Source organism: Mycetocola sp. Y791, assembly GCF_059445325.1.
In genome coordinates this window covers 565627-623297 of record NZ_JCAIUC010000001.1, presented here as the reverse complement: position 1 = coordinate 623297, position 57671 = coordinate 565627, and the positions used below count along the sequence as shown (strand labels likewise).

The window sequence follows — 57671 nt, the reverse complement described above, 5'->3', positions numbered from 1 at the left end:
GATCGGTCCGGACGACCCGGACCGGGCCGACGGGGATCACGCCGCGGTGAATGCCTGGCACCGTGAACACGTCCTCGAACGTGCTTCCCTGGCCGAGCACCGGGATCTGAAACGCGGCGATTTCCTCGCCGACAGGCACCTCGAGCCGGACACCCGGCAGCAGCCGTCGCGACGGGTTGTGGACTTCGACCTGCACCGCCGCCCGCTCGCCCGCGGTGATCCGGCTGACGGGCAGCGTCAGCGCGGCCTCATGGCTCATCCGGCCGATGAGGAAGAGAGCCGCGACCGCGAGCACAACAGCACCTGCCCACGCGCCGGCGACGAGTTCCTGCCAGCCCAGGCCGTAGCCGGTGAGAAACGCGAGCACGACGCTCGTGATGACCGCCCAGCCCAGCGGGGTGACAACGTCCGTCACGCCGATCCAACGGGCGAACACAGTGCGGGCAGCCCGACCGAACCGAACCGCACCGACCACGCCTTCGGCCAGCACTCCTTCTCTCGAGCCGACGAGTCGCATCCTCGCGTTGTGAACGTCCGGTTGTGCCGGTGCGACGGCCGACACCGATCGCGATGGTTGGATCTTCTTCTGTGCGGCCGTCACCACCCTGACGCCGCCCGGACCGGCCACGCCGCGGTCCTAGGCCGCAGCCGCGTCGCGCGGTGGTGGGGTATCGATGAGGACCTGGGCTATCACGTTCGACGGATTCACCCCGTCGAACTCCGCTTCGGCGTCGAGAATGAGCCTGTGCGCGAGCACCGTGTCCGCCAGCGACTTGACGTCGTCGGGGATGACAAATGACCGGCCGGATGCCGCAGCGAGCGTTTTCGATGCACGCACCAGGGACAGCGCCCCGCGCACGCTCGCCCCGAGCCGCACCTCTGCGGCCTGCCGCGTGCCCTCAACGATCCTCGCGACGTAGTCGTGGAGTGACGCGTCGACGTGCACTGTTGTGGCGAGTCGGGTCATCTCGGCGATGGTCGACGCCGGAACAACCGGAGTCAACTCCACCGCTTCCGATTGGTCTGAGCCCTCGAGAATCCGGATCGTGGACTGGTGGTCCGGGTAGCCGATCGACGTCTTCATCATGAACCTGTCGAGTTGCGCTTCCGGCAGGCGGTAGGTGCCGGCCTGCTCGACCGGGTTCTGCGTCGCGATGACCATGAACGGGGTGCCGACGGGGTGGGTGATCCCGTCAACTGTGACGTGCCCCTCCTCCATGACCTCGAGCAGCGCTGACTGGGTCTTGGGGCTTGCGCGGTTGATCTCGTCGGCCAGCACGATGTTCGCAAAGATGGGGCCGCGGTGAAAGTCAAAGCTCCCGCTGCGCTGGTCGTAGATGCTGACACCGGTGATGTCACCCGGCAGGAGGTCCGGCGTGAACTGCACACGGCTGGCGACACCGGCGATGCTCTCGGCCATGGCGCGGGCCATGGAGGTCTTTCCCGTGCCTGGCACGTCCTCGAGCAGGAGGTGCCCGCGGCTGAGAAGCACGACGAAGGACAGCCGGATCACGTGATTCTTGCCGAGGAGCACCTGCTCGACGTTCTCGACGAGCTGGTCGCACACGCCCGCAAACCAGGTGGCCTGCTCGGATGTCATTGTCATCTGGGTTGTGCCTTTCGTGATGCCGCGGTTCACGCGGTATTCCGTCGACTCCATCATGGCCTGAAGAAGGATTTCTTGTAGTCGACCTCGTCAACCTTTACAACGACGTCTATCCACACCTGGCTATCGGCGGGATGGGCGCTCAGGACACAAGTGTTCCCGGTCCGGGTCCCCGTGATTGTCGCGTCGTTCACTGCCCCGCACGAATACGAAACAGGAAGTGAACCGTTATCAGGATCGGCTGCCCAGCTCCACGTAGCGAGGGTCGCATCGTATGACAGCGCTGACGGAGTCAGGCTGATCGATGGCTCCGGCGCCGTGTCCAGCGATACCGGCCCGCAGGCCTGGTTGCCCCAGGTGTTGCACGCACGGATCTCGAACGACACGGGCTGGCCGAAGCCGAGTCCGAGGAGCTGGCGCGGGTAGCCGCTTCCGCTGAACGCCTCCCAGTTGCCGCTGCCGGGAATGCTGATCTCGTAGGTGAAACCGGCTGGCGCGACAGACGTGACGGCATAATCGCGTTCGGTCTCAGAGGGGTCGGTGAACCGCATGGTCCCGGTCACAGAAACGGCGCCGGGCAGCGGCCGGACAATGTCGGTTTTCACCTCGGTCGCCGCACACCCGGCCCTGTTGTATCCCCAGACCACGAACGAGTAACCCGAACCTTCGTTGGTCAGGTTGTCGAAAGTGTGGCTGAACGTACCTGGCGAGACGGCAACGACGTCCTCGATGGCGCCACCTGTTGTGGGTGCGGACACTTGCCCCGGCGGCGGCGATGACACCGTGCAGGCGTCGGACGGTGCTGAGCCGGAACTCAACCGCCCGACGAAGTATCCACCGATCGGGTCCCCGTTTCCGTCGAACTCGCTCCAGCTGACCGTCGCGCTGGCACTCGCGGCGTCACTCGATACGGCGATTGCGCCGCCGCGAGGAGCACCGAAAGGCTTTGCCGAGTCCGAAGCGGCATTCCAGGTGGTGAGCGCCGGAATCGCGTCGTTGCGGGCGGACACCGAGAACTCGACGCTCGATCCATTGCTGAGGCCGCCGATACGCGTGGAGCACGTCGATGAGCACGAGGACGCGCTGATCTCACCACGGGATACTCCCCCGACGGTCACCTGATAGTTCCGCACATCGCTGCCCTGCCCCGGCCGCGGAACCGCGTTCCAGCTCAGCAGCAGGGCCCCGTCGAGCGGCGTGGCCGACAGGCCGGTCGGAGCGGCGGGGATGACGTCGGACCAGACCGGTTCGCCAAATCGGACCGGGTCTGACTCGCCCCTCGCGTTGCGTGCGCTGACCTCAACGCGAACCGCGTTCGCCCTGCCGTTGCCCGCTGTAGGGACCTCGCAGGACGTGGATGCGCAGGTCGTGACACCGAGCGAGGTCTGGGTTCCCGCCCTGAACAACTCGACGTCGAAGCCGGAGAGGGGTGAGTTGTTGGCCGCGCCCGGTGTCCAGTTCAGCGAGATTTTCCGATCGCCGAATCCGGTCACACGCAGGTTGGACACAGGGTCAGGGCGGTCCTGGACCGAGATTCGTACCGCGCCCCACGTGTACCGCGCCGGGTCGCCAGTGGCATCAGCAACCTGGTACTGGAGTGAGGTATCGATGGCCGCGGCATCCTGTGCGACGGTGACCGTCAACCGGGAGTTGTCTGCGCTCGGCACGACGCTGACCCCGGCGGGGAGGTTTCCTCCATCCAGGCCGCGAACCGCGACCACGCGGAGCGGTGAGCCGGGGAACGGGTTGGTTGCGCTGTCGTTGGCGAGCACGTCGACCGGTGTCGACGTGCCCCGCTGGGCGATCACCGTGTCGGCGGCCGGCACAGCGAGCGGCCGCGTCGACGGCACGACCGCAAGCTGGATGCGACCGGCCACCCCGTCATTCACCGCGTCGCGGACACCGATGAGAATGCTCGGCGATGCGCCGCGCTCGATGTCGGCTGCAGCGGTCACCGTGAGCTCCTGCCCCCGGATCGACACAGTGAACCCGGACGGACGAGGGTCAAGCACCCGGTATTCCAGTTCGTCCACATCATCCGCGTACGGATACGTCGTGAGCTTGACCAGGTCAATGGTCTTCACCTGGCTCGGCTCGAAATCGATCGAACCCCCGGTGAAGACGGGCGGCTGGTTATCGCGGGACGCCACCTCGATCGGAAGAACGAGCGTTGCGACCTTGCCGTTCGGATCGCTCGCGCTCTCGCCGTCCGTGACCTCGAACGAGATCGACGCCGGCCCGAAATACAGCTCGGTGCTCGTGTATCGAAGTGTTGACGCGTCGACGACGAGGTCAGAACCATCGGAGTTCGTCGCCCGCACCCTGGCGGCATCCGTCAGCCGCACCGTCTTCCCTGCGGCCGCGATGACATAGTCGTTGAGCGCAATAACGACGGGCTCTCCGCTGACCACACTGATCGGTTTGATTCCAGGCCGCAGCTGCGGCAGGGCGGCATCGAGCCCTGGCACCCAGATGAACGCCAGGGCACCAACCGAGGGATCATCGGGGTTACTCACCCGGAACGGCACTATTTGCGACTCGGTGCTGAGCGTCACCCGCACCCGCTTGGACGGCGTCACCGAGGCGAGCTCGCTGAACCCCGTCGGAACTGAAACGTCGAGCTCCGAGGCCGGTCCGTCCGCCCAGAAGACGTTCTTCAGGACGTTGACATCGATGACCACCCGATTGCGGATGTCGTCGATGGTAAGGACGACGTCGGATGCGATGGGGCGCGCGAGTGGGGCATCGTCACGGGCGACCACGGTGAGGAAGTTACTCGAAGTGTTGCCGCCCTCATTCTCGATCTCATAGATGAAGCCGTACCGTCCCTCCCCCTTCGGAACGGTCACGCGAACCACGTCGCCGTCGATGGCCGCGGTCGCGCCCTCTCCCGTCGGCTCGACACCGATCACGGTCAACGCGCCGCCGTCGGGATCTGAGTCGTTCGCCAGCACGCGAACGGCAACAGTCGATCCCGGTCGGGTGAGCACCTCATCAGGCGTGGCGACCGGCACACGGGAGCCATCGAGCTTGGCGCTGATCCCGATTCGCACGAGTCCCGTCGCCTGTTTTCCGAGAGCGTCGACGACCGTGTACTCGAAGCTGTCGGTCCCCGCCGAGTATGCCCCCGCCTCGTAGTCGAACCAGTCATTTCCGGCGCCGACGACGGCTCCCTTGCCCGGGTTCGAGCTCTGCCCGATGAGCTGAACGGAGTCCCCGTCCGGGTCTATCCCGGTGAGCGGGACGGTAATGCGGACGCGTTCGCCCGAGAACACCCGGGCGACGACCGTCTTGGGCACGGGTGCCGCGTTCGAGACGAGGTCGGCTTCGCGCACGGTAAACGTGACCTGCGCGTCCGACCATTGCCCGTCGGGTGCCGTCGTCCGATAGACCGCCGTGTAGTTTCCCGGCGTCTGCGGCGCGAGGTACCTCAACATGTTTCCCGCGGTGAAGAGCAGCCCACCGCGCTCGGGCAACGGGCTCGCGAGCTCGGCCGCAAGCGTCAGCGGGTCGCCCTCAGGGTGAGTGTCATTCGCGAGAACAGGAACATCAATGGCATCGCCGACGCGCACGGAAACGGTATCGGGAAAGGCCACTGGCGGTTGCCGCTTGACCGGGTTGGGGATCTCCACCACGGTGACCGTGCCATCGGCAACGGCAACACCGTTCGACACGCTGTAGTTGAACGAGAGCGGAGCCTCGAGCGGCGCGGTCAGGGTGATGCGCAGCATCCGCTGTTCGAGGATCTCCACCCGAACGCCGGAGAGCGGCGCGATATTCGACACCCCGGTCAGGACCAGGACGCCACCGGCGGGGTCGAAGTCACCGGCGAGCACATCGACGGTCTCGCTGCTCTGCTCGCGGACGAACACCGTGTGTGGAACAGTGACCGGCTTCGCCCCGGCGTCGGGCGGGGCAATCACCTGGATCCGGACGACCCCTGTTGCTGTCACGGTCCCGTCCGTGACCGAGAAGTCGATGTGGTGGGTGCGCGTCTCGGTGCTGGTGAACCGAAAAGTCCCGCTGTCGTAGTCGGGGGTGATCGTCGCGCCGTCCTTCGCCGGCACGTTGGCGAGCCGGAGCGGACCGGAGCCGCCGCGGGCGTGCACGAGCGGCGCGACCTCGACCTCGCGACCCGCGAGTGCGATGACGGGGAACGATTCAGCGATGATGGGGACGCTTCCCGCCGGTGCCACGGTGACCGCGAGGGTGCCGGTGCCGTCGAGTGAGCCGTCTGACACGACAAGGCCAATCTCCTTGAGCGTGCCGCCGAGGCCTGCGTCGGTGAAGATCACTGTGCCGTCTGGCGTGTGCTGGACGAGGTCGGGAGCAGCAACACTCGCCTGGGTCAGGTAGAACGGGTCACCGTCAGGGTCGACCCAGTCGCCGAGGACGGCGAGCGACAGCCGGGCCCCGCTCGCAACCGACGCCTTGGTCGTCCTCAACTGGGCCGGCGCTGCATTCTCCGTCGGTTGGCGAACCGCAACTGTGACAGTGGCCGTCGCGGTTCCGCCCCTGCCGTCTGAGATGGTGTAGTCGAACTGGTGGGTGCCTGTCGCGCCCACCGTGAGCGTGACCTGCAACTGCTGGGAGTTGTTGACGATATCGACCCGCCCGGCGCTCTCCGGGAGCGATGTGACGGAGTCGATCATCAGCACGTCACCGTTGGGGTCGAAGTCGTTCAGGAGAACGAGCAGCGGCGATGTCCTCCCTGGCCGCGCGCCGAAGTCGTCGGCGACGGCCGTCGGCGGCTGTTGCGTCTCGTCGTATTCGGGGGGCGTGTCTTCGTTGTTGTCCTCGACCGTGAGCTCGTCATCGTCGAGGGCGACGAGATCGTCCCAGTTGTCGATCACCCGGTTGCCCGCCTGAACCGCCCAGGAATTTCCGCCGACGACGTCGTTGAGGAGCACGTGCGCACCATTGGGCTGGAAGACGAGGTTCGCGGCCGCGGAGAGCCCGTCGATCTGCGCGGTGTCTGCGCTGCCGTCACACTCGGTGAATACCGACCCGTCCGACCACGCGCCGTACGCGCAGTCCCCGGCGATGATCGGCCGGGTCGCTGCCCCCGCCGCCCCGTCTCTCAGCACGGCTACATCGTCGGAACCACGCGGAACCGCGACGATGCCACCGTCGAGTCCGACCAGGACGCGGTCACCCGACGTGGACGGATGCTGCAGCCTGGCACCTGTCGCATCCGGAAGCTGCACGATTCGACCATCGAAGCTGATGCTCGACTCTGCCTCGTCGAGCAGAACAAAATCCGGGCCGACGGAGCTCAGCTGCACGCCACCGGTCGGCTCGGGAACCTCGGTGACGTCGGTGGCCGCGTCGGAGTCCGCCGGCACCCGATAGACGCTGCTGGTTTCCGGCGCGAAGACGAACAGGTCCCCGTCCGCATTGACCGACGTGACGGCATCCGCCCCGAGAGAGAGTGCCGGTGCTGACTCAGCATCGAAGGTCGCGAGGTCGACGAGCGGGACGAACCAGATGTCGCCGCCGGACTCGACCACCAACCGCTCGGTGCCGAGCGCAACCTCGGTATCGCCCGGCGGCAGAGGGACGCTCTCGGTGACCTCGGAGGTCGTCGGATCGATGATGTCGAACGAGCTGCGCACCCTGTCGACGAGGAGCACTGTCTCTCCGGACTGCAGCACCTCGATCTGCGTCGAGGTTGCGCGGACCGCTGTGTTCAGCTCAAAAACCTGGGTGTTGGCGCGGCCGATGGCCTGTCGCTCCTGGTTGACCACCCAGACCGCGCCGTCGCCCAGATCGAGTTGTTGTGCCCGGTATCCGTCAGAGATCACCGCAGCCGTCGCAATGAGGGCACAGATTACGGTGCCACTCGTCAACGTCGCGATGAGCGACCGGCGCTTGCGAATCCAGGCCCTGATCATCAGCCGGATCCAGTCGGCACGTCGACGCACTTCTCGCTGCTCGACGGACCGAGAGCACCGTCCCGCATCACCCGCACCGTGATGCACGCACGTTCGCCCGGCTCGGCGTCCACGGTGAATTCGGTGGATTTCTGGATGGATGCCGCGCCGTCCGGCATGCGGATCTGGAAGGAGTCCCTGTCTCCGATTCCCGGGTCTGGCCAGCTGAACACCACGATTGACCCGCGAAGGTCTGCGGCCACATTAGCGACCGTCGGGATGGCGTCGGATGCCGCGGTCCTGATCAGGACGAAGACCGTGGTCACGGCGAGGAGCACAACGAGGACACTGCAGATAACGATGGCGGTCACAAAAGCGGGGCCGTGCGTGAGCGGCGCCTGGCCCCCCGAGCTTCGGTCAGCGACGGGCGTTGACCGGGAGTCCCTGGCCGCGCCGCGGGTGGCGCCGGGGCTCTGGAAGGCGTCTTCGGCCGTGCGACGGCGCCGTCTGCCGGGATCCACCGTGCGGATCGAGTGGACGCGGGTGCTGTCGGCGTTGTCCACCACGGCGGCCTGCGCCCAGGCGTGAACGGCGACATCTGGCTGGGTTTGGGCGAAGCCGAGTTCGGCTTCAACGCCCTGCAGCTCGCGAATGAACTCCATGGCGGACTGCGGACGCTGCTCAGGACGCCGCGACATGCTGCGGGCCAGGACGCGCTCGAGCTTGTCCGGAACGTCTGTGCGGCCGAGAGGCTCTGGCTTGCCCTTGCTCGCACGGGAGATCAACGACGCCGAGGAGTTGTCCTGTCGCGGGGTCTCGAACGGCGCCCGGCCGGCGAGCAACGAGTACGTCGTCGCTGCGAGTGAAAACACCTCGCTCGCGATCGTCCCGTTCGTCTCACTGTGCAGCACTTCCGGCGCTGACCAGGGGATACTCATTCCGACTGTGTCGTCGATCACCGACTCGCCGAGGGTTCCGGCGATCCCGAAGTCGCTGAGCACGGGGTTGCCGTAGGCGGTCATGAGAATGTTGGCCGGCTTGATGTCGCGGTGCAGCACACCCGCCTGGTGCGCCGTCTCGACGGCGCTGGCGATCTTGATGCCGATGCGAAGGGCTTCCGAGACCGACAGGGGGTCATCACGGTATGTCTCGCCGATCGTCGCCGAGCACAGTTCCATCACCAGGTATGGCCGACCGTCTGAGGCGACCCCCGACTGATAGACGGTGAGGATCGCCGGATGAGGGCTCAGCTGCGCCATCAGGTCTGCCTCCGCCTGAAACATCCGGCGCACTTCCACGTTGACGTACTCGGAGAGCATCACCTTGACGGCGACCTGTCGGCGCGGGCTGTCCTGTTCGTACAGGAAGACATCGGCGAAGCCACCTGAACCGAGAATCCGCACAAAGGAGAAACCCGGGAGAGCGGGAGGCAGTGATGGCAAGCGGCGCAAATGGTCCTCCCAATCTGGAAATTGCGCGTCGAGAGGACGGCTCACGGGCACAAGGAAAACAACTACCGCAATCCCCTCGGCCTCTCTCCCATTCTAGGGAGAAACCAAAACTTCTATACCCCCGGCCAGGGGGGCAGTATTTCGATGACGTTGCCGTCGCCGATGTCGATAAACGTGCCTGGGATAACGACGACGCTCTCCCCGGCGCGCAAGCGCTGCCAGTGGCTCTGCGGTGCGATCACCGACGTACCATTGGTCGATTTGAGGTCGGTGGCGACGATGGAGTCGCCGATCTGCTTGATCTCGAGGTGCGTCGCAGACACCGACTTCGACGCAGAGACAACGGGAACGAGGCGTGACGGGTCCGGGAGCGGGATGCGGGGCTGCCGTGGGTTTCTGCCGAAGTAGTGCACCGCGTCCAGCGGGTACGCCTGGCCACCGTTGATGCGGAAACCGTACAGGAGGGTTTTGGGGTCATCCGGCACGAGCGGGGCTTCGCGCAGCACCGTCTCGTCCTCGATCGGCGGTGCGATGTCGCGGCGAAGCACCGTCTGGCCGTCGTGGCGCATCTGGGGATCGTCCTGCGCCTTCACTCGCTGAACCGGCGGGCGGATGATGGTGTCGGTCTCGGCCGGCGAATATTGCCTGGCGGCAGCGGGACGGTGCGTCAGGGACGGCGTGTCGGCCGGGGGCGCTGACGGGGATGGTGGAACGGGCGGGAGCCCCGCCGCCGCTGCGAGAGAAACATCCGCTGGCGTAACCGATGATGCGCCTGGCGCGGCTGCCGACGCCGGAGCAACTGGCGCAGGGACTGCTGAAGCATCAGGGGCCTGGGCGCCCGCCGGTGTCGCGGTCGTCTCGGTCTGAGCTGAACTCGGGGCGGGAACCGCGTCATCCGTCGGCGCTGCGACAGCTGACCAGTCGATCCGGTTGGCGACGATGACTCCGGCCCCGAGCGGGAACGACACTCCGCCGGCGGGGGAACCGGAACCCGGGGAGAGCGCGCCAGTGGCGAACGCCGAGACACCGGTGACCGAGTCACGCAACCAGGCCTGACCGGCCGGAGGGGCGATGCGCTGCCACTCTTCATTCACCCGCAGGTCGAGCACACCATCGCCGTGGACGAGCAGGGTGAGCGCTGACCCGCTGTCGCCCTCGTCGGCGCGCTCGACGACGACGAAGGACGCAGGCGCTCCGTCGCGCGTGTTCGGCACTGTGGCTGTCACTTGATCGAACGTCGCAGAACCGCCGTGGACCAGGGCCCAGAGGGCCTCGACCACAGCCGGCTCCGACGGAGTGCGAATGGCCACGAGTATCGAGTCCCCGGCGATGTAGATCCACGGCTGGCCCTGGTTCGTCATGGCATAGCGGTAGTCCGGTCGTATGCGTGTGCGCTGCAGTGTCGTCACTTCGTCCCTCAAACCGTCTCAAAACAGTACAGGCCGGGTACCCCTCAGCCCTCGGAGCGCGCCTGTCGCACCATTCTGCCCCTTCACCCGCCCAATATGGTATTCCCTTGACGCGGGGCGCCCACCTCTGCAAGTCTCCGCGGCCGCTCAGGGGCGTGCCACCGCCCTGATCTAAACTGGAGGAATGTCAACTTCCTCCCCGCTTCGCATTGCCTCGGTCAACACAAACGGAGTACGAGCGGCGTTCCGCAAGGGAATGGGCGACTGGCTCGACGCCTCGAACATCGACATCCTCGCTCTTCAGGAGGTCCGGGCAGCGACGAGTGACCTCGAAAACCTGCTCGGCTCGGAGTGGGACATCCTGCACGACCCGGCGACGGCCAAAGGACGTGCCGGTGTCGCCATTGTGAGCCGCGCCAAGGCACACATTCACCGGGTCGAGTTCGGTGCCGAAGACTTCGACAGCGCGGGCCGCTGGCTCGAAGCCGACTACGAGGTCGGCGACCAGATCATCACAGTGGTGTCCACCTACGTTCACTCCGGCGAGGACAACACACCGAAGCAGGTGGAGAAGTACAAGTTCCTGGATGCCATGACCGCGCGCCTTCCCGAGATTGCTGCACACTCGAAATATGCGGTCGTGCTCGGCGACCTTAACGTCGGGCACCGTGAACTCGACATCAAGAACTGGAAGGGCAACCGGAAGAACGCCGGTTTCCTCCCGAAGGAGCGTGCGTACTTCGACAGGTTCTTCGGCCAGCGCGGCGAAGAGGTCGAGTGCGTCGACGGAACAACCGGTCCGGGACTCGGCTGGGTCGACGTCGGCCGCACCTGGGCCGGTGAGGTGGAAGGACCATACACCTGGTGGTCGCAGCGCGGGCGCGCGTTCGACACCGACACCGGTTGGCGACTCGACTACCACGTCGCCACTCCCGAGCTCGCCGCAACGGTGAAGGACTACCGGGTCGACCGGGCGGCCAGCCACGCCGAGCGATGGAGCGATCACGCCCCCGTCGTTGTTGACTACGCGATCTGACAGCCTCTCGCAGCGCAGGCGGCGCGATATCGTGAGCCGATCGATTCGAGCGCCCCGCGGCATCCGTTCTACCGAAGAAAACTTTCGCCCACACCGGGCACAGCTACCAAAGGACCCTCATGACCAAGCCCGTACTGTTCTCCGGAATGCAGCCGTCGAACGACTCACTTCACCTCGGCAATTTCGTGGGGGCGCTGCAGCAGTGGGTTGCGCTGCAAGCCGAGTATGACGCCTACTACTGCGTCGTCGACCTGCACGCGCTGACCAGCTCGCCGAACCCCGACGAGCTGCGGGCCCGCACCAGGTCGACGGCCGCGCAGTACATCGCGGCGGGAATCGACCCGTCGAAGAGCACGCTGTATGTGCAGTCGCACGTGCCGGCGCACGCGCAGCTGTCGTGGGTGCTCAACAACATCACCGGCTTCGGCGAGGCCGGGCGGATGACGCAGTTCAAGGACAAGTCGGCGCGCTTCGGTGCCGACTCGACCACGGTGGGCCTGTTCACCTACCCGGTGCTCATGGCGGCCGACATCCTGCTGTACCAGACCAACGTGGTGCCCGTCGGAGAAGACCAGCGGCAGCACCTCGAGCTGACCCGCGACCTGGCCGGGCGATTCAACAGCCGGTTTGGCGATACCTTCACGATGCCTGAGCCGATCATCCTCAAGGAAACGGCGAAGATCTACGACCTGCAGCACCCGGAGTCGAAGATGTCGAAGTCGGCCGAGAGCGAGGCTGGATTGATCAAGCTTCTCGACGACCCCAAGGTGAACCAGAAGAAGATCATGCGCGCGGTAACCGACGACGAAGCGTCGATCCGGTTCGACCGCGAGGCCAAGCCTGGTGTGTCCAACCTGCTCACAATCTTCGCGGCGATGTCGGGCTGGACCATCGACGCGATAGTGGACGAGTACGCCGGACGGGGGTACGGCGACCTCAAGAAGGGCGTCGTCGACGCCGTGAACGCCGTCTTCGAGCCGGTGCGCACCCGCACACTGGAACTGCTCGACGACCCGGCCGAGCTCGACCGGCTACTCGCCCAGAACGCCGCGAAGGCCAACGAGGTCGCCGAGAAGACACTCGCGGCCGCATACGAGCGCGTCGGGTTGCTGCCGCGCTCGTAGCCTCCGATCAACGCAGGCCGTCGTCGACACAAAGCTCGCCGGTAGGCTGACTCCATGGACGTTGTGCGCATCGAAACCGACCGGCTGATCCTCGACGAGCCGGCGAAGGCAGACGTCCCGTTCATCTTTGCGTACTGTCAGGATGATCTCATCCAGGACTTCACGACGGTGCCGCAGCCGTACCGGTTGCGCGACGCGGAGAACTTCCTGACCAGGGTGGTCCAGCCGGGCTGGACGAGCGGCAAGGAGCTGACCTGGGCCCTCCGCCGCCGGAACGAGCCGACGATCCTTGGCGTGGTGTCCCTGCGCGACTGGAACGACTCCCAGGCCATGATCGGGTTCTGGCTCGGCGCGCCGTGGCGCGGCCAGGGCTACATGCCCGAGGCCGTCGCCGCGGTCTGCGACTGGGCGTTCGAGAGTGAGTGGTTCGCTGACAGCGCCCGGCCGAAGACCACCATCGTCTGGGAAGCGCTCATCGGCAACCCTGCGTCGGCGCTCGTCGCCCGCAAGGTCGGGTTCCGGTACACCGGCGTCAGTCGTGCCGAGGTCGCCCGGTTCGGTGAGTTTGCGCCGAGCCACCGCGCTGAGCTCACCGTCTCCGACAGGCCGGGCCCCGCGGCGGGCTGGCCAGCAGAGGTCCTCTCACGGTGAGCGCTCCTTCCGTCGTTCTGTTCGACCTCGATGACACGCTGCTCGACCATCGCGGTGCTGTCTCCCGTGGCATCCTGCGCCACGTCGATCTCGTTCCCGGGCATCTCGAGGTCAACGACCGCGACGCCGCCGTGACTCTCTGGCACTCGCTCGAGGAGCAGCACTATCACCGCTACCTCTCCGGGGAGCTGACCTTCGTCGGCCAGCGCCGCGCGCGTGCCCGGGACTTTGCAGCCGCGCACGGCGTCTCACTCGGCGACGCCGAGGCCGATACCTGGTTCGACACCTACTTCGACAGCTACCGGATGAGCTGGCGACTGTTCGACGACGCGCTCCCCTGCCTCGATCGGTTGGCGGATGCCGGAACCCGCGTCGGCGTCATCACCAATGGTGAACCGGACCACCAGCAGGTCAAGCTCGACCGCACCGGCCTCGCCGACCGGTTCGAACACGTCATCGCGTCGGGCGCCGTGGGATTCGCGAAACCTGACCCGCGGATCTTCCACGAGGCATGCCGCCTGTTCGGTGTCGCGCCATCGGACGCCGCGTACGTTGGGGACCGCCTGGAAACGGATGCCATCGGCGCCGCTCATGCCGGACTCACCGGCGTGTGGCTCAACCGGTTCGGCGAGAACGTTGTCGCCGGGGCGCTCGGGCACGGGACGCCGGTGGGAACCAGTGCGATCGCTGCGGCCCGGGAAGCGGCAGCTGCCGCCGGGGTGCGCATCATCGGGTCGCTCGACGAGCTGTAGCCGCTCCGCGGAGTTGCCGCACACCGACGGACACGACGCATACATATCCCAGAAACATCGCCGAAACGCGGTCCTTTTACCATCACGGCTATGGAAGCTCGACAGTGGCAAGGGGCACGTGTTCTGCACCGATTCGCCGAGGGGGCAACCGAGTGGCGAATGCTCAACGCCCTCGGTGAGCGACTTGGCGTTCCCCTCGAGCCATGCTCGATCGCTGTCGATCAGGCGACACGCCTCGAGGTGGACGGCGCCGACGAGCAGTGCACGACGCTCGTGCAACTTGTGACGAACAGTGGCGTGTTCAAGTCTGCACACCGCAACAAGGTCAACGCGGACATGTTCAAGCTGGCGTGGCTGAAGCGCGCGGTTGTTCCCGGCTCGCACGCGGTACTGTGCGTGACCGAGACGGTGGCCCAGGCGTTCGCGAAGGCGGGATGGGCGACGCTTGCCGCGGCGGATCTGGGTATCGAGGTGCTCGTCTACGGAGACGATGAAAAACTCCGGACGTTGTTCGCCGACGAGTTTACGAACCCGAAACGAAAAGTGACGCTCTCGGTAACAGCGGCCACCTAGCTTAAATTCTGATGGACCTCCGCGCGGCACATCGGTATCGATTCGCCTCGCACGCTCTCCACGGTTGAACCTATTCCCTGAGTTCGTGGAGGCACCATGTCGTCGATATTCGTCCGGGCCCAAAACCCCTTAGCCGTGTCCAGCGGACCGGAGGTGAGCGGGCATTCGTGCATCGCTGATCGGTCCGGGCGTCTCGCGGGTCTGAACGTCCACAGGACCCTCGCATGAGCCCCGACGCGCTCGCCGCGCTTCGCCCAGCGCTCGGCAACATGGCCACCTCCGTCACACTGATTACGACCCGTCACGGCGGACGCGATTATGGGTTTACCGCCAACAGCTTCACGTCGGTGTCGTCAGAACCGCCACTCGTCGCTGTATTTCTGGCGGACACCGCGGATTGTTATCCCGCGTTTGAGGCGACCGATCTGGTTGTCGTCAACGTGCTGGCGCACGACCAGGCAGACCTCGCTCTGCACTTCGCCCGCAAACACGAAGACAAATTCACCGGTGTCGAGCTGGAACCGTCACATCCGCACGTGCCCGTCATCTCAGGCTCCATGGCGTCGATAGTCGGCCGCGTTGAGAGTCGGCTCACCGCCGGAGACCACCTGATGCTGCTTATTGCGGTTGACGACGTTGTTCACCACGCACGCACGCCGCTCGTTTACCAAAACCGCACCTTCAGAAAGTTGATGTGATGATCGACCATTCGTCCGTGCCTGCCATTCGTCTTGAGAAAGCGCGCCGCATCTACGGCAGCGGCGAATCCTCAATGATCGCCCTCGACAACGTTGATCTCGACATCATGCCCGGCCGATTTGTGAGCATCATTGGCCCAAGCGGATGCGGCAAGTCCACCCTCCTTCGACTCATCGCCGGACTCGAGGTACCCGATGGTGGCGAGGTCAGCGTTTACGGTGTCACGCCCGAGCTTGCCTGCTCGGCCAAGATGGTTGGTCTGGTTCCCCAGGCACCCGCTCTTCTCCCGTGGCTCAATGTTCTTCACAACGTCATGCTGCCGCACAAGATCAATCGGTCGGGCGAGAAGAAGCGGCCAGCGGCGGCACGTGGTCTCGAAATGGGAAGCGGGATCGGGGCGGAGCCGTATATGCGTGAGCTGCTCCGCGCCGCAGGACTAGGGGAGGCGATGCACAAACTCCCGGCAGAGCTTTCCGGTGGTATGCAACAGCGGACAGCCATTGTGCGTGCGTTTGGGCTGAGGCCAGACGTGATGTTAATGGATGAGCCATTTTCAGCGTTGGATGAGTTCACGCGGGAGGCGCTTCAGGAGCAGCTGCTCGATCTCTGGGACGAAATGCAGTCGACCGTCGTGTTCGTGACGCACTCCGTCACCGAGGCTGTGCGGCTTTCGGACATGGTCATCGTGATGGCACCGCGACCGGGTCGCATCGTCGACGTCATCGACATCGATCTCCCTCGTCCGAGGAGTTCTGCTCTCATCAAAACGCCGGCTTTCCACCGGTACGAAGACCTGATCCGGGAGAGTCTTCAAAATGCCTGGCAGGAACCCGCAACGAGTGCTGAGAGGGTGTCCGCATGACGACAGCAGAGGCACAGGTGGCACCGGCGGTCCTCGCAACCCGCGGAGCCGCGCCAACCTTCTCGCGGTTGAATCCTCGCCACCCGAAATCGCACCTGAAGTTCCTGCGGCCCAGCCGGTCTCTCCCCGTGCTGATAATGCTCGCAGCCTTGGCGGGTTTGTGGCTCGTGGGAGCAGCAACCATGCCCTATTTGCTTCCGCCACTCGATTCCGTCTTCGCGACGCTCACCGGCAACCCGCAGTTCTACGTCCTGAATGCATGGGTCACCCTCCAGGAGGCAATTCTCGGACTTGCGATCGCTTTCGCGGGATCCTTCGTGCTTGCGATCCTCATGAGCGAGGTCGCGGTTATCCGCCGAGCGATCATGCCCCTTGCCGTGGTGATGAACGTCACCCCACTCGTCGCTATCGCCCCGGTACTGGTCGTCGCGTTCGGATTCGGACCGGAACCGAAACTCATCGTCACGGCGATCTGCTGCTTCTTCCCCATTCTGATCAACGTTTCCATTGGCCTGCGCTCGATTCCTGGCCCTGTCCTGCAGTTCTACACAACGATCAAGGCCTCGCGCGCCGAGATGCTGTGGCACGTTCGAATCCCGAGTGCGACGCCATACCTGTTCGCTGCGCTCAAGATCGTGTTTCCGCTGTCCATCGTGGGAGCGGTCGTTGCCGAAATGGCTGCTCCCGGGTCGGCGGAGGGTCTCGGAACTGTGATCTCAACAGCGAGCTCAAACAACCGGCTTCCTGTCGTGTACGCGTCCATATTCGTTCTCGCCGTTTTGGGTTCCGCACTCCTGGCGATCGTGACGGCCGTTGAACGCAAAGCCCTGCACTGGCACGACTCGCGAATCGGCGACGTCGATTAGCGATTCGACGCCGCGCCAGTCCTGCTCTTCCTCTCATACCTCCCTTTCCGAGATACCCCCTGCCCGGATCCGCCACACCACCAGGAGAACCAGATGAAAAAACGTTTCCATCACATCGTCACCGCGAGTGTGGGCGTCGCTGCCCTTCTCACCGGTTTGAGCGCGTGCAGCACCGCTGACGCGGGCGGCGCGTCCGGCAAGGAAAAAGTGGGATCCGCGATCTCCGCCGAGCGGTGCGCGCAAAACGAGGCGGCTGGCACGGTCGGATACCTCACCGGATACCAGTACCAGGCATCCGTATCCATCCTCGAAATCCTCGCGGCAGAAGAACTTGGCTACTTCGACGCCCTCTGTCTTGACGTCAAAATCCAACCAGGCACCGGGGACACAGGCCAGAATTCTCAGCTGATCGCGGCAAACACGGTTCAGTTCACGGCGGTGAGCCAGCAGGACGTCCTGCTCGCAGCTGACAACGGAATCGAGATGATCGGAATCTCTTCCTATTCGAACGTCGGCCTTGAAGTCCTTATGACCAACCCCGACATCGACGATCTGACCGACCTGGACGGCTCAACCCTGGGCCACAAGGGCGTCCTGCCCGCTGCGGTACAAGCGATGCTCGACGACGCGGGAGCAGATGTCGCCAGCATGCAGCAGGTCACTGTCGGCTACGACCCCACGATCCTCCCGCGAAAACAAGTTGACTCACTCACGGGCTTCCTCTCCAACGAACCGAATCTGCTTGAGGTTGCCGGCAATGAAGTTACCGTTTGGCGGCCGTTTGACTTCGGAGTTCCGTCGTCGCTCGGTGCGCTCGCGGTAAACCCCGATTTTGCCAAGAAGCACCCCACCGTGGTCGAGGACTTCCTCCGGGGTGCGTTGAAAGCGCTGGACTACTGCGGCAAGAACGGGGAAGAGTGCGTCTCATTCGCATCAGACCTCAGTGGCGAAGGTTACGACGCTGAACACAACCTCAAGGTCTGGGAAACCGAGCTCGAGATTGTCGAGGAAAGCGAAGTTGACGGAGTAAACCGCGGGGCAATCGATTTGGCCAACGTTGAATCTCTCCGGACCATGCTCGCGGGTTACAACATGTTCTCGGAGGATCTGTCTGCCGAAGACGCAGCCGCGCTCTTCGACACACGTTTCATCGACTCGCTCTACGAGGATGCGTCACTCATTTGGCCCGCTCCATAATTCGAGAATTTTCTTCCCAGACGGTCGCGTCTCCCGGATTCGTTCCTGGCTGATCAAGCCCGCTCACTCACCTTCGACATCACAGACAGGAAAACAATGACAAACACCGAGTACGGAGTGTTCCTCCCCGTCGCCGCTGGCGGCTGGCTCGTTTCCGACACCGCCCCATACCCACCCGCCGACTACGACTACAACAAACGCGCCGCGGTGATGGCCGAAGACATGGGACTCGACTTCATCATGGCTCAGGCGAAGTGGCGCGGGTTCGGCGGCAGCACCGACCACTGGGGTGAGTCGATCGAATCCATGACAATGATGGCGGCGCTCGCTGAAGCCACCACACGGGTCAAGGTTTGGGCTACCGTCCACGCCAACCTGGTGCATCCGGCCTTCGCCGCAAAGGTGTTCACAACGCTGCAACAGATCTCACACGGCCGTGCCGGAATGAACATCGTCAATGGAGCCTATGCCGCCGAGTTCCAGCAGATGGGGGTGTGGGACGAGGACATGACTCACGAACAGAGATACAGCATGACCGAGGAGTGGACTCAGGCCGTAACCCGGCTCTGGACCGAAGACAGCGTCGACCTTGATGGCGAGTTCTTCACACTGACGGCGTGTGAATCGCGTCCACATCCAGCCACACGTCCGACAATCATTTCCGCCGGGCGGTCAGAACGCGGCCGAGAGTTCCAGGCCACTTATGCCGACGGTGCCTTCCTCGACGTCCCCACTATCGAGCAGATGCGAGAACTGGCCGTTGACGTGCATAAGCGCGCTCAGTCAAAAGCTCGTTCGTGCAACGCGTACGCCATGCTCACGGTCGTGCTTGCCGAGACCGATGAGGCCGCACAGGAGCGAGTGCAGCTCTACGCCGACGGGCTCGACCGCGTGGCCGTTGCGAACATGCGTCAGGCGTGGGGATGGGATCAGGAACGGGCGATGGCGTGGGCGGAAGGCGCGAAGGGCACCGAGGCATTTCAAACGCCTTACGTAGCTGGCTCCGCGGAAACCGTCGCGAAGCACATTCGTGAGGTCGTTGACGGCGCACAGCTCGACGGACTCATGCTCATCTTCCCCGACTACATGGAGGATATGCCCGCGTTCGGCACGTACGTACTCCCTCTGCTGCGCACTCCGAACGAGCTGGCCGCATGAGCACTCTCGAGCAACGCCGACTGTCTGTGCTCTCCGGCAGCGAGGAACGGCCGGCGCTCATCGTTGTGGATGTACAGCGCTCCTTCGGAGACCCGGATCATCTCCGTGACTTCGATCTCGGCGAGGAGGACCTCGCCGAGATCGACGCAGCCGTCACGCGGACGATTGATCTCGTCGCGTCCGCCCGCCGTCTCGGGGTTCCCGTGATCTGGGTCGAGCTGGCGAGCGACCCGGATCGCCCGTGGCGTTCAAGTTCGTGGTTACGTTTCGGTAAGCGCAACCATCCCTCGGAGTCCGAGCCATGCGTGATCGGGACTGCGGGGGCTGAGTGGTTTCGTGTGATTCCTGCCGACGGCGAAACACGTGTCACGAAGCGAGGGTATAGCGGCTTTCTTGGCACGGACCTCGAGCGGACGTTGCGTGAGAGCGGGGTTACCTGGCTTACTGTGGTCGGCCTCACCACAGATTGTTGCGTTTCAGCCACCGCCGAGGACGCATTCCAACTCGACTGGCCTGTCCTCGTCGCGGCCGACGCCTCCGCCGCCTACGACCGTCAGATGCACAAAAACGCCCTGGAGCAATTGTCTACGCACGTCGCTGCCGTGACGTCAGCGGAAGAGATTGAGCACATCTGGCGCGAGAATCGAGAAACACGATGAGCGGCATGCACATTGCCTTCGACCTTTCTTTCACCCACACCGAAGGTCGCTGGGCCCGTGCTGGATCATGGGTCGGACGGGAATTCCCGGACGTTCGGATGTTTCAGGAACTGGCCATCACGGCCGAACGTGCAGGCGTCGACATGCTGTTCTTCGGCGACGGCAGCGGTATCCCCGACACCTGGCGCGGGTCCATCGATGCAGCGGTGGAATGGGGAATTCAGTGGCCCCGCCAGGACATGAGTCCGTTCATCGCGGCGATGGCTGCGGTTACCGACAACATCGGTTTCGGGCTCACCTACTCCTCCACGTTCATGCATCCGTTCTATGTCGCCCGCCTCCTCAACTCTCTGGACCACGTCACAGGTGGTCGGCTGGCGTTCAACGTCGTCGCTTCGACGCGGCTCGCTGACGCCGCGAACTACGGCATGGATGAGTTACGGGGACACGCTGAACGGTACGAGCGCATGGAAGAGTTCATCGATGTCTGCCAGGCTCTCTGGCGATCGGTGGAGCCCGACGCGATTGTGATGGATCGCGAGACCGGCCGATTTGCGGATCCGTCCAAGGTGCACGCTATCGATCACCGCGGCACGCACTTCACTGTCAAGGGACCACTCAGTTCGGTACCAAGCCCCCAGGTCTCACCGGTCCTCGTTCAAGCGGGGAGCTCGCCGCAGGGAATTGCAACGTCGGCAAAATTCGCCGACGTAATCTTCGGATTCGGCGGTTCTCTTCAGGGACAACAACGTCATCGTGAGGCGCTGGATGCTGCGCTACGCACGGAAGGACGAGACCCTGCCGAGGTGGGAATCCTCTGGGCAACACAGGTGATCGTCGGCAGGACACCGCAAGAGGCTATGACCAGGCGGGACGAAATGCTGAGTTTTTGGAGCGACGAGGCGGTGGGCGCCTACGTCTCGCACAACTCGGGCTTCGACTTCTCCTCCCTGCCACCCACGATTGTCTTAGGCGAACTTCAGGAGCTCATCGTCGCAAGTGGAGCATCGCCAGCGGGGTTTGTGGGAATGCTCGTTGCCGAGTTCGGAGCTGAACATTCGGTCAGCAAGACGGAGTTCTTTGAGCACGCGTGGCGCAGCGCATCCGGGCTGGACCATACGTTGTGCGGCACACCATCTGAAATCGCTGACGCTGTCGAGGAGAACTTCGCAGCTACCGGAAGTCGCGGTGGATACATGTTCACGACCCCGCTCGCGATGCCTTCGGGTTTCGCCGACATCGCAGAACTCGTTGTGCCCGAACTCCGCCGACGTGGCGCGCTCGCCCCCCGTTATGCGGGCTCGACCCTTCGCGCGAACCTGCGCGCATGAATCTAAGCCGGGTTTCCGGTCAGCGCGAGCAAACCGTGCTCATCTGCGCACTCATCGGTGCGGCTCAAATGACGTGGGGCGCCATCGTGCCGGTTCTCCCCGTCTACGTGGAGCGTTTCGGTCTTGGAGTCGCCGTACTCGGCCCCATCATCGCGGCTTTTGCTGTCGGCCGCGTGATCGCGAACATTCCGGCTGGCATCGCGCTGCGGTGGTGGCACCCCCGTCGATATTTGCGGAGTGTTCTCATCGCCCTCGCGATCCTGACCGCTCTGACGGGCTTTATCGGGGATGCCGCGCTGTTGATTGCTGCACGGATAGTGGCCGGCGCGTTGGGCGGGGCTGCAGTCACCATCGGATTCGCCGTTCTCGTGACTGGCGCCCCGCCCGAGCGGCGGGGACGCACCATGGCGACAGCGACCGTCGTACAGATGGGTTCAGCGGCTGTCGGGGCACTTCTCGGCGGTATCGCACTCACCGTTTCTGGCATTCACGGTGCGTTCATCGCGGCTGCGATTCCGGTCGTACTCGTTGTCCTGTGGGATGCGCTTCGCCCTGCGACACTCTTCTGGGATCAACAGCACGGTTCCCTCCGTTCGTCGTCGGGTCGCGTCGGTCCCGCCATCGACGTCGGACTCCTCGTGGCCCTCGCAGGAATCTCCTTCGCGGCGTTCTTCGCCCGATTCGCTGGCGAACAGGGACTGATACCCGTCCTCGCCTATGACACGGGCGGAATGACCCCGATCAGCCTCGGTGTTGCCCTCGCCGCTGGAACGGTCGTGAGCCTCATCGTGCTCGGGCCGATCGGGCGCGCTGTTGATGCCGGTCGAAGATATAGCGTCGTCCTCGCGTCGGCGATTGGCGCGTCCATCGTCCTCCTCGTGCTTCCCGTTGTGAACGAGCCTGTCGGTTTTGGCATCGCAATTGTTCTCTACAGCGTCGTCACAAGCGTGTCGAACATTGTGCCTGGCGTGGTGACGGGCGAGACGTACAGCCCTGCTCAAGCGGGGGCGGTGATCGGAATCACTCGCACCGCTGGCGACGTGGGAGCAGCCATCGGGCCGCTTGCCGTCTTCGGCCTGACCGATGCGTTCGGCACGGGTGCCGGTCTCTGGCTGATGGCTGGCGTGCTCGTCGCTGCTTCGATCGCGTTGTGTTTCGTTCTTGCGCGTCGTACCGTACCGACCGGTCACCGATGAGATCGCCTTCCCGGGCGGGTCCCGTGAGAGCAACTCGCCGAGTCAGCCGACAGGACCGGGGCACGCCGGTGGTTCCAACGAAAACGGGCCCGCCCTCCGGAGAGGACGGGCCCGTTCGACCGTGAACTACTGGACGTCTTCGTCCACCCAGTCAAACGACTTCGTCACTGCCTTCTTCCACAGACGGAGCGTCCGGTCGCGCTCCTCGGCGTCCATCTTCGGCTCCCAGCGCTTGTCTTCCTGCCAGTTTCCACGCAGGTCGTCGAGGCTGTCCCAGAAGCCGACGGCGAGGCCGGCGGCGTATGCCGCACCGAGCGCGGTGGTCTCAGCGACCACCGGTCGGACGACGGGAACGTTCAGGATGTCGGCCTGGAACTGCATCAGTGCGTCGTTCTGGACCATGCCACCGTCGACCTTAAGCTCGCTCAGGTCCACACCGGAGTCAGCGTTGACCGCGTCCAGGACCTCACGGGTCTGGAAAGCCGTTGCTTCGAGCGCTGCCCGAGCGATGTGACCCTTGTTGACGAACCGGGTGAGGCCAACGATCACGCCGCGCGCCTCGGGGCGCCAGTACGGCGCGAACAGTCCGGAGAACGCGGGCACGATGTACACGCCACCGTTGTCGTCGACCGTCGTCGCGAGCGTTTCGACCTCGGGCGCCGAGTTGATAAGACCGAGGTTGTCGCGCAGCCACTGGATGAGCGACCCGGTCACGGCGATCGATCCCTCGAGCGCGTAGTGCGGTTTCGCGTCGCCGAGTTTGTAGCCCAGCGTCGTGAGCAGCCCGTTCTTCGAGTGCACGATTTCCTCGCCGGTGTTGAAGATGAGGAAGTTACCGGTGCCGTAGGTGTTCTTGGACTCGCCAGTGTCGAACGCGGCCTGGCCGAACGTCGCTGCCTGCTGGTCGCCCAGGATGCCGGAGATCGGCGTCTCGCGGAGGAGGCTGTGGCTGTGGGCGTGCCCATAGATCTCGCTCGAGGACTTGATCTCGGGGAGCATCGACCGCGGCACGTCGAACGCCGCGAGGATCTCGTCGTCCCACTGCAGCGTCTCGAGGTCCATGAACAGGGTCCTCGACGCGTTGGTCACGTCGGTGACGTGAACGCCGCCATCGGTTCCGCCGGTCAGGTTCCAGAGCACCCAGCTGTCGGTCGTCCCGAACAGCAGGTCGCCGGCATCCGCCTTCTCACGTGCACCCTCAACGTTCTCGAGGATCCAGACGATCTTCGTTCCCGAGAAGTAGGTGGCGAGCGGGAGGCCAACGGTCGGCTTGAACCGCTCGACTCCCCCGTCAGCCGCGAGCCGGTCGACGATCGGCTGGGTGCGCGTGTCCTGCCAGACAATCGCGTTGTAAACGGGCTTTCCCGTGGTCTTGTCCCAGACGACGGCGGTCTCACGCTGGTTGGTGATGCCGACGGATGCGATGTCGTGCCTGGTGAGGTTGGCCTTCGAGAGCGCCTGACCGATCACCTCACGCGTGTTGTTCCAGATTTCTGTTGGGTCGTGCTCCACCCAACCGGCCTTCGGGAAGATCTGCTCGTGCTCGAGCTGACCCGTCGAGATGATCGATCCTGACTTGTCGAAGATGATCGCCCTGGTGCTCGTGGTTCCCTGGTCGATTGCGATGATGTAATCCGCCATGTCGTACTCCCTTGTATGTGTCGTGTCTTCGTAGTGAACAGATGTGTGCAGCACGGCGGTGCGAGCTCCGCCGTGCTGGGGGCCCGGCTAGATCACCGGAAGCAAAACGAGCGATGACCAGCCGGCGATCGCCCCACCGAGAAGCGGACCGACGACCGGCACCCAGGCGTAGCTCCAGTCGCTTGTGCCCTTGCCCTTGATCGGCAGGACGGCGTGTGCAATCCGGGGGGCGAGGTCACGGGCTGGGTTGATGGCGTATCCGGTTGGCCCACCGAGCGAAATACCGATGGCAACAACCACGATAGCAACGGGCAGCGCGCCGAGAGCAGCGAGCCCCGGCGTCTCACCCTGTCGACTGAACGAGATCACGGCGAACACGAGCACAAACGTGCCGACGACCTCGGTGATGGTGTTCCACACGTAGCCGCGGATGGCGGGGCCTGTCGAGAAAACAGCGAGCTTTGCAGCCGGGTCATCCGACTCGTCGAAGTGCTGCTTATAGGTGAGAAACACGAGAACCGCTCCGAGGAAGGCACCGAGCATCTGCCCACCGAAGTAGGTCAGAACCGACACGAAGTCGACAGGAATCCCCGGCACGAATTCCTCCGTCCCCGCGGCAGCCAGACCGACAGTCACCGCCGGATTCAGGTGGGCACCCGAGAGGTAAGCGGCGAGCACACCGATGAAGACGGCGAAGCCCCAACCGAAGTTGATCAGCAGCCAGCCGCCGTTGAACCCCTTCGTCTTCGACAGCACAACGTTGGCGACGACTCCGCCACCGAGAAGGATGAGGAGCGCCGTTCCGACGACCTCCGAGAGAAAGACCTGTCCTAATGTGATGTCCACGTTGACCTCCTTGTTTAGCTCCGAGCCGAATGCCCCCGGATAGGGGTGTTTTTCGATTCACAGTGAAACGTACAGACGAAGTACGGGGCGAGACAAGGGCACGAGGTGAGAATACGGACGGTTATTCCACGGGTTCCGCCGTCGCTGTTACCGGCTCGAAATCGACTCGTCGGTCGCGAGGGCGACGCCGTGCTCCGTGCGGAGAACACTGGCCGCGGTCGTGATCTGCCGCAGCGTCTCCTCTTCGGTCCAGGACAGCACGGGAGCAAGGATGCCGGCCAGTTCCGTCAGGAGGCCCATCGACGCACCCCCGGTGAAGGCGATGCTCGTCCGGCGCTGGACAACGTCGGTCAGGTGAACCACCGACTCGGTGCGCGCGATCCGCTGGATCTCCTGGACGCTGTAGTCGGGAGCGAACCGGAGAGGGGTGTCTCCCGACTCGGCGAACTCTTCGATAATCGCACTCGCGTGCATTCCGTAACGCTCGAGCAGCTGCGTCGCCCGCACCCTGCCGACCTCGCGGGAGTTGTCGGCGATCCAGACGCGCATCGCGGCATCCGTCCTGGGGAATCCGACTCCGCCACCGATCGGGGTACCGAGCGTGGACACGGAGCGGCTGGCTCCGAGCAACGCGAGCGCATCGTTCGCCAGGTGCTCCGCGAGTGCGCGGAACGTCGTCCACTTGCCGCCGACCAGACTGAGCATCGTCGATGTGCCGAGCTGAGACGACACAATCCGGTAGTCACGGGAGACGAAGCCGGGGGCGAGGTCGCCGTGACCCGGGAGCGGTCGGATGCCGGAGAACCGGTACACGATCTCGCTGCGATTCACGGGAACATTCGGGAAGACGTGCTCGATGAGTTCGAAGAAGTAGTCGACCTCTTCTTCGGTGCACACGGCCTTCTCGCGCGGGTCGGCCTCGAGATCGGTCGTTCCGACCATGACCTTGCCCTTGAGCGGGTAGATGAGGACGATGCGGCCGTCCTTGTGCTCGAAGAAGATCTCGCGACCGCCGGTGGCCGCGAGGAGTTCCGGGTTGTCGAGGACGATGTGCGAGCCCTTGGTTCCGCCCATGAGCGCGGTCTCCTGACCGAGAGCGGCGTTGGTGAGGTCGGTCCACGGACCAGACGCGTTGATCACGACGTCGGCCGCCATGACGAACTCTTCGCCGGAGACCGTGTCGCGGAGGCGAACCGAGCCGCCGTCCAGTCCCACTGCCTCGACGTAGTTCGCTGCCCGCGCGTGGGGGCCCGCGGCGAGTCCGTCGTGCAGCACGTCGAGTGCGAGGCGCTCAGGGTCGTGGACTGACGCGTCGAAGTAGGTCGCCGTGTACTTGATGCCATCGTTGAGCTGCGGCAACGCCTTGAGCGCTTTCTTCTTACCGACGAAGCGGTGGCGCGGCACGCTGCCGCCGTCGCGGGAGAATGCGTCGTAGAGAGTGAGGCCGACCTTGATCAGGAGCGCACCGCGTTCCTGCGGCTTGCCCTGCTTGTGGGTGAGGAAGCGCATGGGTGCGCTGATGATCCCCGAGAAGGTCGAGAAGATCGGCACCGTGGTCTCGAGCGGCTTGACGTAGTGCGGCGCAATCTTGATGAGCCCGTTGCGTTCGGTGACCGATTCCTTGACCAGGCGGAACTCGCCGTTCTCCAGGTAGCGGATGCCGCCGTGGATCATGTGGCTTGACGCTGCGGATGCTCCGGAGCAGTAGTCGTTGCGCTCGACGAGCGTGACGTCGATGCCCTGCAGTGCGAGGTCGCGGAAGGTCGCCAAACCGTTGATCCCGCCGCCGATGATGAGCACCTTCGAGTTGGGGTGGGCGCGAAGCGCTTCCACGGCTTTCCTGCGCTCCGGCCGGCGGGCGTCGTGGTCGTTCATCGTGTGACTCCTTCTTGTGGTGCCGGTCGGCACACTGCTGCCGGGAAACTCGTTGTGGTGTTGGGTGGCGGACTGCTGCCGGTGTGGGACCGCATTCGCGTCGAGGACAAGCACTCTGCGTGGTCCCATCAGATTCTTCGGCTATATTCACTTCTGTGCAAACTCAGTGCACAGATGTGCAAGGAGAGTTCATGAATCAGTCACCTGCCGTTTCACTGTCCCCCAAGACCAGGGACGCTCTGACGGCCGCCCAGCTGTATTACCTGCAGGACCTGACGATGGAGGCCATCGCTCACGAACTGCATACCTCTCGCTCGTCGGTATCGCGGCTCCTGGGGCACGCCCGCGAAACCGGCCTCGTGGAGATCCAGGTGAAGTCCCCCCTCGACATGCCCCGACAGCTCGAGGGCGATATCCAGGCGGCGTTCGGTGTCGTTGCACACGTCGTCCCTGTCCCCGACCAGACGAGCGACGTTGACCGCCTCGAGCGGGTAGCGATCTCCGCTGCACGGATTCTCGGCGGGTTCTTCGACTCGAACATGTCGATGGGAGTGGCCTGGGGATCGACCATGAGTGCCCTGTCCAGGCATCTGCTCGCCAAGCCGACGCACAACACGTCGATCGTCCAGCTCAATGGCGCCGCGAACCCGCGCACAACGGGTCTTCTCTACGCGAGCGAGATCCTTCAGCGGTTCGGTGCCGCGTACGGCGCAACAGTGCAGCAGTTCCCGGTCCCGGCAGTCTTCGATGACCCTGCGACGAAGGCAGCACTCTGGCGGGAGCGGAGTATCAGCCGCGTCGTCGAGCTGCAGAACAGCCTCGACGTCGTCGTTTTCGGCCTGGGCTCGCCGTTCTCGGGCGTTCCAAGCCACGTCTACATCGGCGGTTACCTCGACGACGACGACTTCGCCCAGCTCCGCGCGGCCGGTGTCGTTGGCGATGTCGCCACAGTGTTCTACCGCGAAGACGGCTCGACCGACGGCATCCCGCTCAATGACCGCTCGAGCGGTCCAAGCATCGACGTGCTCGCCGCCACCGCGAGGCGTGTGTGCGTCGTCGCTGGCCAGACCAAACTGCAGAGCCTCAGGGGCGCTCTCGCTGCCGGCCTCGTCACAGACCTCATCGTCGACTCGGGCACGGCCAGAATGCTCGTCAGCGGCTGACGCCATCCGCGGTGCGTGACGGAAACCGATGGGAATAGCCCAGGCTCGCCGCTGTTGACCTACGATGGAAATCAGAAACGTGCTCCGGGGTCGGTGAAAGTCCGAACCGGCGGTGACAGTCCGCGAGCCGGTCGCAGCAATGCGACTGGTTGAGCTGGTGAAACTCCAGCACCGACGGTAATGGGTTGCGAAAGCAACGCTCAGTCCGGATGGGAGGCAGCACGCGCGACACTGGGCAGCCATCTGCCGGGTGGCGCGACTCGAACGGCGCTACGCGCCGGTCGCGGCAACCCCCGGAGCTCTTGCGAGACGAGAGAAGATCCGAATGGTGAGCGACACAGCCGAAGCCGTAACCGCTTCGGGCGACGCTGTCCTCGACAGAGCCATGCGCCGGGCCTTCGACCTCGCCCGGCGTGGGCCGGAACGCGGGGTGAACCCGCAGGTGGGCTGCGTCATCACCGACGCGAGCGGTGCCGTCATCGCCGAAGGCTGGCACCGCGGCGCCGGCACTGCCCACGCGGAAGTCGATGCACTCTCGCACCTCGACGGGCCAGTTCCTGCCGGTGCAACGGCGGTGGTCACCCTCGAACCGTGCAATCACACCGGGCGAACCGGCCCGTGCACCCAGGCGCTCATTGACCGCGGAATCTCGCGCGTCGCGTACTCGGTGGCCGACCCGGGTCGCCACTCCGGCGGTGGCGCAGGCCGCCTCCGGGCTGCGGGAGTCGACGTGATCCCGAACGTGCTCACGGCCGAAGGAGAAGCGCTGATCGCCGACTGGCTGCGCGCCACCCGCCTCGGCCGCCCGTACGTCATCGCGAAGTGGGCACAGTCGCTCGACGGTCGCGGTGCCGCCGCCGATGGCTCGAGCCAGTGGATCACCGGCCCCGTTGCCCGAGCGGACGTCCACCGCCGACGTGGCGCCGCCGATGCGATCGGCGTCGGGACGGGTACCGTCCTCGCCGACGATCCGGCGCTCACCGCCCGCACCGAGGACGGCGCCCTTCTCCCCGACCAGCCCATCCCCGTCATCTTCGGGACGCGCGCGGTTCCCGGCAACGCCCGACTCCTCGCCCACCCGCACTCCCCCGTTCTGCTGAGTGGCGGGGACCTCGCCGCCGACCTCGAGAGCCTGGCGCAGCGCGGCATCCGCTCACTGTTTGTCGAAGGAGGCCCGACGCTGATCAGTGCGCTGACGGCCGCTGGCCTCGTCGACGAATATCTCCTCTATATCGCCCCGGCACTCCTGGGCGGCCCTCGTACGGCGCTCGGCGACATCGGTGTCGGCTCGATCGACGAGATGCGCCGCCTGGAGATCGAGTCGGTCGAGACACTTGGCGACGATCTGCTGATCGTCGCACTCCCGAAAGGAAACCTCTGACATGTTCACCGGAATAGTTGAAGAGATCGGCGAGGTCACCGCGGTCGACCGCTCGACGGATGCCGCTCGCATCACCGTGCGGGGACCGGTCGCCGTGACCGGTGCGCGCCACGGAGACTCGATCAGCGTGTCGGGCGTATGCCTGACTGTTGTGGACTTGACCGACGAGACCTTCACCGTCGACGTGATGGCTGAGACACTCCGGATGTCCACTCTCGACGACGTCGCCCCCGGCCGCGCGGTCAACCTCGAACGGGCAGCGGAGGTCGGCGGCCGGCTCGGTGGCCACATCGTGCAGGGCCACATCGACGGGACCGCAACGATCCTCGACGTGACCGACGGCAGCGCGTGGCGGGTCGTGCGGTTCAGTCTGGCCCCGGAGCTTGCGCCCCTCGTCGCGCGCAAGGGTTCGATTGCCGTCGACGGCATCTCGCTCACCGTGAGCGACGTGTCGCCCCCCACCGAGAGCGACCAGTGGTTCGAGGTCTCCCTCATTCCCGAGACGCTCGCCGCGACCACCCTCGGTGCCCGCGGCGTCGGAGACACCGTCAATATCGAAACAGACATCGTCGCACGGCACGTCGAGCGGATGCTCGCCCTGCGGTCGGCTACAGAACGGATGCCGGCGGTTCAACTCGCCGGTGAAAGGAGCGACGCATGAGCCTCGCGACAATCCCCCAGGCGCTGAGAGCGCTGCGTGAGGGCAAACCGGTACTCGTGGCCGACGATGAAGGACGCGAGAACGAGGGAGACATCATTCTCTCTGCCGAGCTTGCAACCAGGGACTGGGTCGCCTGGACCGTGCGGCACTCCAGCGGCTACATTTGCGCTCCGATGTCGAACGAACTCGCCGACCGGCTCGAGCTTCCGATCATGGTTCCCGCGAGTCAGGACGTACGCCGGACGGCATACACGATCACCGTCGACGCCGCTGAGCATGTCACGACGGGCATCAGCGCGGCCGACCGTGCCACGACGCTTCGGGTGCTCGGTAACCCGGGCGTCCTGGCGACCGACCTCATACGGCCGGGCCACATCGTGCCGCTCCGCGCGGTCGATGGCGGAGTGCGGGAACGCGCCGGTCACACCGAGGCCGCCGTCGAACTCATGCGACTCGCCGGGCTCAGCCCCGTCGGCGCTATCTGTGAGGTCATCGACGAGAACGGCGACATGATGCGCCTGCCCGGGCTGATCGAGCTCGGACTGGAGCACGACCTCCCTGTGATCACGATCGCGGCGCTCATCGACTTCGTCACCGAGCAGGAGTCCGGCCCGGAACCGTCGGAAGAGCTGACGCCCGTTGCCCCGTCTTCTCCCGTCCTCTTCGAGGTCGAGACGAACGTTCCAACGACGCACGGCACATTCCGCATCCGGGCCTACCGGGACAGGAACACGGGAGCCGATCATGTCGCCATCATCGCCGGGGATCCGAAACCGGGCGCGCTCGTGCGCGTGCACTCGGAATGCCTCACCGGCGAAGCCTTCGGTTCGCTCAAGTGCGAGTGCGGCCCACAGCTCGACGCCGCACTCGACACGATCCGGAGACACGACGGGGCCGTCATCTATCTGCGCGGCCACGAGGGACGCGGCATCGGCCTGATCAACAAGCTGCGTGCGTACCAGCTGCAGGAGGAGGGACTCGACACCCTCGACGCCAACCTCGCGCTCGGGCTCCCGGGAGACGCCCGCAGCTACCAGGCGGCATCCGCCATTCTTCAGGACCTCGGGCTGACCGAGATCCGCCTGCTCACCAACAACCCGGAGAAGGCCCGCCAGCTTGAAGAGTTCGGCATCACCGTCACCGAACGGGTGCCGCTCGTCGTCGGCGTCGGCGCACTCAACGAGTCGTACCTCCAAACCAAGCGCGACCGCATGGGTCACGAATACGCACCAGCACAGATCATGGCCGAAGGCCAGGAAGCAGGAACCCGCTCATGAGTGGACACGGATCCCCCGCTATCGCCGCGAACGGCGAGAGCCTCAGCATCGTCGTCGTGGCTGGCCAGTGGCACACCGAGATCACCGACGGGCTGATCGCGGGAGCGACGAAGGCTCTCGACGAATCCGGAGCGAGCCACACCCTGGTCAGGGTTCCCGGCAGCTTCGAGCTGCCCGTCGCGGCGAAGGTCGCCCTGGAGGCGGGGGCTGACGCGGTTGTGGCGCTCGGCGTGATCATCCGCGGCGGCACTCCCCACTTCGAGTATGTGTCGGATGCCGCAACCTCCGGCCTCACGCACGTCACCCTGCAGACGGGCAAGCCCGTCGGATTCGGCGTGCTCACCCTCGACGACGAGCAGCAGGGGCTCGACCGCGCCGGCCTGCCCGGCTCGAAGGAGGACAAGGGCCGTGAGGCCGCCGAGGCCGCCGTCGCGACCGCCGTGCTGCTCCGTCAGCTGCGGGGGTAGCGCGCCGCGACGCACCCGCCCCGCACCCTGCGCCATGCGTCCCGCGCCCCGGCGCCGACGTTTCGGGAGGAGAATCCGCTGGTCGTGTCGGCTATCGGCCGCAGACCCCACGATTCTCCTCCCAGGGTGCACCCGCCTCCGCTTCAGTTGCACCCTCTGGCCTCCCGTTCTGTGAACTGCTAACTTGGCCGGTGTGTCGGGCCGACACCGGCGCGAGTTGGCAAGGAGGCCATCATGACGACGCCATCTGACGCGACCACGATCACCCGCTCAGATCCGTACATTCTCGACGGGACTCAGGTCAAGGAGCCGCCGACAACGCTCGCCGGCCGGTTCCGTTTCCTTGGGCCAGGGATGATTACCTCAGCCGCGGTCGTCGGCTCCGGAGAACTGCTGACGGCAACCGCCCTCGGCGCTCAGGCCGGCTTCACGCTGTTCTGGCTGGTCTTCGTGTCGACGTTCGTCAAAGTCTGGGTGCAGATCGAGCTTGCGCGATGGACGATATCGACCGGTCGCGTCGCCGTTGCCGGTTATGACGACGTACCACCGCGCCTCGGTAAGCGCGGGTGGATGGCCTGGCTCGTCCTGCTCATGTTCCTCCAGTTCCTCACGAGCCAGGCCGGAGTAATCAGCGCTGCAGCATTCGCCTTCAGCACGCTGTTTCCCTTCGGGGACGATCCGTATTCGCTGGTCTCGATCGGATCGTGGGTCGCGATCCTCGCGGTCCTCGCGATCCTCATCCATATCGCCAACAAGTACACAGTCGTCGAGCGGGTGTCGACGGTTCTCGTCTTCATCGTGACGGCTTTCGCTGTCGCGATGGTGTTCCTGATCCAGAGGACCGAGTTCGCCTGGACCGGCGCCGACCTCGGTGAGGGATTCCAGTTCCAGATCGCCGTCGGCGCCATGGGCATTGCCCTGTCGATGTTCGGACTCACCGGGGTCGGGGCCGGAGAGATGACGGCATACACGTACTGGTGTGTCGAAAAAGGCTACGCAGCGTGGACCGGCCCCAAGGACGCGTCCGAAGCCTGGCAGCGTCGAGCCCGCGGGTGGATCGGTGTCATGAAAGTTGACGCCTGGGTGTCCTGGGTGATTTACACCATCAGCACCGCCGCGTTCTACATGCTCGGGGCAGCCGTCCTGCATCCGCAGGGCATTGTGCCGGAGGGCACAGAGGTCATGACGACTCTCTCCGGAACCTTCGAGGCCGGCGTCGGGGCATGGGGCGCAACGGTCTTCCTGCTCGGCGCCGGGGTAGCGCTGTTCAAGACCATCATCGCGAACGTTCCGAGCCTCGGCCGGCAAATCGGGAACACCCTCTCGCTCTTCGGTGCATTCGACTGGTTCAACCAGAAGCAGCGGGACCGCTGGATGCGCTGGATCATGATCGTGTTGCCGATCATCTGGGGGCTCTTCGGAACGATCGTCTCATCGCCGCTGCCGCTCGTGATTATCGCCGGATTACTCAACGCCGTCTTCCTCATCGGCGTTGCCATCGCGACCGTTTACCTGTCACGCACCCAAACGGACCAGCGGGTTAAGGACGGCCGGGCGACAACGGTCATGCTGCTCATCTCGGCGCTATCCATCATCGCCGTCGGCGTGATCGGACTGGTCAACGCGTTCTGACATCGGACTCAACCCGTGTCACCGTCGGCAATCTCCCGAGTAGTCTCCTGTCCACGCCGATCACCGTGTCGGCCTCGCAGTTGGGAAAGTCCTATGCGCGTCCTCGAACTCCATGCACCAGGCGACCTGCGGCTGACGAGCCGCCCCGCCCCGGTTGTCGGCCGAGATCAGGTTCTGATCCGAGTGGCATGGGCAGGCATTTGCGGTTCAGACATCTCGTACTGGAAATCGGGCCGATCCGGAAGCGCTGTGCAGGAGCATCCGTTCGTTCCTGGCCACGAACTGTCGGGCACAGTGACCGCTGTTGGCGCGGCCGTGACCTCGATTGACGAGGGAGCGCGGGTAGTCGTTCACCCAGCGTCCACGAGCGGAGTTCTGCCGTCGCGCTTGACCGGACGAATGAACCTGCACCCGAATCTCACCTACCTCGGCTCTGCGGCGGTGTTCCCGCACCGAGACGGCGCTTTCGCCGAGGAAATTGTCGTTCACCACGATCAGGTACGACTTGTCCCCGAGGGCTTGTGCCTGCGCAGGGCCGCGCTGGCGGAGCCCTGCTCCGTGGCGCTGCACGCGGTGGTCCGAGCGGGTGGTGTCGAGGGACAAACCGTGATGGTGAGCGGGTGCGGCCCGGTGGGTGCGCTGTCGATCATCGCGTTGCGAGCCGCGGGAGCGCGGAAAATCCTCGCGACAGACCTGGCCCATGCGGCGCGCGATCGGGCACGCCGGGTCGGCGCTGATCAGGTCTTCGACGTTGGCCAGGCTGCGTCAGACGAATTCGCTGTCGCGCTCGAAGCGTCGGGGGCGCCTGCCTCACTCGCACAGCTGCTTCGGACGGTCGCCGTCGGCGGGACCATCGTGCAGGTAGGCAATCTTCCGCTCGACCCGATTGCACTGCCACTCGCTCTCCTGGTGAGCCATGAACTCGACCTTCGCGGGGCCTTCCGATTCACCGATGAGATGGATCGCGCGCTTGCTGTGTTGCGAGATACGCCGATTGCAGACGACCTGATCACACACACGTTCCCACTCGAGCGCGCCAGGGAAGCATTCGCGGTCGCCGCCGACGGCGCTGCGAGTTGCAAGGTACTGATCGAATTTGACGGCTCCTGACGATTTGCACCGATCACGGCTATGGGGTTTTTGCCCTCGAGAAGACTGGGCGTAAGGTGTGAAAGCCGCGCCACAAGCGCGACCCACTGTATGTTCCGCCGTTGGGGTTGGCAGACGCGACCGGCCCGCGCCTCCAATGGCTCCTTCACCGACGAGAGAGCACCATGTCAGCCTCAGCCACCATCCCCTCACAGGCTCCAGCCAACCCGAAGTCGCGGGTCGTCCTCGCGTCCCTCATCGGGACGACCATCGAGTTCTACGACTTCTACGTCTACGCGACGGCCGCCGTCCTGGTCTTCCCGTACCTCTTCTTCCCGGCCGGCAACGAGACGACCGCCCTGCTGTCGTCGTTCGCCATCTTCGGTGCCGCCATGGTCGCCCGTCCGCTCGGAGCCGTCTTCTTCGGACACCTCGGCGACAGGGTCGGGCGCAAAACCACTCTGGTCGCTGCCCTCCTCACGATGGGTATCGCCACCTTCCTCATCGGTCTGCTCCCGACGTACCTCGTCATCGGCTGGTTCGCCCCGCTGCTGCTCGTCGTGCTGCGCCTCGCCCAGGGCTTTGCGCTGGGTGGCGAGTGGAGCGGTGCCGCTCTCGTCGCCACCGAGAACGCACCGGTCGGCAAGCGCGCCTGGTACGGCACCTTCCCGCAGCTCGGCGCCCCGATCGGCTTCATCATCGCGAACGGCCTGTTCCTGATCATCGCTTTCGTCCTCCCCTCCGAAGACCCGTCGCGGCCGTCTGACGCGTTCCTCGACTGGGGCTGGCGCATCCCGTTCCTGTTCTCCGCGGTCATGGTCATCGTCGGACTCTGGGTACGACTCAAGCTCGTCGAGAGTGACGCCTTCACCAAGACCGTGAAGTCGGGCAAGGTCTCCAAGCTGCCGCTCAAGCTGGTCTTCAAGACCAACTGGCGCGAGCTCATCCTCGGCACCTTCTTCATGCTCGCCACCTACGTGCTGTTCTACCTGATGACGACGTTCTCGCTGAGCTACGGCCGCGCACCGATCGACCCGGCGGAGGGCCAGCAGCCAGGCCTCGGCTACAGCTACAACACGTTTGTGCTCATGCTCATCGCCGGCGTGGTCTTCTTCGGTATCTTCACGCTGCTGTCAGGCCCGTGGGCAGACAAGTTCGGCCGCCGCAAGACACTGATCATCGTCACGTCGGGCATCATCGTGTTCGGACTGCTCTGGGTGCCGCTGCTCAGCGGCGGGTTCGTCGGCGTGATGGCGTTCCTCATCATCGGGTTCAGCCTCATGGGCATGACCTTCGGTCCGATGGGTGCACTCCTGCCCGAGCTGTTCCCGACCAACGTGCGCTACACCGGATCCGGCATCTCCTACAACGTGTCGTCGATCCTCGGCGCCGCTGTCGCCCCGTTCATCGCCGTGTGGCTGTGGGCTGAAGCCGACGGAAGCCCGGTCCTCGTCGGCGTCTACCTCGCCGTCATGGGCCTCATCACACTGGTGGCGCTCATCATCGGCAAGGAAACCAAGGACGTCGACATCGACCGATAAGTTCACGTCCCAACAACGGATGCCGTCCCTCGCCTCGCGGGGGGCGGCATCCGTCGTTTAAGGCTCACGACCCCGTTTCGCCGCACCGCCGCCGGTCCCATACTGAGGGCACAACACCAGCGGAGCTGGTACCGGCCCCGCGCGAACGAAAGGAAGACAATGACCGACGTCACCACCGATGCCGACAAGGCATTGAAAGCCAAACATCGCACGATGTGGGCTCTGGGGAACTACCCCGAACTCGCCGCCGACCTGATCTCGGACCTCGGCGCAACAATCGTGGAAGCGCTCCGGATCGGGCCCGGCCAGCGCGTGCTCGACATCGCGGCCGGGTCAGGCAACGCCGCCATCCCCGCAGCGCAGGCGGGAGCCGATGTCGTCGCAAGCGACCTCACTCCTGAGCTCCTCGAGGCGGGGTCACGCCGGGCGGAAGAGCTTGGGGTCCAGCTGGACTGGCGGCAGGCCGATGCCGAGGCTTTGCCGTTCGCCGACGGCGCCTTCGACACCGTCATGTCGACGGTGGGCATCATGTTCGCCCCTCGGCACGAGGTCAGCGCCGACGAGCTGCTCCGCGTGTGCCGGACCGGCGGCAGAATCGGGCTCATCAGCTGGGCCCCCGAGGGCTTCATCGGGCAGATGTTCGCGACGATGAAGCCGTACGCTCCCCCGCCTCCACCAGGCGCCTCTCCCCCGCCGCTCTGGGGTTCGGAGGAGCACGTCAAGTCGCTGATCGGTGATCGGGTGAACGAGTTCACCTCGACTCACAAGATCCTGCAGGTGACGCGATTCAACTCAGCCGAAGAACTGCGCGACTACTTCAAAGCGCGCTATGGCCCGACGATCGTCACGTACAAGAACATCGGCGATGACGCCGACCGGATTGCGGCCCTCGACCGCGATCTGGTCGACCTGGTCAATCGGTTCGACGCCGGCGGCTGCACGCTCGAGTGGGAGTACCTGCTCGTCACCGCGACGAGAGCCCCATAGAGCGAACGGATGCCGTCCCTCGCGTCGCGCGGGACGGCATCCGTTGCTCACAGCGTCGAGAACATCACTTCCGGTCGAGCCCATCAGTTCCGCCGGATGCTTTCGACCGGAAGTGATGCTCTCGTGCCGGGCGCGGCTCAGAACGAGCTGATGCCATCCCCGATGAGTTCGGCGCCGAGGAGAAGGAGCGCAACCGCGAGCACGGTCGGGCCGTTCCGGACGAGCCAGGTGCGCAGATCCGCGAGCGGCTTCTGCCACGCATCTGTGGCCATCTGGTACCCGACGATGGTGATCAGCACCGTCGAAACTGCAATAACGACGAAGATGAGCACACTGACGATCGTGTCGCGGAGATTGAGTTCGGCCCCGCCGATGGTGAGTCCTGCCGCGATCCCGAGCGCGAGGTTCTTGGGCGCGAGCGCTCCCAGCCCGAAGCCGAGCGCGATCCCCTGCGTAACGGTCATCTCCTCCGCAGCGGCCATCCACCGCGGCAATACGCCGGCGCGGCCGGGCAGCGGGCGAAGCCGCCACTGTCCGACGGCGAGATAAACGAGGAGCGCACCGAGCACAAGCCTCACGATCCCCGCGATCGGTGTCGAGTCATCCCCCGCGTCTTCCGGGAGGACGTTGGCGATCGCGGTGATAGCGACGACCGGCACGATCACACCGAGCAGCCATCCACCGAGGAAACCAAGGCCCGCCGGAACAGATTTCGGCGTGAGCATCAGCGTAATCGCTGCCACCAGCGGAATAGGGCTGAGCGCTATACCGACTGCGGCCGTGAGGATCTCGCCGATTACCGAACCCATGTGTGCTCCTTCTGGAAGGGTATCCAGCTTATCCGCGTCGTTGGCGCGCGGAGGCGGGTTGCAAACGTCACGGCAGCCGTGCATGGCCCGGTTCGTCAACAAAGGTTGACGGCCCACAACTCGTCAACTATTATTGACGCCATGAGCACAGGAACCATCGCAACACTGGCTGGGGAAGCGGGTTCAAACGACCCGATCGCGGCTCTCCGGGCCATCGCCAAACTCCGCAAGGAACTCGAGCAGGTCGAAGCAATCGCCGTCCGCCGGGCAAGAAACGCCAACGCACCCTGGCAGTTGATCGCGCTCGCACTCGGTGTGAGCAAACAAGCCGTTCACAAGAAGTATGGTCGAAGCTGACCTCCCGTCATTCCCCAAGGATCCAAGGACACCCGCATGTCAGCCCCCAGCAGTACCCGGCCAGCCCGTCGCTCTCTCTCCGGACGATCGCCGAAAACCGATGAGGGCCCGCGTGCCCGGTTCAGTGAACTGATCCCCTACCTCTTCGAGCACAAACGGATCCTCTGGTTCATCATCGCGCTGAGCATCCTCGGCTCGGCCGCATCGCTTGCCCAGCCGCTTCTCGTCAGCCAGGTCATCGGCATCGTCGAGCAGGGCAAGGCGCTCGGCGGGCTGGTCTGGGCACTCATCGCGCTCGTCGTCGTCTCCGGGGTCATCTCCGGCTACCAGCACTACCTCCTGCAGCGCACCGGTGAGGGCGTCGTCCTCTCCAGCCGCCGCAAACTCGTCGCACGCATGCTGCACCTGCCGATCTCCGAGTTCGACACCCGCCGCACAGGCGACCTCGTGTCCCGCGTGAGCAGCGACACCACGCTCCTCCGTGCTGTGCTCACCCAGGGGCTCGTCGAGGCGGTCGGCGGCATCATCACATTTATCGGCGCCCTCATCGCCATGCTCATCATCGACCCGGTGCTGCTCGGCCTCACCGCGCTCGTCATCGCCGTGTCGATCGTCACCGTCGTCGCCCTCTCCGGAAAGATCCGGGTCGCGAGCCAGCGCGCCCAGGCCAAGGTGGGCGACCTTGCCGCCTCCGTCGAGCGCGCCATCAGCTCGGTTCGGACCGTGCGGGCATCGAACGCAACGGATCGCGAGATCGCCACCGTCGACAACGACGCCACGGGCGCATGGCGCATGGGCATCCAGGTCGCGAAGGTGTCCGCTCTCGTCGTCCCCGTCGCCGGCATCGCCATGCAGGTATCGTTCCTCGTCGTTCTCGGCGTCGGCGGGTTCCGGGTGGCGAGCGGCGCGATCACCATCGCGAGCCTCGTCGCCTTCATCCTGTTCCTCTTCATGATGATCATGCCGCTCGGCCAGGCATTCGGTGCGATCTCCGCGACCAACCAGGCGCTCGGCGCCCTCGGCCGCATCCAGGAGATCATCAACCTGCCACGCGAAGACGACGCGGATGCCGCCATCGCCGCGACCGTCGCCGCCCCCGGCATCCGCTCCGCCAGCGCGCCCGCGATCGAGTTCGATTCGGTGGTCTTCTCCTACCCGGCTGCGGCCGTCGATGACACAACCGGGACGGACAAGGACGCCGCCGCTGGCGTCGACCCGGACCGCAACACCCTCACACCCAGCGACCTGACGAGCGACCTCGCGCCGGTTGCCAACACCGACAAACGCCGACCGGGCGACCCGGTGCTGCGCGGGGTCAGTTTCACGGCGGCTCGTGGGCACCGCACCGCACTCGTCGGCCCGTCCGGCGCAGGCAAGTCGACGATCCTCGGTCTCATCGAGCGGTTCTACGACCCTGAAACCGGGGCGATCCGCTTCGGCGGCGTCGACATCCGCACGATACCGCGCACGGAACTCCGCTCGCAGATCGGGTACGTGGAACAGGACGCCCCCGTGCTCGCCGGATCCATCCGCGACAACCTGCTGCTGTCGACCCCTGACGCCACCGACGAGGACTGCATCCGCGTACTGCACGCGGTCAACCTCACCGATGTGCTCGACCGCAACCCGCTCGGACTCGACGCACCGGTCGGCGAGGAGGGCATCATGCTCTCCGGTGGAGAGCGTCAGCGCCTCGCCATCGCGCGAGCGCTGCTCTCCGCTCCCCCGATCCTCCTGCTCGACGAATCCACGTCGTCGCTCGACGGCGTGAACGAACAGAAGATGCGGCTCGCGATCGACGCAGTGGCCGAGGACCGCACACTCATCGTGATCGCGCACCGCCTCTCGACGGTCGTCGACAGCGACACGATCGTGGTTCTCGACCAGGGCCGCGTGGTCGGTTCGGGTACGCACTCCGAGCTCGTGGCATCCGTCCCCCTCTACAAGGAACTCGCCAAGCACCAGCTCCTGGTCTAGGCGCGGCGGGTCAGCTGACCTGGCGGTTACGGGCTGCCCACTCGATTCCGTGGGTGGCCTGCTCCTTGGTCAGCGGGGTAGTTCCCCCGCAGTTCGAGCAGGTGACGTAGTACTGCTTGCGGAGCGTGAACAGCGGGATGAAGAACACTGAGACCTTCGTTGCGCTCTCGATGACGTCCTGCGAGGCATGTGTGCCGCAGAACTGGCAGAGGAAGTTCACAACGACGAGTACCCGGTTGCGGAGCGTTGTTCCGAAAATGAGGAGCATCCGTCGAGTGTAGGTAACGCACGGCGGCCACGAGGAGGGGTTGCGCCGGAGCCACTTTTCCCTCTGAGGGAGAACGCCCCGGTCAGCGCGATTCCACCACGCAAGCGGTGTCCATGTGCTGGCCGTCGCCGGGAAGAGCGTCCCGCGACTCACCGTCTCCGTTGACACGGATGCCTGCGAACCGGAAAGGGACGCCCTGCGCTGTCCACAGCGAACGGCGGTCCATGAGCTGGGCATGGACGTGCGGCTCACTCGTGTTTCCCGTGTTTCCACACGCGGCGATGAGCTGGCCCGCCTCGACCCTGTCGCCCTCCGCCACGAGCAACGAGTCCTTTTTCAGGTGTGCGACCAGGGCGTACACCCCATCGGCGCCCCGGATCGTGACGTGGTTTCCCACGATGAACCCCGGCCCGCCGACCTCACGAAGAGCTCCCTCGACCATCATGTAGATCACCCCGAGCGAGGTGGAGCGCGCGCGGTGGTCGCGCTGGCTGCCCGACGCGCTCACAACGACGCCGTCGATCATCGCCCGAACCGGCTGCCCGAATGCCGGGTAGTCGGCCGGAGGTCGCATCGGCGATCCCGAACCAAATGCGGGTCGCTCCCGATCCAGAGGCTCATGGACAAGGTCGATGGCATACGCCTGCCCATACGCACGGATGCCGTGACTTGGCACCTTGGTCTCTGGGCTGTTGATTCCCAGCCAGCGCCCGCTGACCGGCGAAGTGACGGTGACCGGAGGACGCACGGGAAGCCGTTTGGCGACCAGGGCGATACTGAGGAGAACCGCCAGAAGTCCGAGTGCGCCAACCAACGGGAGCAGACCAAGCACTCTGCTGACCGGACCGTCCTGCATCACAGCATCCAGGACTCCCTCCACGACGATGAGTGCGGCGGAGACCACGAGGATCACGCTTCGGACGCGGTAGAGGCCCATAAGCGACCGCATTACTCCACCGCCGCGAGACACGCGAGCAGGGGGACAACGCGACGAGCGGGGACCTCGTAGCTGCCCCGCCCGCTCTGCGTCACCCATCCGGTCGAGACCAATTGCCGCAGGTGGTGGTGGAGCTGGCCCGTGGTTCCGAGCGACTGGAGCGCAGCGAGGTCGGCGGTCGCGTGGGTGCCCGAGAGAATGTGTCGCAGCAGCTCCAGTCGCACCGGGTGTCCGAGCGCCGCGAATGCCGCAGCCCGATCGCTCCACTCCACCTCGAACAGCCCGGAGGTGCCGGCGCCCTGTTGCCACTCAACCGGCGCCCCGGTCGGGAGCGTTACGGCGCCGACAAGCAGCACCGCGCCATCCCGCGTCGATGCGTGGTCCGCTAACCGCGAGCGCAGGCCTGACAGCGCCCAGAACGCGTCAGCGGATTCGGCTCCAGGCTCAGCCACCCGCGGGTGGGTCGTCGCACCGCTCTCAAGCGTCGCCACCCGCGAAGCAAGCGCGAGCAGCTGTTCCCTCAGCGTCTGTAATTCACTCTGATCATCCACCCGTCGATACTACGATAAAACGTAGTAACGAACCACGCTCACGCTGCAGGGGTCTCAGAGACTTCGGACGTAGGCGAACGCCTCGCGGGCGAACGCACTCCACCTGGCCTCTGTCTCCGGCACTCCGTCCGCTGGCGGGATCGCGATCCACTCGCGCATGGTGCGCGCTCCCATGGTGACCGGTTCAGCATCACCCGTGTCAACCAGGGCATCCGCGCGTTCCCGCGGCAGCTTCACAAGAAAGCGGTTCTCCGATCCCAGGAACGCCACGATCGCCTTCCCCGTTCTGAGCCCAGGGCTCCGGAACATGGTGCCCACTTCGATCGGGCCGTCCTTTTCCAGCGCGGCCGAGATCCGGTAGAGAATCTCGACCGATTCTTCCGGCACGTTTCTCATGCTCGCCCCGTCCTCGCAGTCATCGACAGCACGGCGCCATCCTAGGACGATCACCGGCGAGGAGACCAGCGACTGCCGCGGAACCTGTCGCTGAACACGCGACCGCGAGGTACCGGGAAGTGCTCTGAGACGGTCCCGCCAAGGTGTCTCAGAACACTTCCGGGCACCTCGCGGCATCCCTGTCAGGCCGGCTGTATGGCCCGGCTACCGGCTCTGGTGCAGCCTGTAACGCAGCGAGGCGAGTTCGGCGCGGAGGGCCGGTGGCACCCTGGAGCCGAAGGTGTTGAAGAACTCTTCGGTCAGGTCGGCTTCGACCAGCCATGACTCAGGATCGATGGCGAACAGCGCCTCAAGAGCGTCATCGGAGACGTCGATACCGTTCCGGTTGAGGTCTGCGAGCACCGGGATGCGACCCGCGGGCGTCTCCTGCGCCGGCACCTGTCCCTCGATGCGGCGAACGATCCACTCGAGCACCCGCGCGTTCTCGCCGAAGCCCGGCCAGAGGAAACCGCCGTCGGCGCCCTTGCGGAACCAGTTGACCTGGAAAATTCGCGGGGCCCGGTCGAAGCGAAGCTTCTGGCCAACCGCCAGCCAGTGCGCCCAGTAGTCGGCCATGTTGTACCCGCAGAACGGGAGCATCGCGAACGGATCGCGGCGCAACTCACCGACGGTTCCTTCGGCGGCCGCCGTCTTCTCGCTTGAGATGGTCGCGCCCATGAATACGCCGTGGGTCCAGTCGGTGGCCTCGACGACAAGAGGGACATTGGTGGCGCGCCGCCCACCGAACAGTACGGCGTCGAGAGGGACAGCGTCCTCCCAGTCATCAGCGATCGACGGGCACTGGGCTGCTGCCACGGTGAAACGGGAATTCGGGTGAGCCGCCGGCCGCCCGGAGTCAGGCGTCCAGTCGTTGCCCTCCCAGTCGATGAGGTGATCGGGAGCCTTATCGGTCAGGCCCTCCCACCAGACGTCCCCGTCGTCACGCAGCGCAACGTTGGTGAAGATCGTGTTGCCCCAGAGCGTTTCAACGGCGGTGACGTTGGTCGACTGGCCTGTGCCGGGGGCGACGCCGAAGAACCCGGCTTCGGGGTTGATGGCCCACATCCTGCCGTCCTCACCGGGGCGGAGCCAGACGATGTCGTCACCGAGGGTCTCGATGCGCCAGCCCGGGATCGTGGGGCGCAGCATCGCGAGGTTCGTCTTGCCGCAGGCGGACGGGAACGCGGCAGCGACGTGGTACTTCTTGCCTTCGGGCGAGATGATGCGAACGAGCAGCATGTGTTCGGCGAGCCAGCCCTCGTCGCGCCCCATGACGCTCGCGATGCGCAGCGCGAAGCACTTCTTGGCCAGCAGTGCGTTGCCGCCGTAACCGGAGCCGTACGACCACACCTCTCGGGATTCGGGAAACTGCACGATGTATTTGGTGTCGCTGCACGGCCAGGGCACATCTGCGTCGTCTGGGCCGAGCGGTGCACCGACCGAGTGCACGGTCTTCACCCAGGGAACACCGCCAGCGATGAGGTCGAGAACCGTGTCGCTCGCGCGGGTCATGATGCCCATGGAGAGCACGGCGTAGACGGAATCGGTGATCTGAACCCCGAGCTGTGAGAGCGGGCCACCGACAGCGCCCATCGAGAACGGAACGACGTACATCGTGCGACCGCGCATGCTTCCCGAAAAGACAGCATCCAGTTCACCACGCATCGACTCGGGGTCCTGCCAGTTGTTCGTCGGCCCCGCGTCCTCTTCCCTGTCCGAGCAGATGAAGGTGCGGGATTCGACCCGGGCGACATCGCTCGGCGCGCTCCTGGCGAGGTAGCTGTTGGGGCGCCACTCAGGGTTGAGCTTGATGAACTTGCCCTCCGCGACCATCTGCTTGGTCAGCCTGTCACTCTCACGGACCGACCCGTCACACCAGACGACCTCGTCGGGCTGCGCCAGTGCGGCAATCGAGTCGACCCAGGCACGAAGTTTGTCGAGGGGGGCGGATGCTTCGGTGCCAGCGGTCGGGGCGGACTCCGTCTCGAGGAGCCCGGGGGTCGGAGTGGTGACCGTGAGACGGTCGACTTCGGCGATCGACATGGGAGCTCCTCTGCTGCGTGGCGTGCTGTAAAAGTTGGCCTGCATCCACTCTCACAAAGAAATCCCTCGGATAATCAAGAAAGCGGCGTTAAGAATCGCCCTTCTTTCGGTTACGGTAAAGGCATGACTCGACCGACCTCCGATCTCTCCACGCTGGGGCATCGCATCCGTCACTTTCGAACCGAGCACAACCTGACACTCGATGATCTCGGGGAGCGCGTTGATCTCGCCGGAAGCCAGCTCTCCCTCATCGAGAACGGCAAGCGCGAACCCAAGCTCTCGACGCTCCAGGCGATCGCAACCGCCCTCGGTGTGGCGCTGACCGATCTGCTGTCGACCGAGGCACCGAACCCGAGGGCGGCGCTCGAGATCGAACTGCGACGCTTCCAGCAGAGTTCGCTCTACACCGAACTGGGCCTGCCCGCCGTCAAACCGACGAAAGGCATGAGCGATGAGGCACTCGCAGCACTCGTCGGCCTGCACCGCGAACTCCAGCGGAAGGCGACCGAGGCGATCGCCACGCCCGAGGAGGCCCGTCGCGCGAACACCGAGCTGCGGGAAAACATGCGCGAGCGCGATAACTACCTGCCGGAGATCGAGGAGCTCGCTGAAGCCCGCCTCGCAGCGGCGGGTCACGTGCGCGGAGCGCTCACCCACCGCACGGTGAGCATCATGGCCGAACAACTCGGCCTGAGCCTGATCTACGTCAATGACCTGCCGCACTCAGCGAGAAGTGTCACCGACCTCGCCAACGGCCGGATCTACCTGCCGCCCGCCTCCATTCCCGGAGGCCACGGCCTCCGGTCGATGGCGCTCCAGGCGATGGCTCACCGGCTGCTCGGGCACACGCGGCCGACGAGCTACGCCGCGTTTCTGCAGCAACGACTCGAGATCAACTACTTTGCCGCCTGTTGTCTCATGCCGCAGAAAGCCGCCGTCGACTTCCTCACCCAGGCGAAACGCGAACGGAACCTGGCGGTCGAGGACTTCCGTGACGCGTTCGGCGTCACCCATGAGGCCGCGGCGCTCCGGCTGACAAACCTCGCGACGAGGCACCTCGACATGCCATTCCACTTCCTTCGGGTCGGGGAGGACGGTTCCCTCGCGAAAGGCTACGAAAACGACAACCTTCCGCTTCCCGTCGACGTCACCGGCGCGATCGAAGGCCAGTTGGTGTGCCGCAAGTGGAGCGCACGAAGCGCGTTCGAGCGCACCAACCGCACGACGGAGCTCTACCAGTACACCGATACTCCCGCCGGCACCTTCTGGTGCGCAACACAGACGGGAACGACCAGCGCTGGGGAATTCTCGATCTCGGTCGGGGTGCCGTTCAACCAGGCGAAATGGTTCCGCGGGCGGGAGACGACGGCGCGCGCGACGTCGACCTGCCCCGACCCGTCGTGCTGCCGCCGTCCGCCGTCCACGCTCGCCGAGCGCTGGCGCGACAACGCCTGGCCGAGTGCGAGGTTGCACGCGCACGTGCTCGCTCCGCTGCCGAGCGGGACTTTTCCCGGTGTCGACGACTCCGAGGTGTACACCTTCCTGGAGAGGCACTCCACGGAGTAAGCCACGGAGTAAGCACCGAGTAAGCACCGAATGGGCGCCTCCGGCAGCACGCCGACAGCGCCCCGCGGGGCCCCTGCTCGGCAGGGCACCGCGGTTCGGGTCAGGCGGACCGACCTGCGCGGGACGCGTCCTCCGGCTCCTCGGTAATCGTCAGGCCCAGGGGACCGTACGACGAACTCATCATCGACTCGAGCCACTGTTTGTTCAACGCGGGCGACGCGTCGTCGCTGAAATGGAACTGCAGCGGTATGGCCGGCGACAGCCACAGCGAGGTACGCCCGAGTTCCTGGTCGGGGCCGAGTGGCCAACTGAGGTAGAAGCCTTCCCGGCGACGAAGCTTCGACCCGATAACCACCTTCAGGTGCGCGAGGAGTCGGTCCTCGAACTCATAAGTCTCGCCGAAGCCGTAGACCAAACTTCCCAATCTCTTCATTTCTCCTTAGCTCGTTGACGCCCATCGGCGCACTGGTTACCACCTGTGTTGACACACGCCCGGATGGCACGGGAAATCTGGATTATTGATGTGAGACTCACACGGGCTGGCGCGGACGACCGTCAGCCGGCAGCCCCGGACGCGGTCGTCCCACCCGCCGAGCTGCCATTGAGGTTTCCGCGCGGCTCCCGAACGGGCCAGCGCTGGCGCTGGTAAGAATCGCGCCGCTTTTCTCATGCCCGAACTGAGCACTTCCCAATGTAAACGGGTAAATAAAATGCCGCTGGGACTTGACTTTGGGTGCCTTGATTTATCACCCGCCTGCGACGACTCAGCCGAGAGCCCACATCGCGACAGCACTGGCTGCAGCAACGTTGAGCGAATCGATGCCGTGCTTCATCGGGATCTGGACGACGGTATCGGATGCCGCTATCGCGTCTCTGGTCAGCCCGTCACCTTCAGCGCCGAGCACGAGGGCCAGGCGCTCGTGCGATGCCCCGTCGAAGTCCCGCAGGCTCACGGCATCATCGTTCAGCGCGAGGGCGGCAACGTGGAAACCCTGCTCTGTCAGCAGGGCGCGGGTCGATGACCAGTCTCCGACCCTGGTCCACGGCACCTGGAGCACGGTGCCCATCGACACCCGAATGGCGCGTCGATAGAACGGGTCGGAACAGCGCGGCGTCACGAGAATGGCATCCGCCCCGATGGCGCCCGCTGAACGGAAGATCGCGCCGACGTTGGTGGGGTCTGCAACATTCTCGAGGATCACGATGCGGCGAGCGCCGGCGAGCAGTTCTGCCGGCTCGGGCAACGCCGGTCGGTGCATCGACGCGATGAGTCCGCGGTGCAGCACATAGCCGGTCAGGCCGGCGAGAAGCTCCCCCGGCCCGACAAAAACGGGGACGTCGGCAGCGTCCTCGCCGAGTGCCTCGATGGCGGCATCAGCGCTCGTCCCGAGCGCGAGGACGGAACGGGGTCGGTGACCGGCACGCAAGGCGCGCTGGAACACGAGCAGCGATTCGGCGAGGTAGAGGCCGTGCTCTGTCCCCCTGGCCTTCTTCAGCGCGACGTCGGTCAGGTGCGCATAATCGGTGAGGCGCGGGTCGTTGAGGTCGGAAATCTCGATAACGGGCACTGCGCGAGTTTACCGACCATAGGCCCAGGACTAGACTGCCCGGTGTCAACGGCGTCGCGCCGTGCGCTCGGAAAAGGGGCGTTGAACGAGGTCGGCACAGGCCCCGCAAGACATATACGGAACTCACCCGCCGCTATATGACTTCGAGGACAGCCATGACCACCGTCGCCACCCGCATCGCCGAGGCCCTCGCGCCGTCCGTCTCTCACGCCTTCGGCGTGATGGGCAACGGCAACGCCCACGTCATCGACGCTCTCGGCCGCACCCCGGTCGTCTATACCGCCGTGCGGCACGAGGCCGCAGCGGTGACGGCCGCAGACGCGTTCTACCGGGCGAGCGGCAGCCTCGCCGTCGCGACCACAACCTACGGCGCCGGCTTCACCAACACGGTCACGGCCCTCGCCGAGGCGGTGCAGGCCAGCACGCCGCTGGTGCTGCTCGTCGGTGATTCACCCACAACCGGGCCACGGCCGTGGGATATCGACCAGCGTGCGCTCGCGGCATCCGTCGGTGCCCCCACATTCACAGTGAGCACAGCGGATGCCGGTTGCGTCACGGTCGCCGCCGTCGGTCACGCGCTCACCCACCGCACGGCGGTCGTGCTGGCGATCCCCTCCGACCTCGCGACAGCCGACGCCGGCGAAGAGGGAGCGCTGCCCCGCGTGGCGCACCCCGTGCCTCTGGAACCGAAGGAGGCGGACATCGCCGCTGCCGCGCGTGTGCTGTCCGGCGCCAGGCGCCCGGTCGTTCTCGCCGGCCGCGGCGCCTGGCTGGCCGGAGCCGGCGAACCGCTCAGCCGGCTCGCGGACGCGCTCGGTGCCCTCACCGCGACCACAGCGCTCGGGCGCTCACTGTTCGCCCGCCCGGAGTTCGATCTCGGCACCGTCGGCGGGTTCGGGCAGGACGAGGCAATGCGGCTGATCGGTGAGGCCGACGTCGTCCTCGTTGCTGGCGCGGGTCTCAACCACTTCACCACGAAGTTCGAGACACTGTTCGGCCCGGCCACCGCTGTGATCCGGATCGATGATCGCGAACCGGCCGCACACCCCGCTGTCACACTGGCGGTTCCCGGCGACGTCGCCCTCACCGCGAACGCCCTCCTTGCCGCCGTCCCGCCCGCACCGCGACACTCAGTGGGCTGGCGTAACCGGTTGGCAGCGGATGCCGCGAGGTTCCGCGTTCGCGAATCGGGCGTCGGCACGCTGGAGGACGGCAGGCTCGACCCCCGCAGCGTCGCCATCCGGCTGGCCGGCACTCTGCCCGAGGACCGGGTGACGGTGACCGACGGCGGACACTTCCTCGGCTGGTCCAACACCTACTGGGGTGTCGCGTCGCCGAACCGATCGCTCATGGTGGGAACCGCGTTTCAGACGATCGGCCTTGGGTTCGGCAGTGCCGTCGGCGCGGCAGCTGCCCTCCCGGATGCGACCCTCGTGGTCTCCACCGGCGACGGCGGTGGACTGATGGCTCTCGCCGACCTCGATTCGGTCATCCGCACGGCCAGGCGGGGGATCATCGTCGTCTGGAACGACGCGGCGTACGGCGCCGAGATTCACTCGTATGGGAGGCAGGGCCTCGGCACAGCACCGATGCTCATCGACGAGGTCGACTTCGCCGGCATCGCGCGGTCTCTCGGCGGCAGGGGTGACGTCATCCGTTCGCTCGACGATCTGGTGGACTTCGAGTCGTGGGTCGCGTCGGGAAGCGACGGCGTTTATCTCCTGGACTGCCGAGTCTCCCCCGCGGTCGTTGCGCCGTTCTACCGCGAGATCGTCGAGCACACGGCTGCGTCAGCTGGGGTTCTGACCTAGGGTCGCCTCGCGACACTCTGCGGAGTAGCGTGAGGGCGTGTCCGTTACCGCCACCGACGCACGGGACGCTCACGCCATGGGCGTCGAGCGGCTTCTGCAGAGCTATCGGGCGCTCCCGCCCACGGCAACCGTACGGCTCGCCAAACCCACGTCCAACCTCTTCCGGACGCGCGACAGGACAGGCAGCACTGGGCTCGACACGTCGGGACTGACCGGCGTCATCGCCGTCGATCCCCTCGTGCGAACCGCCGATGTGGCCGGCATGTGCACCTATGAGGATCTCCTCAAGGCGACACTGCCCTTCGGCCTCGCACCCCTCGTGGTGCCACAGCTCAAAACCATCACCCTCGGTGGCGCCGTCACCGGTCTCGGGATCGAGTCGACGTCATTCCGCAACGGCCTCCCGCACGAGTCCGTGCTCGAGCTGGACATCCTCACCGGTTCCGGCGAACTGCTCACCGCGTCTCCGGCCGAGAACGCGGATCTGTACCGCGCGTTCCCGAACTCGTACGGCACCCTCGGCTATGCGGTACGCCTCCGCATCGAACTCGAGAGCGTGCAGCCCTTCATCGCGCTCCGGCATGTGCGGTTCGACTCCATCGCTGACCTGGTGGCAACGATGCGGCGAATCACCGAAACCCGAGAGTTCGACGGCGCCACCGTCGACTACCTTGACGGCGTCGTCTTCAGCGCGAACGAAAGCTACCTGTGTCTGGGCGCACAGACCGCGGCCCCCGGCCCGGTGAGCGACTACACCGGGCAGCGCATCTACTATCGTTCGATCCAGCACGCCAGCGGCGTCACCCACGATCGGCTCACCACCTCCGACTACCTGTGGCGGTGGGATGCCGACTGGTTCTGGTGCTCCGCCGCGTTCGGCGTCCAGCATCCGTTCGTCAGGCGTCTCTGGCCCCGGCGCTACCGCCGCAGCAGCAGCTACGGCGCGCTGATGAAACTCGAGCGACGGTTCGACATCGGAAATCGCCTCGAAAGCCTCAAGGGGCGCCCACCGCTCGAACGTGTTGTGCAGGACGTGGAAGTACCGATTGACCGATCCGCTGACTTCCTGGAGTGGTTCCTCAGGGCGGTGCCCATCTCCCCGGTCTGGCTGTGCCCGTTGACCCTGCGCGACGATACGGGCTGGCCGCTCTATCCGATCAGGCCAGGTGAGTCGTACGTCAACGTCGGTTTCTGGTCCGCGGTCCCGGTCGGTTCGAGCGAGGGGGAAACGAACCGCCTCATCGAACGGACGGTCGACCAGTTCGACGGACACAAGTCGCTGTACTCGGACTCGTACTACTCCCGACAGGAGTTCGACGACCTCTACGGTGGCGAGACCTATCGCGAGGCGAAAAGGCGCTACGACCCGGACTCACGACTCCTCGACCTCTATCAGAAGGCGGTGCAACGACGATGACGACGGTACACGAAGGTACGCCGGAAACGACCCAGAAGAACGACAGGCTGACGCTCGCTGAAATTCTGGAGATTTTCGCGGGCGGACGGCTTCCGCTTCGGTTCACCGCGTACGACGGGAGTTCGGCCGGGCCGCCGGATGCCGCGCTCGGGCTGGAATTGAAAACGCCGCGCGGCACCACCTATCTGGCCACGGGACGAGGAGACCTCGGCCTCGCCAGGGCCTACATCGGCGGCGATCTCGATGTTCACGGGGTCCATCCCGGGGATCCGTACGAACTGCTCAAGGCCCTCGCCGACGCGCTGGTCTTCAAACTGCCGGCGCCGCGGGTGATGGCGCAGGTGGTGCGGTCCATCGGCGTCGAACACCTGCGGCCCGTCGCTCCGCCGCCGGAGGAGATTCCGGCGAGGTGGCGCCGCGTCGCCGGGGGAATCCGGCACAGCAAGGGCCGCGACGCCGAGGCGATCCACCACCACTACGACGTCTCGAACACCTTCTACGAGTGGGTGCTCGGGCCCTCCATGACGTACACCTGCGCGTGCTACCCGCGTCCCGATGCGACTCTCGACGAGGCACAGGAGAACAAGTACCGGCTGGTGTTCGAAAAACTGCGTCTGAAGCCCGGTGACAGGTTGCTCGACGTGGGCTGCGGGTGGGGCGGAATGGTCCGTTATGCCGCCCGCCGCGGTGTCAGGGCAACCGGGGTGACGCTGTCTGCGGAGCAGACCTCGTGGGCCCAACGGGCGATCGCAGAAGAAGGCCTTGGCGACCTCGCTGAGGTCCGTTACGGCGATTACCGCGATGTCACAGAGACGGGCTTCGATGCGGTCTCGTCGATCGGACTGCTGGAACATATCGGCGTGCGCAACTACGCCGCCTACTTCAGCTTCCTGCAGTCGAGGCTGCGTCCTGGCGGCCTGTTGCTCAACCACTGCATCACGAGGCCTGACAACAAATCGGAAGCGGCAGCACACGGTTTTATCGACCGGTACGTGTTTCCTGACGGAGAGCTCACCGGCTCAGGTCGGATCATCGTCGAGGCACAGGATGCCGGCCTGGAGGTCCTGCACGAGGAGAACCTCCGCCCGCACTACGCGATGACACTGCGGGACTGGTGCGCGAACCTGGTCGACAACTGGGACGCGGCGGTCGCAGAGGTGGGGCTTCCGACCGCAAAGGTATGGGGGCTGTATATGGCCGGCTCCCGTCTCGCCTTCGAAAGCGGCGGGATCCAGTTGCATCAGGTGCTCGCGGTCAGGCCGAACGACCGTTCGTCGTCGGACACGCTGCCCCTCCGTCCGTGGTGGACGCCCTAACCGGCATCGCTCGAGGCGAGTTCCGCTCCGAGGTGGCCCATCTCGATGAGCGCAGCGTCGCTCGACTCGCGACCGACCCCGGCGATGAGGTCGGTGAACACCCGCACATGCCGCCCGTGCTCGATGGCGTCGAGTACCGACGCACGCACGCAATAGTCCGTGGCGATCCCCACGACATCGACCTCGGTGACCCCGTGCTCGTCGAGGACGGCTGAGATGCCCGCGCCGTCGGACGCTCCGCCCTCCACCTCGCCGTCATAGATCGAGTACGCCGGTTCGCCCTGGCCTTTTTTCACGTGCATCGTCACGTGGGACAGGTCAAGCGCCGGGTGATAGTCGGCACCCGCGGTACCGGCGACGCAGTGTGCCGGCCACGTGGTCACGTAGTCCGGGTCGGTTCCACTGGCCGCGAAGTGTCCGCCATTGTCAGAATCAGGGTCGTGCCAGTCACGACTCGCGATGACGAGCGCGTAATCGTCCGCCGCCCGCTCGAGGTAGCGGGAGGTGTCGGCCGCGACAGCCGCTCCCCCGTCGACCCCGAGCGCACCGCCCTCGGTGAAGTCGTTCTGCACATCGATGATGAATAGTGCTTTGGTCATCGCTCCTCCGCTTCGGTGTTCGTCTGGCCTACGTGGGTGTTCGACCGGTTTACGCCAGCGTACTCAGATCGGGGGCCGCTCACCCCACCACGATGGCTCTGCCCGCCACTTCAGGCGGAGAATCGTGGGGCCAACCCCGCACAGCGCCTCGACCCCCGGAATTTCCTCCCGAAACGACGTGGCGGCATCCGCCCTACGTGGACGACGTAACAGCCCGTCCAACATGTTGGACAGGCTCGCGCGCCGCCGCCACCAACCCCACCCGGACTGCTCTGCCGCCACTTCAGGCGGAGAATCGTGGGGCCGACCCCGCACAGTGCCTCGACCCCCGGAATTTCCTCCCGAACCACGCGACCGCATCCGCCCCACGTAAACGACGTAACAGCGCCCGTCCAACGGTTTGGACAGGCTCGCGCGCCGCCGCCACCGACCCCGTCCGGACGGCTCTGCCGCCACTTCAGGCGGAGAAATGTGGGGCCCGACCCCGCACAGCACCTCGACCCCCGGAATTTCCTCCCGAAACGACGCGACGGCAGTCGCCCTACGTGTTGGAGAGGTTCGCGCCGCACTTGTAGAAACCGGTGGTGAGAGTGTCGATCGCCGTCCTGGCGCCGGCACCGACCTTGCCCGTCGCGTAAATGGCGAAGATGAGCGTCGAGCCGTCGGCGGCGTCGATCATTCCCGTCAGGGTATACGCGCTCGAGATCGACCCGGACTTCGCCCGGACGTGTCCGCGAGCCACCGCGTTGGCGCCGAAGAACCGGTTCGAGTAGTCGAGGGTGCCTGACTCCCCTGCAACGGGGAGACCGTCACGGATGATGGCCAGGTTGCCCTCCCCCGCGTGGATCTTCAGGAACAGTTTGGTGAAGTACTCGGGCGGCACAGCGTTATTGCGGCTCATTCCCGAGGCGTCGGCGGTGCGAAGTGCGGAGGTATCGATGCCGTACTTCGCCAGGCCCTGCGGAATCGCCGCCGCCATCGCGTCGATACTGCTGCCAAGCCCCAGGGCGATCGCCAGGTGCCTCCCGATCATCTCCGCGAGGGAGTTGTCCGAGGGGATCAGCGCCTGCGGGATCAGTACGGAGAGCGGCTGGGAGGAGACGGACGCCAGTTCAACGGCACCGGCGGGCGCCGTGCCCAGTTCGGTGGGCACATTGTCAAAATACGAGGCGAACGCGCTGCCGGCCCGGCCGATCGGGTCCTCGCCGCGCGGTGAGAGAAAGACCTGCGGGTCGGCCCTGTCCGCGTCGACCTGGAGTGCAGTGATGTGCGACAGCCAGCCGGCCCCGCGCTCGGTGGCAGGCCAGGTGTCTCCCCAGGTCTTCCCGGTGAAGTAGCCGGAGTCGAGCACAATCTTTTCAACCGGGGTGCCAGGGTTCGCGGCCTCATAGGCTGCTTTGGCCTTCGACGCGAGCTCGTCGAGGTGCGCGGCTCCGGTGTAGACCGGCTCCTGGCCCGTTGGCAGCCGGGTCAGGGTGAGGTCACCGCCGCCGACGAGCACGATCGTGCCCGGCTCAGTTCCGGCGACCACCCGCGTTGACGCGCGGAAGTCCGGGCCCAGCACGCTGAGAGCCGCCGCGGCCGTGAGCACCTTCATCGAACTCGCGGTCTGCGATGCCGTGGACGGGTCGCGCTCGAACAGGAGTTCACCGGTCGCCGCGTTGAGGACCTGGGCCTGAAGCGTGCCGAAACGGGTGTCTCCGAGGAGGCCAGCTACCGAACAGCTGCGAAGAGCGGATGCCGGCAGCTCGGTCGCGGGGAGCGGGCGCGGCGGTGGGGTGGTTGCTGTCGGGCTCGGACTCGCCGATTCGTCGACGATGGCGAACGGCGCCGACGTCCCGGGGGTCGCGACCGCGGCCCCGAGGGCGACAGCGCCCGAGCCCACAACGGCGAAGGCAGCGACCGACGCGGCGATCATCCACACCCTCGGCTGCCGGGCGAACAGCGCCCCGATCCCGCCTGCCCGGTGGGTGAGCGGCTGGGGCGACTCCGCTGCCGCCGTGCCGGTCGCCACGGGTGTCTGGTCGTCGGGTCCGGTGATCAGGCCTGCCCCGACGGAGGAGGCTGCGGCCACCGGCGGGATCGCCACGACCGTTGCCGTTTCAGCCGTCAACGGTGGTTCGTCCATTAGCGCGTCTTCGGGGCGCTTCGCGTCGTCCTCTGACCGGGTGCCGAGCAATTCGTCATCGATCGGTTCGGAATCGCTGAGCAACCAGCCGGCCTCGTCGTCGTCCCCGCTGAGCGTCCAGTCCCGATCGCCGGGGTCAGCGTCGCCCGGGTTCACCTCGTCCGGGTCCACGTCGCCCGGGTTCGCCTCGTCCGGGTCCACGTCGCCCGGGTTCACGTCGTCCCCGCCCACCGAAGGCATCCCGGGCGCGGCTGGCGCGGCCTGGCCGTCGTCGTCGCCTGAGCCCGGGTTGTCGCTCGGTGGTTTTTCACGCACCCGGGCATTTTAGCTGCCTCCGACGTTTGCGCGCAGGACGGCATCCGTTTGGTTATTGCAGTTGGTTACTCGCCGGGGTAGGCCAAGCCGATCTGGCGGCGAATCTCGTCGAGGGTTCCCATGATGGCGACCGTCTCGTCGAGCGGAATGAGAGGACTCTCCAACTCCCCCGCGGCGACGACGCGCTCCAGCTCTGCGGCCTGGAAGTGCATGCCGCGACCGGTCACCGTCGACTGATAGGTCTCGGTCACGGTGCTGGCGGCGTCATAGATGGTGAACGACGTGGGGGTGTACCAGACCGCGTCGATGTCGATGCGCCCTTCGGTACCGATGATGCTCGCCACGTTCGGGCCCTTGGTGTCGCTCGCCGACAGCGTGGTCGCGATGCGCTGCTTGTCGCCGTAGCCGAACAGCGTTGCGACGCTGGCGTCGGCGCCCGTGGCTTTGAACGTTGCGGATGCCTGCACCGTATCCGGCGTTCCGAACAGATCGTTCGCGAATGAGATCGGGTAGATTCCGAGGTCGAGCAGGGCGCCGCCACCGAGCGCCAGGTCGTTGATCCGGTGCTCCGGGTCGTCGGGGAGATCCTGCGTGTGGTCGGCGATGATCGAGTGCACCTCGCCGATGACACCGGACTCGATGACCTCGCGGATGCGAATCATGTGCGGCAGGAATCGGGTCCACATGGCCTCGATCACGACGAGACCGCGCTCCCGTGCACGATCGGCGACCGCTTCGGCCTCGGGCTTGTTGAGCGTGAAGGGCTTCTCGACGAGCACGTGCTTGCCGGCGTCGAGGGCAAGAAGGGCCTGCTCCGCGTGGAACGGGTGAGGAGTAGCGATGTAGATGACATCGACCTCGGGGTCGGCGACGAGGTCCTCATAGCTTCCGTGCACGTTCGGGATGTCGAACTGCTCGGCGAACTCCCGCGCGGTGTCGAGACGTCGAGAACCGACGGCCTGGAGCGTGAAGTTGTGGAGAGCGAGGTCTGATGCGAATGCCTTGGCGATGCCGCCCGGTCCGAGAATGCCCCAGCGGAGCCCAGTTGTAGTCACGGCTCTACCCTACTGGCGGCAATCCGACCCGGGGAGATAATTCGGGCTCCCCGAGCGCTCTGCCACGGCGGGCGGATGCTGGCACTGCGGTAGCAGCACGGCGATCGGATGCTGGCGCTCCGGTTTCGAGGCGGCGCTCACGCGCAGACTGCGTCGCGGCCGGTCCCCCGCATAGGGGACTGGGTTTACCGGTAGGGCTGTTCTAGGCTGACTCCGGGCAAGGGAGATTTGCCCGATCGGCCAAGAAAAAGGCCCCTCCCACCGCCGGATGGCGACTGGAGGGGCTCCCGATTGGGGGCACAGTCGGGAGCGCGCCAACCCCGAAGGGTTTGCGAGCTTGGTTCGACGGTAGCAGGGGGATGCTCCGGGTCGATAGACCACCCTTTGGGGGTCATGCGACGAGCGGGACCGCTGTCCCGCGCCGACCGGCCCACCCACCCGGGCCCGTCGGCATCCACAGTGAACGAAAACAGGGACCGAAGCCGAAGCCACGATCCCTGTTTCTGTGTGGAGCCGCCTGTGGGAATCGAACCCACGACCTTTTCATTACGAGTGAAACGCTCTGCCGACTGAGCTAAGGCGGCGTGTTCCGCTTCCGCGAACGGATGCGACGCACACAGCTATCGATCTTACAGCCTCTTCGAGGCAGTCACGACCACGTCAGGAGCACTTGGGGTCCTCCGTCGGCACCTCACCGGAGATCAGGTAGTCGTCGACGACCGAGTTCACGCACTCGCTGCCCTTGTTGTACCCGGTGTGCCCCTCGCCCTCGTAGGTCACGAGAACGCCGCTCTCCAGCTGCTCGGCGAGTGCTTCAGCCCAGACGTACGGTGTTGCGGGGTCGTTGGTCGTACCGACGACGAGAATCGGGGGCGCACCCTCAGCGGTGATCTTCTTGCGCTCTGCGCCGTCGGGGTATGGCCAGTTTACGCAGCTGATGTCTCCGTAACCGAAGAACGGCCCGATGGTCGGTGCGGCCTCAGCGAGTGCTGCGGCTTCCTCCGCCATCTTTGCGGGGTCGTCGTCGTAGGTGTAATCCCGGCAGTTGTACGCGCTGAATGCCTCAGTGGAGTTGTCGCGATAGGTGCCGTCTTCGTTTCTGCCGTTGTAGGCATCCGCGAAGGAGAACGCGTATTCGGCGCTGCCGCTCATGACGTCCGCGAACATCTCGCTGAGCAGCGGCCAGCCGGACCCGGGCGAGTACAGGGGGTAGATGATGGCGGTGAGCAGGCTGTTCGCGCCGAGCATGCGACCGTCGGTGTTTTTGATCGGGGACGCGTCGACCGAGGTGAGCAGGGCACCGATGGTGGCCATCGCCTCGTCAACGGTTCCGTTGAACGGGCATTCCGAGGTGCCGAGGCAGTCCTCGAGATAGGCGCGAAGCGCGCTCTCGAAGCCCATGGCCTGGGTGAGGTTGACCTCGAAGATGCTGCTCGAGGGGTCGACGGCGCCATCGAGCACGAGCCGACCGGCTTTCTTCGGGTACAGCTCGGCGTAGGTGGCGCCGAGGAACGTT

General features: G+C 65.5%; 48 protein-coding genes, 1 tRNA gene and 1 riboswitch (2 of these 50 only partly in view). Of the genes, 28 read left to right on the top strand and 21 right to left on the bottom strand.

The window, feature by feature from the left end:
- The 5 genes from AC1C2N_RS02925 to AC1C2N_RS02905 all read right to left on the bottom strand — a co-directional run.
- On the bottom strand, positions 1–628 hold the beginning of the coding sequence (locus tag AC1C2N_RS02925) for a DUF58 domain-containing protein (RefSeq protein ID WP_495432819.1). Its footprint begins 773 nt before the window's first position; only the first 628 of its 1401 coding nucleotides appear in the window; its start codon is at positions 626–628; its stop codon lies beyond the left edge, outside the window.
- A gap of 9 nt (positions 629–637) precedes the next feature.
- Entirely contained in the window at positions 638–1606 is a 969-nt protein-coding gene (locus AC1C2N_RS02920) for an AAA family ATPase (protein WP_495433073.1), read from the bottom strand.
- Between the two features lie 53 nt (positions 1607–1659).
- Positions 1660–7530, bottom strand: coding sequence for an Ig-like domain-containing protein (locus tag AC1C2N_RS02915; protein ID WP_495432818.1), 5871 nt, complete (start codon positions 7528–7530; stop codon positions 1660–1662).
- Entirely contained in the window at positions 7500–8921 is a 1422-nt protein-coding gene (locus tag AC1C2N_RS02910; protein WP_495432817.1) for a serine/threonine-protein kinase, read from the bottom strand. Before AC1C2N_RS02910 ends, AC1C2N_RS02915 begins: the two co-directional genes overlap by 31 nt.
- Before the next feature lie 122 nt (positions 8922–9043).
- Positions 9044–10339 (bottom strand): FHA domain-containing protein, encoded by a 1296-nt coding sequence (locus tag AC1C2N_RS02905; RefSeq protein ID WP_495432815.1) that lies wholly within the window; start codon positions 10337–10339, stop codon positions 9044–9046.
- Between the two features lie 184 nt (positions 10340–10523).
- On the opposite strand from AC1C2N_RS02905, the gene AC1C2N_RS02900 reads away from it, so the two are divergent.
- From AC1C2N_RS02900 to AC1C2N_RS02840, 13 genes are all read left to right on the top strand, one after another.
- Positions 10524–11375, top strand: a complete 852-nt coding sequence (locus tag AC1C2N_RS02900) for an exodeoxyribonuclease III (RefSeq protein WP_495432814.1) — start codon at positions 10524–10526, stop codon at positions 11373–11375.
- A 119-nt stretch (positions 11376–11494) separates the two neighbouring features.
- Entirely contained in the window at positions 11495–12499 is a 1005-nt protein-coding gene (trpS, locus tag AC1C2N_RS02895) for a tryptophan--tRNA ligase (RefSeq protein ID WP_495432813.1), read from the top strand.
- A gap of 54 nt (positions 12500–12553) precedes the next feature.
- Positions 12554–13150: a GNAT family N-acetyltransferase gene (locus tag AC1C2N_RS02890; RefSeq protein WP_495432812.1), complete on the top strand. Its 597-nt coding sequence runs from the start codon at positions 12554–12556 to the stop codon at positions 13148–13150.
- Entirely contained in the window at positions 13147–13902 is a 756-nt protein-coding gene (locus AC1C2N_RS02885; RefSeq protein ID WP_495432811.1) for an HAD family hydrolase, read from the top strand. Before AC1C2N_RS02890 ends, AC1C2N_RS02885 begins: the two co-directional genes overlap by 4 nt.
- Positions 13903–13992: 90 nt before the next feature.
- Positions 13993–14475: a hypothetical protein gene (locus AC1C2N_RS02880; RefSeq protein ID WP_495432810.1), complete on the top strand. Its 483-nt coding sequence runs from the start codon at positions 13993–13995 to the stop codon at positions 14473–14475.
- A gap of 224 nt (positions 14476–14699) precedes the next feature.
- Positions 14700–15173, top strand: a complete 474-nt coding sequence (locus tag AC1C2N_RS02875) for a flavin reductase family protein (protein ID WP_483405515.1) — start codon at positions 14700–14702, stop codon at positions 15171–15173.
- A gap of 17 nt (positions 15174–15190) precedes the next feature.
- Entirely contained in the window at positions 15191–16036 is an 846-nt protein-coding gene (locus tag AC1C2N_RS02870; protein WP_495432809.1) for an ABC transporter ATP-binding protein, read from the top strand.
- A 182-nt stretch (positions 16037–16218) separates the two neighbouring features.
- Positions 16219–16902 (top strand): ABC transporter permease, encoded by a 684-nt coding sequence (locus AC1C2N_RS02865; protein WP_495432807.1) that lies wholly within the window; start codon positions 16219–16221, stop codon positions 16900–16902.
- Positions 16903–16995: 93 nt separating this feature from the next.
- Positions 16996–18099: an ABC transporter substrate-binding protein gene (locus AC1C2N_RS02860; RefSeq protein ID WP_495432805.1), complete on the top strand. Its 1104-nt coding sequence runs from the start codon at positions 16996–16998 to the stop codon at positions 18097–18099.
- Between the two features lie 96 nt (positions 18100–18195).
- Positions 18196–19257: an LLM class flavin-dependent oxidoreductase gene (locus tag AC1C2N_RS02855; RefSeq protein ID WP_495432803.1), complete on the top strand. Its 1062-nt coding sequence runs from the start codon at positions 18196–18198 to the stop codon at positions 19255–19257.
- A complete protein-coding gene (locus tag AC1C2N_RS02850; protein ID WP_495432802.1) occupies positions 19254–19916 on the top strand; it encodes a cysteine hydrolase family protein in 663 nt (220 codons plus the stop codon). Before AC1C2N_RS02855 ends, AC1C2N_RS02850 begins: the two co-directional genes overlap by 4 nt.
- Positions 19913–21247 carry an NtaA/DmoA family FMN-dependent monooxygenase gene (locus AC1C2N_RS02845; protein ID WP_495432801.1) on the top strand — a complete coding sequence of 445 codons (1335 nt, stop codon included), beginning with the start codon at positions 19913–19915 and terminating at the stop codon, positions 21245–21247. The genes AC1C2N_RS02850 and AC1C2N_RS02845 overlap by 4 nt, the downstream gene beginning before the upstream one ends.
- Positions 21244–22443: an MFS transporter gene (locus AC1C2N_RS02840; protein WP_495432799.1), complete on the top strand. Its 1200-nt coding sequence runs from the start codon at positions 21244–21246 to the stop codon at positions 22441–22443. Before AC1C2N_RS02845 ends, AC1C2N_RS02840 begins: the two co-directional genes overlap by 4 nt.
- A gap of 126 nt (positions 22444–22569) precedes the next feature.
- On the opposite strand, the gene glpK is transcribed toward AC1C2N_RS02840, so the two are convergent.
- The 3 genes from glpK to AC1C2N_RS02825 all read right to left on the bottom strand — a co-directional run bounded on the left by glpK (position 22570) and on the right by AC1C2N_RS02825 (position 26805).
- A complete protein-coding gene (gene glpK / locus AC1C2N_RS02835; protein ID WP_483405507.1) occupies positions 22570–24084 on the bottom strand; it encodes a glycerol kinase GlpK in 1515 nt (504 codons plus the stop codon).
- An 87-nt stretch (positions 24085–24171) separates the two neighbouring features.
- On the bottom strand, positions 24172–24924 hold the full coding sequence (locus tag AC1C2N_RS02830; RefSeq protein ID WP_495433072.1) for an MIP/aquaporin family protein: 753 nt from the start codon (positions 24922–24924) through the stop codon (positions 24172–24174).
- A 153-nt stretch (positions 24925–25077) separates the two neighbouring features.
- A complete protein-coding gene (locus AC1C2N_RS02825; RefSeq protein WP_495432798.1) occupies positions 25078–26805 on the bottom strand; it encodes a glycerol-3-phosphate dehydrogenase/oxidase in 1728 nt (575 codons plus the stop codon).
- Positions 26806–26996: 191 nt separating this feature from the next.
- Here AC1C2N_RS02825 and AC1C2N_RS02820 point away from each other — a divergent pair, with 191 nt between their 5' ends.
- The 9 genes from AC1C2N_RS02820 to AC1C2N_RS02780 all read left to right on the top strand — a co-directional run bounded on the left by AC1C2N_RS02820 (position 26997) and on the right by AC1C2N_RS02780 (position 37003).
- Positions 26997–27968, top strand: a complete 972-nt coding sequence (locus tag AC1C2N_RS02820) for a sugar-binding transcriptional regulator (RefSeq protein ID WP_483405505.1) — start codon at positions 26997–26999, stop codon at positions 27966–27968.
- 76 nt (positions 27969–28044) lie between these two features.
- Positions 28045–28194: riboswitch (FMN riboswitch) on the top strand.
- Positions 28195–28293: 99 nt separating this feature from the next.
- Positions 28294–29349 (top strand): bifunctional diaminohydroxyphosphoribosylaminopyrimidine deaminase/5-amino-6-(5-phosphoribosylamino)uracil reductase RibD, encoded by a 1056-nt coding sequence (gene ribD, locus AC1C2N_RS02815; protein WP_495432797.1) that lies wholly within the window; start codon positions 28294–28296, stop codon positions 29347–29349.
- Position 29350: 1 nt separating this feature from the next.
- Positions 29351–30010 carry a riboflavin synthase gene (locus tag AC1C2N_RS02810; protein WP_495432796.1) on the top strand — a complete coding sequence of 220 codons (660 nt, stop codon included), beginning with the start codon at positions 29351–29353 and terminating at the stop codon, positions 30008–30010.
- On the top strand, positions 30007–31287 hold the full coding sequence (gene ribB, locus AC1C2N_RS02805; RefSeq protein WP_483405502.1) for a 3,4-dihydroxy-2-butanone-4-phosphate synthase: 1281 nt from the start codon (positions 30007–30009) through the stop codon (positions 31285–31287). The genes AC1C2N_RS02810 and ribB overlap by 4 nt, the downstream gene beginning before the upstream one ends.
- Positions 31284–31754 (top strand): 6,7-dimethyl-8-ribityllumazine synthase, encoded by a 471-nt coding sequence (gene ribH, locus AC1C2N_RS02800; protein WP_495432795.1) that lies wholly within the window; start codon positions 31284–31286, stop codon positions 31752–31754. The genes ribB and ribH overlap by 4 nt, the downstream gene beginning before the upstream one ends.
- A 234-nt stretch (positions 31755–31988) precedes the next feature.
- Positions 31989–33386, top strand: coding sequence for an Nramp family divalent metal transporter (locus AC1C2N_RS02795; RefSeq protein ID WP_495432794.1), 1398 nt, complete (start codon positions 31989–31991; stop codon positions 33384–33386).
- A gap of 93 nt (positions 33387–33479) precedes the next feature.
- The gene (locus AC1C2N_RS02790; protein WP_495432793.1) at positions 33480–34496 is read left to right on the top strand and encodes an alcohol dehydrogenase catalytic domain-containing protein; all 1017 of its coding nucleotides are present in this window, start codon (positions 33480–33482) and stop codon (positions 34494–34496) included.
- Between the two features lie 164 nt (positions 34497–34660).
- Positions 34661–36016, top strand: a complete 1356-nt coding sequence (locus tag AC1C2N_RS02785; protein WP_483405498.1) for an MFS transporter — start codon at positions 34661–34663, stop codon at positions 36014–36016.
- A 159-nt stretch (positions 36017–36175) separates the two neighbouring features.
- A complete protein-coding gene (locus AC1C2N_RS02780; protein ID WP_495432791.1) occupies positions 36176–37003 on the top strand; it encodes a class I SAM-dependent methyltransferase in 828 nt (275 codons plus the stop codon).
- A gap of 137 nt (positions 37004–37140) precedes the next feature.
- On the opposite strand, the gene AC1C2N_RS02775 is transcribed toward AC1C2N_RS02780, so the two are convergent.
- Complete coding sequence (locus tag AC1C2N_RS02775) at positions 37141–37812, bottom strand: GAP family protein (RefSeq protein ID WP_495432790.1); 672 nt, start codon at positions 37810–37812, stop codon at positions 37141–37143.
- 141 nt (positions 37813–37953) lie between these two features.
- Here AC1C2N_RS02775 and AC1C2N_RS02770 point away from each other — a divergent pair, with 141 nt between their 5' ends.
- Positions 37954–38169 carry a hypothetical protein gene (locus tag AC1C2N_RS02770; RefSeq protein ID WP_495432789.1) on the top strand — a complete coding sequence of 72 codons (216 nt, stop codon included), beginning with the start codon at positions 37954–37956 and terminating at the stop codon, positions 38167–38169.
- 36 nt (positions 38170–38205) lie between these two features.
- A complete protein-coding gene (locus tag AC1C2N_RS02765) occupies positions 38206–40146 on the top strand; it encodes an ABC transporter ATP-binding protein (RefSeq protein ID WP_495432788.1) in 1941 nt (646 codons plus the stop codon).
- A 10-nt stretch (positions 40147–40156) separates the two neighbouring features.
- Here AC1C2N_RS02765 and AC1C2N_RS02760 read toward each other — a convergent pair whose 3' ends face one another.
- From AC1C2N_RS02760 to AC1C2N_RS02740, 5 genes are all read right to left on the bottom strand, one after another.
- Entirely contained in the window at positions 40157–40414 is a 258-nt protein-coding gene (locus AC1C2N_RS02760; protein ID WP_483405493.1) for a zinc-ribbon domain-containing protein, read from the bottom strand.
- An 82-nt stretch (positions 40415–40496) separates the two neighbouring features.
- Positions 40497–41363, bottom strand: coding sequence for a M23 family metallopeptidase (locus AC1C2N_RS02755; protein WP_495432787.1), 867 nt, complete (start codon positions 41361–41363; stop codon positions 40497–40499).
- Positions 41363–41902 (bottom strand): ArsR/SmtB family transcription factor, encoded by a 540-nt coding sequence (locus AC1C2N_RS02750; protein WP_483405491.1) that lies wholly within the window; start codon positions 41900–41902, stop codon positions 41363–41365. The genes AC1C2N_RS02755 and AC1C2N_RS02750 overlap by 1 nt, the downstream gene beginning before the upstream one ends.
- Positions 41903–41956: 54 nt before the next feature.
- Positions 41957–42298, bottom strand: a complete 342-nt coding sequence (locus AC1C2N_RS02745) for a hypothetical protein (protein WP_495432786.1) — start codon at positions 42296–42298, stop codon at positions 41957–41959.
- A 204-nt stretch (positions 42299–42502) separates the two neighbouring features.
- On the bottom strand, positions 42503–44380 hold the full coding sequence (locus AC1C2N_RS02740; protein ID WP_495432784.1) for a phosphoenolpyruvate carboxykinase (GTP): 1878 nt from the start codon (positions 44378–44380) through the stop codon (positions 42503–42505).
- A 123-nt stretch (positions 44381–44503) separates the two neighbouring features.
- Here AC1C2N_RS02740 and AC1C2N_RS02735 point away from each other — a divergent pair, with 123 nt between their 5' ends.
- Positions 44504–45946 carry a helix-turn-helix domain-containing protein gene (locus AC1C2N_RS02735; RefSeq protein ID WP_495432783.1) on the top strand — a complete coding sequence of 481 codons (1443 nt, stop codon included), beginning with the start codon at positions 44504–44506 and terminating at the stop codon, positions 45944–45946.
- A gap of 100 nt (positions 45947–46046) precedes the next feature.
- On the opposite strand, the gene AC1C2N_RS02730 is transcribed toward AC1C2N_RS02735, so the two are convergent.
- A complete protein-coding gene (locus tag AC1C2N_RS02730; protein ID WP_483405487.1) occupies positions 46047–46379 on the bottom strand; it encodes a DUF7882 family protein in 333 nt (110 codons plus the stop codon).
- Positions 46380–46710: 331 nt separating this feature from the next.
- Positions 46711–47514, bottom strand: a complete 804-nt coding sequence (locus AC1C2N_RS02725; RefSeq protein WP_483405486.1) for a TrmH family RNA methyltransferase — start codon at positions 47512–47514, stop codon at positions 46711–46713.
- 155 nt (positions 47515–47669) lie between these two features.
- Here AC1C2N_RS02725 and AC1C2N_RS02720 point away from each other — a divergent pair, with 155 nt between their 5' ends.
- The 3 genes from AC1C2N_RS02720 to AC1C2N_RS02710 are packed head-to-tail and all read left to right on the top strand — an operon-like array spanning position 47670 to position 52058.
- Positions 47670–49325, top strand: coding sequence for a thiamine pyrophosphate-binding protein (locus AC1C2N_RS02720; RefSeq protein ID WP_495432782.1), 1656 nt, complete (start codon positions 47670–47672; stop codon positions 49323–49325).
- A 37-nt stretch (positions 49326–49362) separates the two neighbouring features.
- On the top strand, positions 49363–50742 hold the full coding sequence (locus tag AC1C2N_RS02715) for an FAD-binding oxidoreductase (protein ID WP_483405484.1): 1380 nt from the start codon (positions 49363–49365) through the stop codon (positions 50740–50742).
- A complete protein-coding gene (locus AC1C2N_RS02710) occupies positions 50739–52058 on the top strand; it encodes a class I SAM-dependent methyltransferase (protein ID WP_495432781.1) in 1320 nt (439 codons plus the stop codon). Before AC1C2N_RS02715 ends, AC1C2N_RS02710 begins: the two co-directional genes overlap by 4 nt.
- On the opposite strand, the gene AC1C2N_RS02705 is transcribed toward AC1C2N_RS02710, so the two are convergent.
- The 5 genes from AC1C2N_RS02705 to AC1C2N_RS02685 form a co-directional block, all read right to left on the bottom strand.
- Positions 52055–52657: an isochorismatase family protein gene (locus tag AC1C2N_RS02705; protein WP_483405482.1), complete on the bottom strand. Its 603-nt coding sequence runs from the start codon at positions 52655–52657 to the stop codon at positions 52055–52057. The two genes, AC1C2N_RS02710 and AC1C2N_RS02705, sit on opposite strands and share 4 nt — an antisense overlap.
- A 541-nt stretch (positions 52658–53198) precedes the next feature.
- Entirely contained in the window at positions 53199–55100 is a 1902-nt protein-coding gene (locus AC1C2N_RS02700; protein WP_483405481.1) for a D-alanyl-D-alanine carboxypeptidase/D-alanyl-D-alanine-endopeptidase, read from the bottom strand.
- Positions 55101–55165: 65 nt separating this feature from the next.
- Entirely contained in the window at positions 55166–56155 is a 990-nt protein-coding gene (locus AC1C2N_RS02695; protein WP_495432779.1) for a Gfo/Idh/MocA family protein, read from the bottom strand.
- 508 nt (positions 56156–56663) lie between these two features.
- A tRNA-Thr gene (locus AC1C2N_RS02690) sits at positions 56664–56739 on the bottom strand.
- 76 nt (positions 56740–56815) lie between these two features.
- On the bottom strand, positions 56816–57671 hold the 3' portion of the coding sequence (locus tag AC1C2N_RS02685) for an alpha/beta hydrolase (RefSeq protein ID WP_495432778.1). 737 nt of this gene lie beyond the right edge of the window; the window shows 856 of its 1593 coding nt (coding positions 738–1593); its start codon lies beyond the right edge, outside the window; the stop codon is at positions 56816–56818.

Bases quoted from the DNA above. Each gene is read 5' to 3' on its own strand.
- AC1C2N_RS02740 (WP_495432784.1), bottom strand. From the start codon at position 44,380: ATGTCGATCGCCGAAGTCGACCGTCTCACGGTCACCACTCCGACCCCC.
- AC1C2N_RS02820 (WP_483405505.1), top strand. From the start codon at position 26,997: ATGAATCAGTCACCTGCCGTTTCACTGTCCCCCAAGACCAGGGACGCT.
- ribB (WP_483405502.1), top strand. From the start codon at position 30,007: ATGAGCCTCGCGACAATCCCCCAGGCGCTGAGAGCGCTGCGTGAGGGC.
- AC1C2N_RS02875 (WP_483405515.1), top strand. From the start codon at position 14,700: ATGAGCCCCGACGCGCTCGCCGCGCTTCGCCCAGCGCTCGGCAACATG.
- AC1C2N_RS02770 (WP_495432789.1), top strand. From the start codon at position 37,954: ATGAGCACAGGAACCATCGCAACACTGGCTGGGGAAGCGGGTTCAAAC.
- AC1C2N_RS02795 (WP_495432794.1), top strand. From the start codon at position 31,989: ATGACGACGCCATCTGACGCGACCACGATCACCCGCTCAGATCCGTAC.
- AC1C2N_RS02780 (WP_495432791.1), top strand. From the start codon at position 36,176: ATGACCGACGTCACCACCGATGCCGACAAGGCATTGAAAGCCAAACAT.
- AC1C2N_RS02760 (WP_483405493.1), bottom strand. From the start codon at position 40,414: ATGCTCCTCATTTTCGGAACAACGCTCCGCAACCGGGTACTCGTCGTT.
- AC1C2N_RS02720 (WP_495432782.1), top strand. From the start codon at position 47,670: ATGACCACCGTCGCCACCCGCATCGCCGAGGCCCTCGCGCCGTCCGTC.
- AC1C2N_RS02745 (WP_495432786.1), bottom strand. From the start codon at position 42,298: ATGAGAAACGTGCCGGAAGAATCGGTCGAGATTCTCTACCGGATCTCG.
- AC1C2N_RS02865 (WP_495432807.1), top strand. From the start codon at position 16,219: ATGCCCTATTTGCTTCCGCCACTCGATTCCGTCTTCGCGACGCTCACC.
- AC1C2N_RS02775 (WP_495432790.1), bottom strand. From the start codon at position 37,812: ATGGGTTCGGTAATCGGCGAGATCCTCACGGCCGCAGTCGGTATAGCG.
- AC1C2N_RS02850 (WP_495432802.1), top strand. From the start codon at position 19,254: ATGAGCACTCTCGAGCAACGCCGACTGTCTGTGCTCTCCGGCAGCGAG.
- AC1C2N_RS02840 (WP_495432799.1), top strand. From the start codon at position 21,244: ATGAATCTAAGCCGGGTTTCCGGTCAGCGCGAGCAAACCGTGCTCATC.
- AC1C2N_RS02785 (WP_483405498.1), top strand. From the start codon at position 34,661: ATGTCAGCCTCAGCCACCATCCCCTCACAGGCTCCAGCCAACCCGAAG.
- AC1C2N_RS02735 (WP_495432783.1), top strand. From the start codon at position 44,504: ATGACTCGACCGACCTCCGATCTCTCCACGCTGGGGCATCGCATCCGT.
- trpS (WP_495432813.1), top strand. From the start codon at position 11,495: ATGACCAAGCCCGTACTGTTCTCCGGAATGCAGCCGTCGAACGACTCA.
- AC1C2N_RS02845 (WP_495432801.1), top strand. From the start codon at position 19,913: ATGAGCGGCATGCACATTGCCTTCGACCTTTCTTTCACCCACACCGAA.
- AC1C2N_RS02860 (WP_495432805.1), top strand. From the start codon at position 16,996: ATGAAAAAACGTTTCCATCACATCGTCACCGCGAGTGTGGGCGTCGCT.
- AC1C2N_RS02880 (WP_495432810.1), top strand. From the start codon at position 13,993: ATGGAAGCTCGACAGTGGCAAGGGGCACGTGTTCTGCACCGATTCGCC.
- AC1C2N_RS02920 (WP_495433073.1), bottom strand. From the start codon at position 1,606: ATGACAATGACATCCGAGCAGGCCACCTGGTTTGCGGGCGTGTGCGAC.
- AC1C2N_RS02730 (WP_483405487.1), bottom strand. From the start codon at position 46,379: ATGAAGAGATTGGGAAGTTTGGTCTACGGCTTCGGCGAGACTTATGAG.
- AC1C2N_RS02810 (WP_495432796.1), top strand. From the start codon at position 29,351: ATGTTCACCGGAATAGTTGAAGAGATCGGCGAGGTCACCGCGGTCGAC.
- AC1C2N_RS02705 (WP_483405482.1), bottom strand. From the start codon at position 52,657: ATGACCAAAGCACTATTCATCATCGATGTGCAGAACGACTTCACCGAG.
- AC1C2N_RS02900 (WP_495432814.1), top strand. From the start codon at position 10,524: ATGTCAACTTCCTCCCCGCTTCGCATTGCCTCGGTCAACACAAACGGA.
- glpK (WP_483405507.1), bottom strand. From the start codon at position 24,084: ATGGCGGATTACATCATCGCAATCGACCAGGGAACCACGAGCACCAGG.
- AC1C2N_RS02790 (WP_495432793.1), top strand. From the start codon at position 33,480: ATGCGCGTCCTCGAACTCCATGCACCAGGCGACCTGCGGCTGACGAGC.
- AC1C2N_RS02710 (WP_495432781.1), top strand. From the start codon at position 50,739: ATGACGACGGTACACGAAGGTACGCCGGAAACGACCCAGAAGAACGAC.
- AC1C2N_RS02890 (WP_495432812.1), top strand. From the start codon at position 12,554: ATGGACGTTGTGCGCATCGAAACCGACCGGCTGATCCTCGACGAGCCG.
- ribH (WP_495432795.1), top strand. From the start codon at position 31,284: ATGAGTGGACACGGATCCCCCGCTATCGCCGCGAACGGCGAGAGCCTC.
- AC1C2N_RS02765 (WP_495432788.1), top strand. From the start codon at position 38,206: ATGTCAGCCCCCAGCAGTACCCGGCCAGCCCGTCGCTCTCTCTCCGGA.
- AC1C2N_RS02855 (WP_495432803.1), top strand. From the start codon at position 18,196: ATGACAAACACCGAGTACGGAGTGTTCCTCCCCGTCGCCGCTGGCGGC.
- ribD (WP_495432797.1), top strand. From the start codon at position 28,294: ATGGTGAGCGACACAGCCGAAGCCGTAACCGCTTCGGGCGACGCTGTC.
- AC1C2N_RS02825 (WP_495432798.1), bottom strand. From the start codon at position 26,805: ATGAACGACCACGACGCCCGCCGGCCGGAGCGCAGGAAAGCCGTGGAA.
- AC1C2N_RS02755 (WP_495432787.1), bottom strand. From the start codon at position 41,363: ATGCGGTCGCTTATGGGCCTCTACCGCGTCCGAAGCGTGATCCTCGTG.